Origin of the sequence: Paucibacter sp. M5-1 (genome assembly GCF_027498415.2) — a bacterium.
Classification (GTDB): domain Bacteria; phylum Pseudomonadota; class Gammaproteobacteria; order Burkholderiales; family Burkholderiaceae_C; genus Roseateles_E.
Map to the genome: position 1 here is coordinate 3,033,894 of NZ_JAPZLM020000001.1, position 56,040 is coordinate 3,089,933.

The window sequence follows — 56,040 nt, forward strand, 5'->3', positions numbered from 1 at the left end:
CTTGAAGGTCTTCTCGGCCGCGACGTACTCATGCACGCTGGCGACGTGGATGACGTTCTTCGCGTCGACGAAGCTGTAGCAGGTGTTGGTCAACATCGGCGCCGGGTTGATCTCCCAGCCATTGAGCTGGGCGACGATGGCGGCCGCCGCGACCTTGCCGTGGCTGTTGGCCATATGGCCGCTCTTGGGCATGCCCGGTGCGATCTGGATAGCGTCACCCAGCACATGGATGTCCTTGGCGGCGGTGGCCTCGAAGCTCAGATAGTTGACATTGACCCAACGCGCATTGCTGTTGGCCAGGCCGGCCTGCACCGCGACGGCGCCGGCCCGCATGCTGGGCAGCACATTCAGCACATCGGCCTTGACGTCGTCCTGGATCTCGAACTTGACGGTCTTGCTCTTGGCGTCGACCGCCACCGCCTTGTGCTGCGGCCGGTACTCGATGATGCCTTTGTACTGCTCGGCCCAGACCTTCTTGAACAGCGGCCCCTTGGAAGTGACGTCCTGGTTGGCATCCAGGATCAGCACCTTGGAACGCGGCTTGGCCTGCTTGAAGTAGCCGGCGATCACGCTGGCGCGCTCGTAGGGCCCGGGCGGGCAGCGGTACGGCGCCTCGGGAATCGTGATCGCGTAGACGCCGCCGTCCGGCATCGCCTCCAGCTGGCGGCGCAGCGCCACCGTCTCGGGACCGGCCTTCCAGGCCTGCAGGATCTGGCCGGCGGCATTGGCCTCCTTGAGCCCGGCCACCGAGTCCCAGATCAGGTCGATGCCGGGGCTCAGCACCAGCTTGTCGTAGGCGATCACCGGGCCCGAGGCCAGGGTCGCGGTCTTCTTGGCCGCATCGATGCTGGCCACCCAGTCGCGCACCACGGTGATGCCGTGCTTGGACTGCAGCGTGCCATAGGGCGTGGTGATCTCGCCGATCTGGCGCGAGCCACCCAGCACCAGGTTCGAGATCGGGCAGGAGACAAAGGCCTCGCTGGGCTCGACCAGCACGACCTCGATCTTGTAGTCGGACAGCAGCCGGATGTATTTGGCCGCCGTGGCGCCGCCATAGCCGCCGCCGACCACCAGCACCCGGGCCTTGCTCGGCACCGAGGTGGTGGCACAGCCGGCCAGGCCCAGCACGGACAGGGCGGCCGCGCCCTGCAGGAGATTGCGTCTTTGCATCATGTGTCTTGTCTCCGTCAGTTACGTGGCAGGGCGGCGAAATAGCCGGCCAGCTGTTCGATCTGGGCTTCGCTATAGCCCTTGGCCAGCTGGTGCATCACGGTGGCCTGACGGGCGCCACTCTTGAAGGCCTTCATCTGCTCGCTGAAATAGGCGGCCGGCATGCCGGCAAGACCTGGCACCGCCGAACCCTCGACGGCGCGCCCCGCCGTGCCGTGGCAGTTGGCGCAGGTGGCGGCCAGGGCTTTCAGATGTAGGGTCTTGGCATCCTGGGCCGCAGCGGCACCGGCACCGGCGGCCAGCGCGGCGCCCAACAGAATCGCTCGCAAGCTCATCGGAGTCTCCTTGTTGTGTAGTCGGCGCAGTTTATGCAGCGCCCCCCGACTTGCCAACAAAACAATCGCAATAAGCTTCTACAGCGAACGCGCCTCGGCAAAGCCGTAAAGGCTGGCCAGCACCCGGGTCGGGAACTGCTTCGCCGCCTCGTTGTACTGGCTGACCGCCTGGTTGAAGACCTGGCGCGAGAAGGCACGCTGGCGTTCGATCAGCTTCAGCTCGGCCAGCTGGGCCTGGATCTCGGCGTCCCGACCGAGCTCCCCATGGTGTTCGACCAGGGACACCAGCCGGGTCAGCGCCGCCGCATGGACGGCCGTCGCCACCGCCAGGCTGGCCACCGGGTCGCCCGCATAAGGTTTGCTCCGGGCCGCCAGCACGGCGGCCTGCACCTCGGCCTGGGCACTGTCCAGCGCGTCGAAGGCGGCCTGCTCGCTCTCCAGCGCCGGCCGCGCCAGGGTCAGCAGCCGGGCGCTGACCTCGGCGCGCGCGCCGAACTGCTGGTCCAGCTGCACAAAAGCCTCGCCGATCGCATTGCGCAGCCGCATCAGCCGGTTGTAGGCGCCGATGCCCCAGAACAGCAGCAGCGCCGCGACGATCCATCCCAAGGTCGACCAGCTCATGTCGCGATGTACTCCGCATGGCCGCGCGCGCGCAGCTCGCAGGCCGGGCAGCTGCCGCAGCCATAACCCCAGGCGTGCCGGGTCTTGCGCTCGCCCAGATAGCAGGTGTGGGTGTGCTCGATGACCAGCTCGTTCAGCGCCGCGCCACCCAGGCTCTCGGTCAGTGCCCAGGTCTGGGCCTTGGTGATGAACATCAGCGGCGTCTCTATCGTCATGGGCGCGTCCAGGCCCAGGCTCAGCGCCACCTGCAAAGCCTTCAAGGTGTTGTCGCGGCAGTCGGGATAGCCCGAGAAATCGGTCTCGCACATGCCACCCACCAGCACCGAGGCGCCGCGCCGGTAGGCCAGGGTCGCGGCAAAGCTCAGGAACAGCAGGTTGCGGCCCGGCACAAAGGTGTTGGGCAGGCCATTGGCCTGCATCGCGATGGCGCGGTCCTCGGTCAGCGCGGTATCGGAGATCTGGCCCAAAAGGCTCAGGTCCAGCAGATGATCCTCGCCCAGCTTGGCGCCCCAGGCCGGGAACTGCCGGGCCAGTTCGCTGCGCACGGTCAGCCGGCATTCGAGCTCGATGCGATGGCGCTGGCCATAGTCGAAGCCGAGCGTCTCGACCTCGGCATAGCGCTGCAGCGCCCAGGCCAGGCAGGCGGTGGAGTCCTGGCCGCCGGAGAACAGCACCAGGGCTTTGCGGGATGTATTGGCTTGAGGCGAGGCGGTCATGGCACAGCAGCAGTCAGCAAAGCCCGCATATTATGTGGATCGGCGGCGGAAGGCCGTCCCCACTCAGGAGCCACTGCATGTCGACACCACCCCGGCTGGGCCTACTGAGCTTGATGGGCCTGCTGATTCTGCTGGCCCTGGCTGTTTCAGGCTGGCAGCCCTATGACCGCGCCACCTGGCTGATGGAGGTGGCGCCGGTGCTGATCGCCGTGCCGCTGCTGGCCGCCACACGCGTGCGCTTTCCCCTCAGCCCGTTGATGTATGGGCTGATCTTTGCGCACTGCCTGATCCTGATACTCGGCGGCGCCTACAGCTATGCGCGGGTGCCGCTGGGCTTCTGGATGCAGGAGCTGATGGGACTTTCGCGCAACCCTTACGACAAGATCGGCCATTTCGCCCAAGGCCTGATCCCGGCCCTGCTGGCCCGCGAGATCCTGCTGCGCGGTGGCCATGTGGCCGGGCGAGGCATGGCCGGCTTTCTGGCGGTCTGCGTCGCGCTGGCGGTCAGCGCGGTCTACGAGCTGATCGAATGGTGGGCGGCGCTGGCGCTGGGCCAGGGCGCCGACGAGTTTCTCGGCACCCAGGGCGACCCCTGGGACACCCAGTCGGACATGTTCCTGGCCCTGCTGGGCGCGCTGGTCGCCAGCCTGCTGCTGGCGCGCTGGCACGACCGGCAGTTGCGGGCGCTGGCGACCCACTAGCCTCGGGCATACCCGGGGCCTCGAAATCCCGCTGGTGGGCCGGGGCTCGCGCGGCCAAGATCGGCGCCTCAGCAACCCCTCAAGCCACGCCCGATGACCGCCCTGCTGCCCACCCTCTTGCTGATCTCGCTGGCCCTGGTGATGCTGGGTGTCGGCCTGTCGCTGAGCCTGGATGACTTCGCGCGACTGCGCCGCCACCCGAAGGCGGTGGCCATCGCGCTGCTGCTGCAGATGCTGCTGCTGCCGCTGGCCTGCTTCGCGATGATCCAGCTGGTCGGCCTGCCGCCGGTGATGGCGGTGGGCCTGATGCTGCTGGCGGCCTCGCCGGGCGGGGTCTCGGCCAATCTGTTCTCGCATCTGTTCGGCGGCCATGTGGCGCTGAATATCTCGCTGACCGCGATCAACACCTTGCTGTCGGTGATCACCATGCCGCTGATCGCCAACCTCGCGCTGCAGCATTTCATCGGCGAAGGCGTCGTGCCGCTGCAGACCGCCAAGGTCGCCGAGGTGATGGCCGTGGTGCTGCTGCCGGTGGTCGTCGGCATGAGCGTGGCGCGCTGGCGCCCGGCGCTGGCGGCGCGGCTGGAAAAGCCCTTCAAGATCTTCAGCGCCGTCGTGCTGGCGCTGCTGGCGCTGGGCGCGATCGCCAAGGAGTGGCGCGCGCTGGCCGACTCGGCCGCCAGCATCGGCGCCATCGTGCTGGCGTTCAATCTGCTGAGCCTGCTGTCGGGCTACTACCTGAGCCGCGCGCTGGGTCTGGCCAAACCGATGGCTACCGCGATCAGCTTCGAGATCGGCATCCACAACTCGACGCTGGCGCTCTATATCGCGCTGAGCGTGCTGCAGAACTTCCAGATGGCGCTGCCGGCGGCGGCCTACTCGGTCAGCATGTATATCGTCGGCACCTTGTTCGGCCTGTGGCTGCGCCGCGGCGACGCAGCGCCTAGGGCAGCAGCGGCAGGCGCCGACGCCGCTCGCCGGTGAGCGCAAACCAGGCATTGGCCACGGCCGGTGCCACCGGCGGGGTGCCGGGCTCGCCAACGCCGGTGGGCGCATGGTGGCTGGCGATGAGATGGGTCTCGATGCGCGGCGTCTGCGCCAGGCTCAGCAGCGGGTAGTCGGGGAAATTGCGCTGCTGCACGACACCATCGCGGATGTCGATGCGGCCGAACAGCGCCGCCGTCAGCCCGAAGATGATGGCCCCCTCCATCTGGCGCTCGACGATGGCCGGGTTGACCACGGTGCCGCAATCCAGCGCGCAGACCACGCGCAGCACCTGGGGCCGCCCGCCGCTGTCCTGCGTCAGTTCCACGACCTGGGCGACGATGCTGCCGAAGCTCTCGTGCAGGGCCAGGCCGCGTGCCTGGCCCCTGGGCAAGGCCTGACCCCAGCCGGCCTTCTCGGCCGCCAGCCTCAGCACCGCCGCATGGCGCGGCAGGCCGTCCAGCAGGCTCAGGCGGTAGTCCAGCGGATCGGCGCCGGCCGCGTGGGCCAGCTCGTCGACAAAGCTCTCGATGAAGAAGGCATGGTGCGAATGACCGACCGAGCGCCAGAAGCCGACCGGCACGCCCGAGTGCGTGGCCAGATGGGCAATGCGCTGATGCGGCACGGCATAGGGCTGGTCGAACAGACCCTCGGCTGCGGTCTTGTCGGGCAGATCCACCGGCCCGGCCAGCGCCGGCAGCACCCGCTCCATCCAGCGCGGCGAGATCGCATCGCCGGCGCTGCCGATGCGCAAGCCCAGCGGCTTGCCATCCTCACCCAGCAGCGCCTCGCAAAAAGCCGCGCCGGCCGGGCGGTAGAAGTCGTGCCTCATGTCCTCCTCGCGCGACCACAGCAGTTGCACCGGCCGACCGCCGGTCTCCAGTGCCACCCGCACGGCCTGGCCGACGAAGTCGATCTCCAGGCGCCGGCCGAAGCCGCCGCCCAGGTAGCTGACATGCACGGTGACCGCCTCGGGCGCGACACCGGCCACGCGCGCGGCCAGCTCGCGGGCCAGACCCGGCACCTGGGTCGGTACCCAGAGCTCGACCCGGCCGTCGCGCACCCGGGCCGTGCAGTTCATCGGCTCCATCGCCGCGTGGGCCAGATAGGGGGCTTCGTAGAGCGCCTCGATCTTGCGGCCCGGGCCGGCCAGCGCCCGCTCGGCATCGCCCTCGCTGGCGAAGGCCAGCCCGTCGGCGGCGGCGCGGCGCGCCGCCTCGGCCAGCGCGGTGGCGATGCGCGCGCTGTCCAGTGCCCCGGCCGGTCGGCCCTGCCACTCGATCTCCAGCGCCGCCGCGGCACGTAGCGCATGCCAGCTGTTGCGCGCGACGACGGCCACCGCCGCCTGGCCGCCGGCATAAGGCCCCAGCGATACGACTCTCTCGACCCCGGGCTGGCGCAGCGCAGCCTCGACCGGCAGCGCGCCGGGCGCGCCGCCCAGCGCCGGCGCGTGGCGGATCGCCGCATACAGCAAGCCCGGCGGCCGCGCATCGATGCCAAAGCGCGCCGAACCATCGATCTTGGCGGCCAGGTCCAGGCGCGGCGCGGACTGCCCGATCAGGGTCCATTGCGCCGCCGGCTTCAGCCCCACCTCGCCGGGCGGCGTGGCGGCCGCCGCCTGGGCGAACTCGCCGTAATGGGCGCTATCGTCCGAGGCCACATGGCTGATCACGCCGGCGGTGATGCGCAGCTCGGTCAGCGGCAGCTTCCAGCGCAGCGAGGCCGCGCCCAGCAGCTGCTGGCGGGCGGTGGCGGCGGCCCAGCGCAGCGGCTCCCAGGCATCCGCGATGCTGGAGCTGCCACCCGTGGCGTTGATACCCAGCTCACGCGCCAGCTTGGCCACGGTCCAGGCTCCCAGTCTTGCGGCCGGGCTTTCCTGGCCCGGCTCCAGGCTGCGCGGCGGGAGCGGCAGCTGGCCGACGAACATCGCGACATTGCCGTACAGCGACTCGTGGCCGGCCGCGATCAGCCGCAGCCGCGCCAGCGGCACGGCCAGTTCCTCGGCCACCAGCTGGGCCAGCGCGGTATGCACGCCCTGGCCCATCTCGCTGCGGTTCATCGCCAGCAGCACGCTGCCGTCGGTGGCGATCTTGATCCAGCCGTTCAAGCCGATCTCGCCGTCGACCACGGCCTGCGTCTTCGCATGGCCCAGCCGGCTGCGCGGCGGCAGCGCGGCAAAGCCCACCAGCAGGGCGCCGGCCGCGCCAAGACCGGACAGCAGCAGCGTGCGGCGCTTCATGCGCGCTGGCCCGCCGGCTTGGGCGCGCTCATCTGGGCGGCCGCATCCTTGATCGCCGCGCGCACGCGCGGATAAGTGCCGCAGCGGCACAGATTGGTCATCGCCGCGTCGATGTCGGCGTCGCTGGGCCTGCGCTTGCCGGCCAGCAGCGCGGCGGCGGCCATCAGCATGCCGCTCTGGCAGTAGCCGCACTGCGGCACCTGGTGGGCTATCCAGGCCTGCTGCAGCGCGCCGGCTGCCAGGCCCTCGATGGTGGTGACGGCCTTGCCCTGCACGCTGGCCAGCGGCGTCACGCAGGCACGCGCGGCCTGGCCATCGATATGCACCGTGCAGGCGCCGCAGGCCGCGACGCCACAGCCGAACTTGGTGCCGGTCAGGTTCAGCCCGTCGCGCAGCACCCACAGCAGCGGCATCGCGGCATCGCCCGCATGCGCGGGCAGCGCATGAACCTGCCCGTTGACCTTCAGTTCCATCCCCGCCCTCTTTCCGCTTGCGACGCCGCACGGCGTTCCGCGATTCACAATAGGGCCATGAGCAAGCCCGACCTCCCCACGCCCACCCTGATGCTGCTGCCCGATGGCCAGGCGCCGCAGCTGTTGTTCCTGCTGTTCCACGGCCTGGGCAGCGATGGCTCGCAGATGACGCCGCTGGCCCAGGCCCTGCGCGCCCAGTACCCGCAGGCCGCGGTGCTGAGTATCGATGCGCCCGAGGCCTTCGACGGGGCAGCGACTGCGGCCGCAGGTTACCAATGGTTTTCGCTGCAGCGGATCGACGACAGCAGCCGCATCGAACGGGTCGCGGCCGCGCTGCCCGGCTTCATCGCGCTGGTGCGGCACTGGGCGGATCACTTCGAGCTGCCCTGGGAGCGCGTCGCCCTGGGCGGCTTCTCGCAGGGCGCCATCATGGCGCTGGAGGCGGTGCAGGCCGAGCCCCGGCTGGCCGGCCGCGTGCTGGCCTTTGGCGGCCGCTATGCCAGCCTGCCCGAGCACGCCCCCGAGGAGGTCAGCCTGCACCTGTTGCACGGCATGGCCGACGAGCGCATGCCCTACCGCGACATCGTGCAGGCGGCCCAGATCCTGGTGCAGCTGGGCGCCGATGTCACCGCCGACGTCAAGCCCGGCATCGGCCACGAGCTGCACCCCGAGCTGATCGCCAAGGCGATGGAGCAGCTGCGCACCTTTGTGCCGGCCCGGCTGTGGCGCGAGGCCGTGCTGGCGGCCGCCGAGCAGGATCGCAAGCCCAGCTGAGGACGGCGCCGCGATGCGCCGATAAGCGGGCGATCCGGGCCGCTGATCGGCCGCTCATCTGCGGGATCGTCGCTTGCTCCGGGCGGCGCGAAAGCACAGACTGAAGACCGGTCAAGCGTGATGCGAGGCGGTCATGGCAAGGGCGGTCGGACTGATCTGGCTGGGTGGTGGACTGGCGGCCACGGCGGCGTTGGCGGGCTTTACCGAGCTGCGCAGCTCGCGGCTGCAGGCCACGCTGTGGTCCTCGGCGGCGCGCGAGGCCAGCTACCGCGTCGAGGCCGGCCCCAGCCCCAGCATCAGCTTCCCGGGCGATGGCCCCTACGACGAACGCATGGGCTATAGCGCGCTGCCGCAGCACATCGAGCGCCTGCAGCAGCAGGGTTTCGTCGTCGCCAGCCAGGCCCGCCAGTCGCCGCAGCTGCTGGCCATGGCCGGACAGGGCTTGTTCATCCCCTACCGCGAAAAAAGCCAGGCCGGCCTGCTGCTGCGCGACTGCCGTGGCGAGGCCTTGCTGGCGCTGCGCCAGCCGCAGCGCCAGTACGCGCGCTTCGAGGACATCCCGCCGCTGCTGGTGCAGACCCTGCTGTTCATCGAGGACCGCCATCTGCTCGACGAGGACGCGCCGCGCCGCAATCCGGCGCTGGACCCCGAGCGCTTCGGCAAGGCCGCGCTGCAACAGTTGCAGCAACGCATCGATGCCAGCCGGCCGGCGTCCGGCGGCTCGACCCTGGCGACCCAGATCGAGAAATACCGCCATTCGCCGCAGGGCCGCACCGGCTCGGTCGGCGAGAAGCTGCGCCAGATGGCCTCGGCCTCGCAGCGCGCCTATCTGGACGGCGAGCAGACCCTGGGGCGCCGGCGCGAGATCCTGCGCGACTATCTGAACACCGTGCCGCTGGCCGCGCGCCCCGGCATCGGCGAGGTGCACGGCCTCGGCGACGGGCTCTGGGCCTGGTATGGGCGTGACGCCGACAGCGTCAACCGCCTCTTGCTGCAGCAGACCGACGCGAGCCCGGCCCAGGCCCTGGCCTACAAGCAGGCGCTGTCGCTGCTGATCGCGCAGCGCCGCCCGAGCCAGTTCCTGCGCGGCGACGGTCAGGCGCTGCGGCGCCTGACCGACAGCTATCTGCGCCTGCTGGCCGAGGCCGGCGCGATCCCGCTGGGCTTGCGCGATGCGGCACTGCCGCTGGCGCTGACACGGGCCGAGCCGGGGCCGCAGCCGCAGCGGCCCGATTTCGTGCAGCGCAAGGCCAGCGGCGCGCTGCGGGTCAAGCTGGCCGCGCTGCTGGACATGCCGCGCAGCTACGAGCTGGACCGGCTCGATCTGGCGGTGCAGACCAGCCTGGATGGCCGCGCCCAGGCCCTGGCCACGCGCACGCTGGCGGGGCTGCAAAAGCCCGAAGCGGCGCGCGCCGCCGGGCTTTACGGCCCCCATCTGCTGGAGGCCGGTGCCGACCTGCGCCCGCTGGTGTTCAGCCTGACGATTTACGAGCGCGGAGCGCACAGCAACCGGCTGCGCGTGCAGGCCGACAGCCTGGCCCAGCCCTTCGACGTCAATCTGGGCGCCAAGCTGGACCTGGGCTCGACCGCCAAACTGCGCACGCTGATCTCCTATCTGGAAGTCATCGCCGAGCTGCACCAGCGCTGGGCCGGCCTGAGGCCCGATGAGCTGCGCGCGCTGAAGCCGGCCGGCCGCGATGCGCTGTCGCTGTGGGCCCGCGACTACCTGCTGCAAACCCAGCCGCCGCGCGAGCTGCCGGCGATGCTGGACGCCGCGCTGCAGCGCCGCTACTCGGCCCATCCGGGCGAGGCCTTCTTCACCGGCGGCGGCCTGCACCGCTTCGAGAATTTCGCGCCCGAACACCAGCATCAGCAGTTTTCGGTCAGCGAGGCCTTCAAGCACTCGGTCAATCTGGTCTTCATCCGGCTGATGCGCGACATCATCCAGCATCGCATCCACGGCGGCGACGCTGCCGCGCTGCTGGCCGAGCCCGGGCATCCGCGCCGCCAGGCCCTGCTGCAGCGCTTCGCCGCGGCCGAGGGCGGTCACTACCTGGCCGGCTTTCTGCGCAAATACCAGGGCCTGTCGGCCGCGCAGGCGCGCGAGCGGCTGCTGGCCGACACGCGGCCGACGCTGCCGGCCCGCGCCGCCCTGCTCTATCTGCTGGAGCCGGCGGCCGACGAAGCGCGGCTGCGCACCTGGCTGGCCGAGCATTTGCCCCAGGCGAGGGTCGATGCCGCCATGCACCGCCGCTACCAGGCGCTGTCGCTGGCCGACCGGGCCTATCTGGCCGGCCGCCACCCGCTGGAGCTGTGGCTGGTGGGGCGGCTGCAGCAGACGCCGGACGTCGGCCCCGAGGAGCTGCTGGCGGCCAGCGCCGAGGCCCGCCAGCAGGCCTATGCCTGGCTGTTCAAGACCCGCCAGCGCGCCGCCCAGGACCAGCGCCTGCGCCAGATGCTGGAGCGCGAGGCCTTCGACGGCCTGCTGCAGTCATGGCGCCGGCTGGGCTATCCCTTCGACCGGCTGACGCCCTCCTATGCCAGCGCGATCGGCGCCTCCGGCGACCGCCCGGCGGCGCTGGCCGAGCTGATGGGCATCATCGTCAACCAGGGCGCGCGCCGGCCCCAGCAGCCGATCGAGGCCCTGCATTTCGCGGCCGGCACGCCCTTCGACACCCGGCTGGAGGCGCGCGGCGCGGCGGTGCAGCAGGTGCTGGCGCCGGCGGTGGCCGAGGCCGCCTGGCGCGCCCTGGTCGCGGTGGTCGAGGACGGCACGGCAAGGCGGCTGCGCGGCGTCTTTCTCGACGCCCAGGGTCAGGTCTTGCCGGTGGGCGGCAAGACCGGCACCGGCGACCATCGCCAGACCCGGGTCGACAAGAACGGCCGCCTGATCTCGGAGCGCGTCGTCGAGCGCTCCGGCACCCTGGTCTTCACGCTGGGCGAGCGCTATTTCGGCACCGTCACCAGCTATGTGCACGAGCCCGACGCGGCGCGCTACCACTTCACCAGCGCGCTGTCGGTGCAGCTGCTGAAGTCGCTGGGGCCGCCGCTGCTGGCGAGCTTGCAAAAGGAGCGCTGCAGCGTGGACTGAATTCAGTCGAGCACGACCTCGGTCCGCACCGTGCCGGCCCGCTCGGCACTGGCCGTCAGCGCCAGCCGCGTGCCCTTGGGCGCGCGCACCACCCACTCGCCGACGGCCCGGTCGGCCGTGACCTCGCGGCTGGGCAGGAAGGCCTGCTGGCTCTGCTTGGGGGCATGGCCTTCGAGCTGCGGGCCTTCGATGCGCTCCTTGCCGCCGAGCAGGCTGATCTCGGGGTTGCCGGGCGGCAGGTGGATCTCGAACATCACGCCGCGCACCACCTTGCGCTCCAGCGCCCGCTTGGTGATGTAGGCCGGCAGATAGCCGCTATTGGCCACCGCCAGGCGCACGCGCCAGGTGTCGGGGCCGAGCGCCCGCACCTCGGTGCGCAAGAGCTCCAGCTTGGGCAGGGACAGCGCGATCTGGTTCATCCAGCCCGGGAAGCGCGCGGCCTCGCGCTCGCGCAGATGCGGCGGCGGATTGCGCCAGTAGTTCATCTTGTCCCAGCCGCCGATCTCGACCGCGCCGAGCTGCGGGTGCTGGAAGGGCCGCCAGTCCACATGGGCCCGGCCCTCGCACTGCTCGTCGCTCCACTTCAGCAGCTTCAGGTCGTCCTCGACCGGGTGGTCGCGGTACCAGTCGATCCACTTATAGCCCTCGATGCCGGCCTCCTTGTTGGGCGACCAGATCTCGACCACCCAGAACAGCGCGCCCAGATGCTCGTAGACCCAGTCCTGGGTGCCGGAGATGACTTCCTTGGGGTGGTATTTGAAGTCGTGCCAGATGCTGATGGCCGGGTAGCCGCTGTGCTTGACGCCCAGCTCCGAGAAGCGCTTGTAGGCCCACAGGTCCTCGGGAATCATGTCCTCGTCGCTGTGGCCGCCCATGGGGCGCAGGATCACGCCGCTGTGGGTGTGATAGCTGATCGCCGCGCCGATGTTCGGATGGCCGGTGATGAAGTCCACCATGGCCCGCACCTCGGGCTCGCTGGTCGGGTAGGGGCCGGCGCCGACCTGCTTGTACTCCTGGCGCCACTCGCTGGGGAAGTTGCGGTTCAAGTCCAGCCCTTCGCGGTCGCGGTTGACCGTCACCGTCAGGCCGTCGTGGTTCTTGATGAAGCCCTCGGGGATCAGCCGGTAATACTCGCCGCCGAACTCGCCGGGCTCGCGCGCCACCATCAGGCGCGGGTCCTGCTCATGCTTTTTGTAGCCGCCATGCGGGTCGGGCACGCGCATCGTCAGGATGCGGCCGTCGCCGTCGACGTCCTCGATGCTCAGGCCGTCGACCGGCTCCTCGTCATAGGGGTAGCGGCGGGTCGAGGAGCGGATGTGGCGCGGCCTCTCGGCCAGGGCCAGCTCGGCGCCGTCGGGGTTCAGGCGCGGCACCATATAGATGACGCGCGTGTCCAGCAACTGGGTCACCTGCACATCAGTGCCGTACTTGAGCAGCAAGTCGTGCAGGTAGTACAGGCAGGTGGTCGAGGCAGTTAGCTCGGCGGCGTGGATATTGCCGTCCAGCCAGAAGGCCGGCTTGTCGATATCGGCGCCGGTGGCGGTATTGGTCAGCACCAAAGCCCAGATACCGCGGCCCTCGTAGCTCTTGCCGATGCTGCGCACCGAGACCAGATTGGGCCGCGCCTCGGCATAGGCGAACAGGAGCTGGCTCAGCTCCTCGTAGCGGTAGAACTCGTCGAATCGCGGGCTGGGCAGGGCTGACATGGCGGGAGCGGTATTGGCAGTGCGGCCGATTGTGCCCAAAGCCCGGTCTCGCCGCAGCCGGGTTGACCCGCTTGGGCGCGCAGTGCGTCACTGGCCCTTGAACAGGCCCTGGAACTGGCGCGACACCGGCAGCCTCTCCTCGCGGCCCTTCAGGGTCAGCACCATGGTGTTCTCGTCGATGCGCAGAGCGCTGGCGATCTGGCGGCTGTTGACCAGCACCGAGCGGTGGACCTGCCAGAACTGTTCGGCGTCCAGGCTGGCCAGCAGCTCCTTCAGCGGCGTGCGTATCAAGGCCTCGCCGCCCAGATGCACGACCCGGGTGTAGCGGTTGTCGCTCTCGAAGAAGATCACGTCCTCCGGCGCGATCAGCCTGACCTCGCGGCCCAGCGAGGCCTGGATCGGGCGCTGCAGGCGGGCCGCGGCCACCTGCGGCAGCAGCTGCTGCAGCAGCGCTTGCAGATCGGGGCCCGGCTGCCGGCGCTGCACTCGACCCTGCAGGCGCGTGATGGCCTGGCTCAGGCGGGCCTCGTCCACCGGCTTCAACAGATAGTCGACCGCACCGGCGTCAAAGGCCGAGATGGCGTGGTCGTCGAAGGCGGTGACGAAGACAACCTGCGGCGGCGTGGCGGTGGCGGCCATGCGGCGCGCCACCTCGATGCCGCTCAGGCCGGGCATGCGGATGTCGAGAAAGCAGATCTGCGGCTCGTCGGCCAGATAGTCGTCCCAGGCGTCGACCCCATTGGCGCTGGCGGCCACGATCTGCAGCTCGGGCCACAGCCGGGCCAGCGCCGCGCGCAGCTGCTCGCGCGGGCCTTCTTCGTCGTCGGCAATCAGGGCTTTGATATCGCTCATGGATGCGGGTCAATCGTGATGCGGGCCAGGCAGCCGGGCTGCTGCGGCAGGACTTCAAGCCGGGCGCGCTCGCCATGCAGCTGGGCCAGGCGGGCGCGGGTGTTGGCGAGGCCGACGCCATCGCAGGGCGCTGCCGTCAGGCCGGCGCCATCATCGCTGACTTCCAGCAGCACCCGGCCCGCCTCGGCGTGCACCTGCACCTCGATGCGGCCGCCGCGCAGGCTGGGCTCGATGCCATGGGCAATCGCGTTCTCGACCAGGGTCAGCAAGGCCCCGGGCGGCAGCTGCAGCGCATCGAGCCCCGGCTCGGTCCGCAGCGCCCAGCGCAGCCGCTCGCCCAGCCGGGCCTGCATCACCTCCAGATAGCTGCGCACGATGGCCAGCTCCTCGGCCAGGCTCAGCGCATCGCGCTCGAACATCGGCAGCGTGGCGCGCAGATAGCGGGTGAAGGAGCGCAGGGTGGGGCCGGCGCGGCCGTCCTGCGTGTCGACCCAGTGCTGCAGCGAGGCCAGGGTGTTGAACAGGAAATGCGGCTGGATCTGGGCCGTGGCGAGGCGGCGCGCCAGGCTCAGGCTGCGGGCCTGCTCGTCCAGCTCGGCCAGCCGGGCCTCGATCTGCTGCACCCGGTACAGGGTCAGAAACCACCAGGCGCTCAGCGCCGTCACCAGCGCGCCGGTCACCACCAGCAGCGGCAGGACCGGCGTCGGGTAGCCCCGGCCCTGGTAGAGCAGCAGGCCCAGCAGGAACAGCAGGGTCAGCAGCCAGCTGGCGATATTCAGGCGCAGCCGGCTCGGTTGCCGCCACAGCCAGCGCGCGACGGCCAGCGCGGCGGCCGCAGCGCCCAGGCTCAGCAGCAGCACCGGCAGGCCCCAGCCCTCGGGCAGCTCGGCACTGAAAATCAGCAGCATCACCAGGGTGTTGCCGTAGACATAGTGGTCGATGCCGCGCGGCCAGGCCTGGGTGCCGGCGCGCACCAGTTCCTCGGCGGAGAAAACCCGGCGCGGCCCGGGGCACAGCCACTGGGTCCAGTCCAGTGCGGCGGGCTTGCGGATGGATTCGCTCATGGGTGACAGTCTAGGCAGGCGCCGGGCGCCGCTCGCTGGTGCTGCGGCGAATGGCGGATTCGGCGGTTGGGCGGTGGCTTCAGCGCGCCAGCAGGGCGCCGTCGACAAACACCTTCAACTCGCCGGGCGCGAACGCGACCCAGGGTTCGTCGCGGGTCAGCGGCTCGGTGGCAATCACCGCGACGCGGTCCTGGGCCGTGGTGTGATGGGCGAAATCGACGCTGAGGTCCTCGTCGCTGAGCTGAACCGGGCCGAAGGGATGGGCCCGCAGCAGATAGTGCAGATGGGTGGAGCCATGGGCCCACAGCGCCTGGCCGTTGGACAAGAGCATGTTGAAGGTGCCGTGGCGCGCCAGCTGCGGCATCAGCTCGGCCAGCGTGGCGCTGAGCTCGGCGATGCTGGGCACGTCGCAGTGCGCCTTGGCCAGCTCCTGCATCAGCCAGCAGAAGGCGCGCTCGCTGTCGGTCTGGCCAACCGGCTTGAAGGCGGCATGCAGGCGCGGATGGAAGTCGACCAGATTGCCGTTGTGCGCAAACACCCAGTAGCGCCCCCACAGCTCGCGCTGGAAGGGGTGGGTATTCTCCAGCGCCACCTGGCCCTGCGTGGCCTTGCGGATATGGGCGATGACGTTATCGCTCTTGATCGGGTAGTGCTTGACCAGCTCAGCCAGCGGCGAGGCACGGGCGCTGTGGTGGTCGACGAAATGGCGCAAGCCGTGGCCCTCGAAGAAGGCGATGCCGAAGCCGTCCTTGTGCTCGTCGGCGCGGGTGGCCAGGCCGGTGAAGCTGAACATCACATCGGTCGGCGTGTTGGCATTCATGCCCAGCAGTTGACACATCAGGGCTACTCCAGAAACAAGCGGGTCAGCCCCTTGACAGTGATCAGGCTGCCGGGATTGCTGGTCTCGTTGAGCACGCCGCTCATGCGCCGCAGGATGCGCGGGCTTTTCTGCGCGCGCCAGATCAGCAGGTCGACCAGCCAGGGTGTGCCGTTGATGCGGTCGGCGCGGGCATAGAGATCGAATTTGGGCTTGAGTCCGCGCAGGCCCTGCTCGTAGAGGGCGCGCGCCGCGGCATCGTCCTCGCGATGGGCCAGCACCGCCTCGGCGGCCAGCATGCCGGTCTCCAGCGCCTTGCCGATGCCCTCGCCGGTGAAGGAGTAGGTGGAGCCCGCCGCCTCGCCGGTGACCATCAGGCCGGGCCGGCTCCAGCGCGCGCCCTCCAGGCTGAAGCGCAGCGGCGCGCCCTTCAACTCACCGACCAGCTCGCCCTCGCGCATCAGCTGCGCGGCGGGCTCGTAATGCGTGGTGAAGGCATCGAAGATGGCACGCAGATTCAGCGCCTTCTTGGCCCCCTTGCCGGCGGCGGAGCTGTGGCTGCCGGTCACGCCGACACCGATATTGAAGCAGTCATCGGGCGCTGGAAAGATCCAGCCATAGCCCGGCCGCAGCGCCCGGCTCCAGACCACGTCCATGGCCTTGATGCGCCCCACCATTGAAGGTGCCCGCACATAGCCGCGCAAGGCCACGCCGCTGGGCGTGTGGCGCTCGCACATGCCGGCGGCGCTCAGGGCCATCGGCGTCGCGCCGGTGGCCAGCAGCAGCCAGCGGGCTCGGATCTCGATCACTTGCTCATCCTGCCGCAGCCGGGCGCCGACGACACGGCCCTGCGCATCCTCCAGCGGCGCCTCGAAACGCCAGGGCGTCAGCACGCGCGCGCCGGCCGCCTGCGCCGCCTCCAGCAGCAGCAGATCCAGCTCGCGCCGCGGCAGCACCGCCAGATTGCCCGGCACATCGATGCGGCCGCCGCGCGGGCCTATGCAGCCCACATGCGCGATGCGCTGCGCCTTGGCCATCACCGCATCCAGCACGCCGAGCCGCGACAGCGCGGCATGGGCATCCGGGATCAGACCATCGCCGCAGATCTTGTCGCGGCCGGGCTTGTGCTGGTCGACCAGCAGCACATCCAGGCCCTGCTGGGCCAGTCGGCGTGCGGCCGCCGAGCCGGCTGGACCGGCGCCGATGATCAGCACCTCGCAATGGGTCGGCAGACTGTTGCCTGAGGCTGCGACTGTTGCTGCGGGGATGGTCATGGCGGGCAATTCGATCAGGGTCGGGACTGAATTCTAGGAGGCCGGAACCCCCAGGCTTACCCTAGGTTGCTTGCCATTCGACGCAAGTTCGCATGCTATGCGCACAAAACCCCGTTGCCCTGCAGCGACATGCGCGTGTTTCCGCATGTGTCTATTTGGTGTCGCTCCATAGAATCCGCAACGCTAATTCGCGCCCGGTCACCTGACCCTCGCGAGCCGCAGACAAGCGGTGACAGATCGGTCAAAAGCCTTTTTTTGGAGCACACATGTTTAAGAAAACCCGAGTGAGTACCGCTGCTGCCTTGCTGGCCGGCGGCCTGCTGCCGACCTTGTTGGTGCCAGCAATGGCGCAGAGCACCGGCACCACGGTCGAGAAGGTGGAAACCGTCGTCGTGACCGGTTCGCGCATCGTGCGCCCCAACCTGACCAGTTCCACGCCGGTGCTGGCGATCAGCGCGGAAACCATGAGCAATCTGGGCATGGAAAACTTCGCCGACATGGCGACCCAGTTGCCGCAGTTCTCGCCCGCCTTCGGCTCTTCGCGTACACAGTCAACCTTCTCCGGTGTTGAGTCCTCGGGCCTGAACAATGCCAATCTGCGCAACCTCGGCGCCAACCGCAGTCTGGTGCTGATCAACGGTCGCCGCGTGCCTGGCGGCACCTCGACCGACACGGCAGTTGACTTCAACTCCATCCCGACCGCCAATATCGAGCGCATCGAAGTCATCACCGGCGGCGCTTCGGCCATTTACGGCGCCGATGCGATGGGCGGCGTGATCAACATCATCACGAAGAAGAACTTCGATGGCATCGAGCTGAACGTCAGCTATGGCGAGTCCGACAAGGGTGACAACAAGAACCCCAGCGCGTCGCTGCTGATGGGCGGCAAGTTCGGCGATGCCGGCCGCGCCACACTGACCTTCCAGTTTGACAAACAAGGCCAAGTCAGCTGCGCCGATCGTGAGTTCTGCAAGGACGACTTCTTCTGGACCGTCCCGGATAACCCGATCTTTGGCCCCAGCGCCCGCTCCGGTGTCGGCGCCAACGGGCGATTCTTCATTGAAAACGCAGCTGCCCAAACTTCAGCCAGCTACACCCGTCGTGGCAGCAGCTTCACCAATGCCACCGGCGGCCTGATCCCGTTCGCCACCGCTACTGACGGCTATAACCGCAACGGCCAGCGAGACCTGGCGATCCCGACCAAGCGTGTGCTGGTGGCCGGTGAAGCCGAGTACAAAGTCAACAAGAACGTCACGGCCTTCGGTGAGTTCAATTTCGCGAATACTTCGATTGCCTCCAGATTTGAAGGCCATCCTTTCCAGTCCAGCTCTGATCTCTATGCTGGCCTGGAAGCCAGCATCCCGGTGAACAACCCCTTCATGCCTGCTGCTCTGCGCAACGCCATGATTGCCGCTGGCGACACACAGATGACTTGGTGGCAGCGCTTCTCCGACGAGACCATGGGCGGCAATCGCGGCGCGACCAGCGAGCGCACCATGTATCGCACCGTCGTCGGCATCAAGGGCGAACTGGACACTCTGGCTGGTTTCGGCAATGACTGGCGCTGGGAACTGTCGAGCACCTTTGGTCGCACCCGTGTGAACCTGGGCACCGAGGGCTCGGTGGGCCGTGCACAGCTGTATAACGGTTTGCGCGTTTCGGAGACCGCTCCGGGCTCCGGCGTCTATCAGTGTTCCGATGTGGCTGCGCGCGGCAATGGCTGTGTGCCGATCAATCCCTTCGCCCCCTACACCCAGGCGATGAAGGACTATCTGATGGTGGACACCCGCTCCACCGGCCAGAGCTCGATGAACGACACCATCGCCTCGCTGTCGGGTTCGGTGTTCAAGCTGCCGGCTGGCGATGTCCGCGTCGCCGTCGGTGGCCAGCAACGCAGCCTGTCTGGCTATATGGATCATGACACCCAGATCAATCTGGGTAATGTGACCGGCAACCAGATTGGTGATACCGACTATGTGAAGATCAAGACCAAGGAAGTCTTCGCCGAAATCCTGGTGCCGGTCTTGGCTGACAAGCCCTTCATCAACTCGCTGAACCTGGAAGGCGCGGCCCGCCACTCCAGCAGCGGCGGCAAGACCTACGACACCTGGAAACTGGGTGGCGACTGGGAGCCGGTCGGAGGCCTGCGCTTCCGCGCAATGAAGGCGCGTGCAGTGCGCACTCCGGTGCCTGGTGAGTTGTCCGGCATTGGTCAGACCTTCGGCGTCATTAACGACCCCTGCACCGCGACACGCCGCAACCTGAACGCAGTTCGTGCTGCCAACTGCGCGACCGACGGCATTCCGGGCAACTACGCGCCTGCTCAATCCATCGAGCAAAGCGTCGAGGGCTTCTCGGGCGGCAATGCTAATCTGAACCCTGAAAAGGGCACGACCTGGACTTACGGCTTTGTGTTCCAGCCAAACATGGTCAAGGGTCTGTCGATCGCCGTGGACCGGTTCGAGATCCGCGTGCAGGACATGATCAAGGCGATCAGTCGCCAGGAAGCGGTTAACCTCTGCTACGACACGACCACGCGCGCATATTGCGATGTTGTGACACGTGGCACCCATCCACTGGCCCCCGGCGCCAACTACGTGCTGCGCTCGGTCAACGAGCAGTTGAAGAACGTCGCGTCGATGGACATCAAGGGCGTGGACATCGACGTTCGTTACGGCTTCAAGACCGGTCGCTTCGGTGACTTCGACCTGTCTGCCATCGCGACCATTTACGATAAGGCCAGCTTGCTGGGCTACGCTGGTGGCCCGACGATCGATCTGCTGGGTCAGGCTGGTGGCTCGACCACCGACCAGGGCTACATCAAGTTCACCGCCAACGGCAGCGTTGGCTGGAAGCTGGGTGCATTCAAGGCGAACTGGAACATCCGCCACATCGGCAAGGCCGACATGGCTCCGGGAACGACCGAGGAAGGCTTCCCCAAGATCGCCGCTCATACGTACCACAACGTTCGCGTCGGCTACGCGCTGAACAAGGGCACGGAGCTGTATGCAGGCGTGACCAATCTGTTCGACAAGAAGCCGCCGCTGTTCGCATCGGGTACCGCCGGTACCCAAGCCCTGGACACCATCCCGGGCTACTACGACGTGTTTGGCCGCTCCTTCTTCGTGGGCATGAACGCCAAGTTCTAAGACCTCGCGGTCCTAGCAATGAAAACGGCGCCCTCGCAGTCCGTGTCAATACTCTGACGCTAAGCTGAAGGCCTGAAGACAATGCCCTGCAACGCAAGTTGCAGGGCATTGTTCTTATGGGCTACGTGCAAGGACAGAGTCGAGACCAGGGCAGCCTGTTTCCGGTGTCGCTGGACGAGTTGATCGGACCGGAGCATGTGTGCCGGGTGATCGCGGCGTTCGTGGCGCGGCTGGACCTGAAGGCGCTGGGTTTTGCTCGAGCCCACAGCAAGGCCACAGGCCGCCCGCCGTACGACCCGGCGGACCTGCTGATGTTGTACCTGTACGGCTACCTCAATCGGTTCCGCTCATCGAGGCGTCTGGAGCGGGAGTGCCAGCGCAACATCGAACTGATGTGGCTGCTGCACCGGCTCACGCCCGACCACAAGACCATTGCCGAGTTCCGTCGCTGCAACGCGCAGCCGCTACGCCGAGCCGGGGCCGAGTTCGTGCGCTTTTGCGCCGAAGCCGGTCTGATCCGCGGAGAGTGGGTGGCCGTGGACGGGACGAAGTTCCAGGCCGTGGCCAGCGGCAAGGCCATCCTGGACGAGGTCCAGCGGGCCGAACTGCAGGCCAAGCTGGAGCAGCGCATTGCGCAGTACCTGCAGGAGTTGGAGGCGGCCGACCAGCAGCAAGGCGAGGCGGAGCTGGACGCTCAGGCGCTGCGCCAGGCGCTGGCGCGGCTGCAGCTACAGCAGGCCGAGCTGGCGAAGGTGGACAGCGACAAGCAGCGCTACGTGAGCACCGAGCCCGAGGCTGTAGTGCTCAAGGGCAAGGGCCCGGGCTACAACGTACAGACCGCCGTCGACGCCGAGCATGCCCTGATCGTGGCCCACGAGGTCAACGCGCAGGCGGGTGACAACGGCTGCCTGCAGCGCATGGGCGAATCGGCGCAGCAGACCCTGGGCGGCACGGAGCTCAAGCTGGTGGCGGATGCGGGCTATGCCAATGGCGAACAGGCGCAGGCGCTGGAGGATCAAGGCGTGCGGGTGCATGTCCCCGTCAAGCGCGCGGTCAACAACCAGGGCGAGGGGGACTTGTTCGACCAAGGCCGCTTCACCTACGACGCACAGGCTGACGCCTACGTCTGCCCGGCAGACAAACTGCTGCAGCGCAAGCAGTTGCATCGGGCGGGTAAGGTCGTGATCTATGCAGCGCAGCCCGGCGATTGCGGCGCTTGCGCGATGAAGGCGCGCTGCACGCAGGCCCCACGGCGCACGCTCAGTCGCCATCTCTACGAAGAGGCATTGCAGCGCATCCACCAGCGCGCTACACCCCAGGCAATGAGGCTGCGCCGCTGCACCGTCGAACACCCGTTTGCGGCCCTGAAGTTCCACATCTTCGAGAAGCCCCGCTTCCTGATGCGAGGCCTGACGGGGGCCGGCGCGGAGATCGCGTTGGCGACACTGGCCTACAACGTCAAACGGGCACTGGCGGTGCTGGGTGGGCAGCAAATGTTGCAAAAGCTAGCTATGTGATGCCGGTGCCAGTGTTTGTTGCGGTCCGACACAAGGCTTCGGCTGTTCAGCCCACCGTCACGCAATACGCTCCAATGGACACCTCGCGCGCGCCCAAACAAAAGCGCTCCGAGAAACTCGGAGCGCTTTGCTCTTGGCGCCCTTCGCAGCCGTTTTGACACGGACTGCTCGGGCGCCGTTTTTTTATGCCCATTCGGGCGACATCAAACTGCGGCTTTGACCTTCAAGCGCCACGCATGCAGCAACGGTTCGGTATACCCGCTCGGCTGCTCCTTGCCCTTGAACACCAGATCCAGCGCTGCCTGGAAGGCCGCACCTTGCGGGTGGGCGACCAGGCTCTTGTAGGCGGCGTCGCCGGCGTTCTGGCCATCCACCACGGCCGCCATGCGCGCAAAGGTCTCGCGCACCTGGGCTTCGCTGACCACGCCGTGGTGCAGCCAGTTGGCGATGTGCTGGCTGGAGATGCGCAGTGTGGCGCGGTCTTCCATCAGGCCGATATTGTGGATGTCAGGCACCTTGGAGCAGCCGACGCCCTGGTCGATCCAGCGCACCACATAGCCCAGGATGCCCTGGACGTTGTTGTCCAGTTCCTGCTGGCGCTCGGCGGCGCTCCAGCTGGCCTCGGCCACGACGGGAATGCTCAGCAGCTTGTTCAGGATCTCATCGCGTTCGCCGTCGGCATCGACCTTCTCCAACTCCTGCTGCACCGCCGCGACGCTGACCTGGTGGTAGTGCAGCGCATGCAGGGTCGCCGCGGTCGGTGACGGCACCCAGGCGGTGTTGGCGCCGGCCTTGGGGTGGGCGATCTTCTGTTCCAGCATCGCCGCCATCAGGTCCGGCATGGCCCACATGCCCTTGCCGATCTGGGCCCGGCCGCGCAGGCCGCAGGACAGGCCGGTCAGCACATTGCTGCGCTCGTAGGCCTGGATCCAGGCGCTGCTCTTCATGTCGCCCTTGCGCAGCATCGGCCCCGCCAACATCGCGGTGTGCATCTCGTCCCCGGTGCGGTCCAGGAAGCCGGTGTTGATGAAGGCGACGCGGCTCGATGCCGCCGCGATGCAGGCCTTCAGATTGACGCTGGTACGGCGCTCCTCGTCCATGATGCCCAGCTTGACCGTGCTGTCGGGCAGACCCAGCAGCCGCTCGACGCGGCCGAACAGCTCGGCAGCGAACGCCACCTCGGCCGGGCCGTGCATCTTGGGCTTGACGATATAGATCGAGCCGGCGCGCGAATTGCCGCGCCGCTTCAGATCATGCAGCGCAATGGTCACCGTGATGACCGCGTCCATGATGCCTTCGGGAATCTCGGCGCCGCCGTCCAGCAGGATGGCCGGATTCGTCATCAGATGGCCGACATTGCGGACGAACATCAAGGAGCGGCCATGCAGCACGACCTCGCCGCCATTCGGGTCGGTGTAGCGGCGATCCGGATTGAGGCGGCGCGTGAAGGTCTTGCCGCCTTTGCTGAGTTCCTCGGTCAAGCTGCCCTGCTGGATGCCCAGCCAGTTGCTGTAGGCCAGCAGCTTGTCCTCGGCGTCGACCGCCGCGATCGAGTCCTCCAGATCCAGAATGGTGGACAAGGCCGCTTCCAGCACCAGATCGCTGATGCCAGCCGCATCGCTGGCACCGATCGGCGTGGTCCGGTCGATCTGGATGTCCAGATGCAGGCCGTTGTGAACCAAGAGCACCGACGAGGGCGCAGCCGCATAGCCCTGATAGCCGACGAACTGGGCCGCGTCCGCCAGACCCGTGGTCGAGCCATCGATCAAGGCCACCACCAGGCGGCCGCCCTCGACCCGGTAGCCGGCCGCGTCCTTGTGCGAGGCGCCAGCCAGCGGCGCCGCCTGGTCCAGCACCTGCCGGGCAAAGGCGATCACCTTGGCGCCGCGCACCAGGTTGTAGGCGCCGGCGCGCTCGGCACCATCGGCCTCCGAGATCGCATCGGTACCGTACAGCGCGTCATACAGCGAGCCCCAGCGCGCATTGGCCGCGTTCAGCGCGTAACGGGCGTTCAGGATAGGCACCACCAGCTGCGGGCCGGCCTGCAGAGCCAGTTCGGCATCGACATTCGCGGTGCTGGCGCTGACCGCACCGGGCGCCGGCACCAGATAGCCGATGCGTTCCAGAAACGCGCGGTAGGCCGGCATGTCGGTAATCGGCCCCGGATGGGCGCGGTGCCAGCCATCGAGCTCGGACTGCAAACGGTCGCGCTCGGCCAGCAGCGCGGCGTTCTTGGGTGCCAGCTCATGGGCGATGGCATCGAAGCCGGCCCAGAAGTCGGCACTCGCTACACCGGTGCCGGGCAATACCTTCTGCTCAATGAAACTGTGCAGCGCAGTCGCGATCTGAAGGCGATGAACAGGGGTATATGAAGTACTCATGGCGAGGCCCGATAAAGGTTGGTGACGATAGGTAGCGGCGACAGCCGGAGCGGTCGCCATGCTGCAAGCAACTGTAGGGCTTGCCTGGTCGAGATTCGATATCGGCCAGACACAAGATCTTTGCACCCGCCGCACAAACAAAAAAAGCGAGCCCGAAGGCCCGCTTTGCCTGAAGGCAGGATGCTGCCGACTCAGAACTTCAGCGTTGCACCCACCGTGATGTAGCGCCCCACAACGTCGTAGACCTGCGGGAAGGTGTTGCCGCTGTTGGCCGTGGTCGTGCCAATGGTGTTGCCCACCTCTGGCGCCTTCTCATCGAAAGCGTTGTTGACGCTCAGATTCAGGCGCAGGTTCTTGTGCACATTCCAGGCTGCCGACAGGTCCACATAGTTGTAGGCCTTGATCTTGGAATAGGCCGGCAGGAAGTTCGTGCCGCCAGGCTCCTCGGTCATCTTGCCGATATGACGCCAGTTGTAGCCCAGCGTCCAGTCGCCGAACATCCAGGTGGCGCGCTGGGTGAACTTGGTCTTGGGCATGAAGCCCGAGGCCGTACCGTTCAAGTTGCCGCAGGCGATCGAGTAGTAGCCCAGGCAGTCGCGCTTCACCGCTGCAGGCGTCGGCTGAATGGCATGCTTCTCGGCGATATTGGCATTCAGGCCAATATCGACCTTGCCCCATTTCGCATCGGCGCCGAGCTTGCGCAAGTCCACCAGATAGCTGACGCCGATATCAACACCTGCGGTCCACAGCTTGCCCAGATTCGACTGGGGCGTCACGACGCCGGGAGAGTCCGCGCCGTTGAACGTGCCCAACGGGCCACGCAGCACCAACTGGCAGGCTGCGTTCATCGTCAGACCGCTGTTGCGAGCCGGGTCATAGCAGTCGGTCAGGATGTCGGTGACGCTGGGGCTGGAGACCGCCTTCTTCAGGTTGATCTTGTAGTAGTCCAGTGACAAGGTCAGGTTCTGAACCATCGAGGGCTGGAAGACAAAGCCCAGCGTCGTGGTATCAGCTTCTTCAGGGCCAAGGTTGGGATTACCACCCGTGCGGTTGTTGATCTGGCCGGCAGCAGGGGCAGGCAGATTGCCAACCGATGCCAGCGGTACGCCAGTCAGGCGGCAGAGGTTAGACAAAGTACCGGCCGTGTTGGCCTGGCCTTGGTTGATGTTGGCACCCTGGCAGGGATCTGTCGCCAGATTCGACAGGCCCGACACCAACGGCGCATAGAGTTCGTTGATATTGGGAGCGCGAGTGGCGCGTTGCTGCATCGCGCGGATGCGGAAGCCCTGCACCGGCTCCCAGTCGCCACCGACCTTCCAACTGCCATAGTCAACGCTATTGGTGGTCTTGAACTCAGTGTGGCGATAGCCCAACTCAAGCCCCAGCTTGTGGGCCAGCGGCTTGTTCTTCAGCAATGGGATGCTGGCTTCGACATACAGCTCGTCGAGCTTGAGCTTGCCGGAGCGGTCCGGCGTCGGTGCGCCAGTGCCCAGCACTTCGCCCTGGATCTGCGAGGCGCTGTCGGAGAAGTTCGAGGCGGTGACCTCCCGGCTCTCGATACCGGCGGCAACGCCGATCGGATCAGTAGACCAGGGGCTCTTGAAGCGCCCAAGGTCACCTGACACGTTGGCGGCCATCACCTGCTGCTCGACCTTGCTCTGCAAAATGGCGCTGAGGTTGATGAAGTTCAGCATCGCCGGTGTGATCGAGCCTTCGGCACCAAACACATTCAGAGGCACGCAGCCGTTGGCGGTGTTGCGGCAGGTCGTGGTGCTGACCGCATCCAGGGCCTGACGGACCTTGGACAACGACCCCCAGTTGCCACGGGTCTGGACCTGGGTCGATTCGCCCTTGGAGATGTAGGCGTCGTAACTCCAGTTGTCGTTGATCGCACCCTTCAGGCCGACCGTGCCCTGCATGGACTTGTTGTTGAAGTCATTGATGCGGGGACCGAGCTCTGTGAAACGGCGGCCGATGGCCATCGGCACCATCGTGGTGTTGCCCAGCACGCAGTTGGCGGCGGAGATACCGCGCACCTGGCAGATCTGCTGACGTGCGGTTTCAGGGATGAAGGGGTTGCCGATGGGCACCTGGTAGGTGTTCAGGAAGCTGCCGCTGGGCGCCAAGTGCGAGAGCACGTCCGAACGTGAGTAGAACAGGTCCGCATAGACCTCGGCATGATCATTGATGACGAAGTTGCCGAGTGCCGTAGCCTGCATGCGGTCCAGCGGCGTGACGTAGAAATTCAGCGGGTTGAAGTTATAGGTGTTGAACGGTGCGTCCAACCGCCCGGTGGCCGGGTTGATCTGCACATCGGCCAGGCTGGGCGTGCCGGCTGGCAGTCCGAGGATCGAGCCGATCTGGATCGCCGAAGGCACGCCGGTCGGCGAACCCTGCGGCAAACCGGTACCCGAGGAGCGCGAAGTCGAACCGATGGCACGCTCGCCCTGGCGCAATTCATCGGTCTTGGTCGTTCCGAGGCTCAGCACCATGCTGCCACGGCCGTCGCCGAAGGCACCGCCCATGGTCAGATCGGTGCGGCGCCGGCCGGCATCACCTCGGTCGGACTTGCCATAGCTCGTGCTGAGTTCGACACCCTTGAACTGGCGATTCAGCACGAAGTTGGCCACGCCGGATACGGCGTCGGCGCCGTAAACGGCAGAGGCGCCGCCGGTCACCAGGTCGATGCGCCGCAGCAGGGCCACCGGGATGGAGTTGGTGTCGACATTGGCATTCAGGTCGAACGGCACCATGCGGCGACCGTCGATCAGCACCAGCGAGCGGTAGCTGCCCAGACCACGCAAATCGATGGTTGCACCACCGCCGCTGCCATTGTTAGTCGCAGCGCCAATGGCGGGCACAGCGGCCGGCAAACCCTTGATGACCTCTTCAACCGCCACCGGCTGGCTCGAATTGATCTCGGCCACGCCGATCGAGGTCACGGGACTGCTCGAGACCGCACTGATGGTCTTGATACGTGTGCCGGTGATCTCAACCCGTTCCAGGGTCTCTTGCGCCAAGACAGGCGCATACATGGCTGCGCCTAGGCACAGAAGTGCGGCGGTACTGAGGGGACTGCGTTTGAACATGGGCGCTCCTTATGAAAGCTGGCCTGTGGCGCCGTCCTTCTAGGAAGGTCGGCCCGGTTTGGGGGTAGGACTGAAACGCTTGTGCGTTCTGCGTTCGCGAAAGCTGGAGTCTTCACGTTCTGCTTACACCCAAGGACCCGGGTTCGCCCCAATAGAGTCTCGATGCAGCGCTCTTACCTGGGAATAAGGGGCAAATTCAGGAGAAAACCCCTAGCCTTCGAGGCAGGCCGATTGCGTCCATTTGTTGTCGATGCGCGACAGGCGCACAAGATCGCCAGTCCGTCAGCCCACACCCTCAGCAGCCCCATGACGAATCGCACTGTTCAAGCGCGCTGGAATTTCCATGCTTCGCTATCGCAATTGCGATTAAAAAAGTTCTTAATTGTTGGGAAAATTTGTTGATTAAGGCATTAAAAATACTTACCCTGCCGCCATGGACCGCCTCAAGCAGATCGAATCCTTCGCCCTGGTGGCGACCAAGGGCAGCCTGACGGCCGCAGCCCAGACCGAAGGGGTGGCGCCGGCGGTGATGGGCCGGCGCATCGATGCGTTGGAAGAGCGGCTGGGGGTCAAGCTCCTGGTGCGCACGACCCGGCGCATCACGCTGACGCATGAGGGCAGCGCCTTTCTGGAGGACTGCCAGCGCCTGCTGGTCGAGTTCGCCGATGCCGAGGCCAGCGTCAGCGCCGGCGGGCTCAAGGCCAGCGGCCATCTGCGCATCACCGCGCCGGCCGGCTTCGGGCGCCGCCATGTGGCGCCGCTGGTGCCCGAGTTCCTGGCCAGCCATCAGGAGCTGAGCATCTCGCTGAACCTCAGCGACCGGGTGGTGGACATCGCCGGCGAGGGTTTCGACTGCGCGGTGCGGGTCGGCGATCTGGTCGACTCCAGCCTGGTCAGCATGCGCCTGGCCGACAACCGGCGCCTGTGCGTGGCCACGCCCGGCTATCTGAAGCGCGCCGGCGTGCCGCAGCACCCGTCCGAGTTGGCGCGCCAGCAATGCCTGGGCCTGAGCTCGGACGCCAGCCAGACGCGCGGCTGGGCCTTCATGGTGGACGGCGAGTTGCTGCACTGGCGGCCCAGCGGCCGGCTCGATTGCAGCGACGGCCAGGTGCTGCACGACTGGTGCCTGGCCGGCCTGGGCCTGGCCTGGCGCAGCATCTGGGAGGTCGAGGCCGACATCAAGGCCGGGCGGCTGCAGGCGGTGTTGGAGGACTTCGCCGCGCCGCCCAACGGCATCTTCGCGGTGGTGCCGCAGCGCAAGCATCTGCCGCTGCGCGTGCGGCTGTGGATAGACTTTCTGAAGCTCAATTACGGCGACCCCGGCTACTGGGCCCGGGCCGCCGGTCGGGAGCGCTGAGCGCTCAGCTCTTGGCGCTCAGGCACTCCTTCATGAAGGCCTTGCGCTCATCGCCGCTCTTGCCCTTGGCGTCGGCATTGCAGGCCTTCATCTTTTCCTGCTGAGGCGTGCCGTTGGCGGCCGCAGCGGCCGGCTTGGCCGACAGGCATTCCTTCATGAAGGCCTTGCGCTCGTCGCCGGTCTTGCCCTTGGCATCGGCATTGCAGGTCTTCATCTTCTGCTGCTGCGGCGTGACCGCCTTCTCTTCGGCATGGGCACCGAAGGCGGCGAGCGCCAAGCCGAGCATGATGGTGATGGGCTTCATGAGCTGTTCCTTCCCTGTGGGGTATGGGTTGCGGATCCGGCGGGGACCCTGGCGGATTCCAACACAGCAACGCCAGCGACTCAACACCGGTTTACCGGGCCGTCACAGAATGCGGCGCGGGTGCGCAATGGCCTCGTGTGCCGCATGCAGACGGCGCACCAGCACCTGGATGAAGGCGCGGTCGAAGCGATGCTGGCATTCTGGGCTCAGCAGGCCCAGCGACTCGGGCGTGAACGAGATCGTCGTGCAGATCTCGCTGACCTTGATGTCGGTACTGTGGCGGCGCAGATCGGGGTTGGGCGCCAGATAAGCCATCTCGCCGACCGAGGTGCCAGTGCCCAAGGTGGCCACCTTGGCGCCGTCGCGGAACACCTCGACCTCGCCCTGCGCAATGATGTGGAAGGTATTGCCTTCCTGACCGCGCTTGTAGAGCGCATGCTCGAGCGGGTAGCGCCGCCAGCGCGCCCGGTGCACCACCTCCCACAGCTCGACATCGCCGAAGTCGGCAAAGAACTCCAGCTCGCGTAAAAGATTGAAACGCTCGGAATCCTTGACCTCGTAGAGCCGCGCCAGCGGCACCAGCTGGCGCGCCACCAGCTCCGAGAGCGCGCGGCCGAAACTGTCCCAGTCCGGGTAACGATCGGCCGGCTGCTTGGCCAGCGCGCGCAGGATCACCGCATCCAGCTCGGCGGTGACGCCGCCGCGCAACCCCACCAGCGAAGGCGGCGCCTGGTGGTAGATCTGGTGCATCAAGGCCATCTGGCTGGGCGCATCGAAGGGCGCTCGCCCCGCCACCAGGTGGTACAGCACCGCACCGAGCGCGTAGATATCGGCGCGGCAATCGACATCGCCGCCCTCGATCTGCTCGGGCGGCATATAGGCCAGCGAGCCGACCCGGTGGACCTGGGTTGCGTCGGAGCGCAGGTTCAGCGCGCTGCCGAAATCGCTGACCTTGACATCGGTGACCTGGCCTTGCGCATCCAGCACCGCCAGCAGATTGGCCGGCTTGACATCACGGTGGATCACGCCCTGGCGGAACACATAGTCCAGCGCCATCGCGCACTTGAAACCGAGCTCGACGATCTGGTCCAGCGGCAGCAGCCGGTCGCTGCGGCAAAAGCTCTTCAGGGTCAGGCCCGGCACATATTCCATCACCAGATAGGGCGCGTCCTGCTCGGGCACCGCATCCAGGATCTGCACGACATTGGGATGCTGCAGCCGGCCGGCCAGCGCGGCCTCGGCCGCATAGAAGCGGTTGGCCTGCGTGTCGGGGCCGCCGCGGCTGGTCAGCGCCCAGGCGCGCACCCGCTTGATCGCGACCTCCTTGGCCTTGAACTCGTCCAGGCCCAGGAAGACATCGCTGGTTGCCCCCTCGCCGAGGCGGCGCAGCACACGGTACTTGCCGATATAGGTCGGCAAGTCGGCATGGGCGGCGGGAATGGAAGAGGCGGGGCCGGAGTCCGTGACCATGGCGGGCATCATATGCGCGCCCCGTAGAATTGCGCCCATGATTCAAGCCAAGCAGGATTTGCTCGCCGCCCTCGGCGAGGCCATCCAAGAACTGAGCCCCGGCGCCGAACTGGCCGCCGCTTTCGAGTCCCCCAAGCAGGCCAGCCATGGCGACCTGGCTTGCACCGCCGCGATGCAGCTGGCGCGACCGCTGAAGAAGAATCCGCGCGAGCTGGCGCAAGCCCTGATCGAGGCGCTGCAGCGCCGAGCGGCCTTCCAGCAATGGGTGGAGGCGCTGGAGATTGCCGGGCCCGGCTTTATCAATATCCGTCTGAAGGCCGCCGCCAAGCAGGCCGTTGTCGCCGAGGTGCTGGGGGCCGGCGCCGGCTTCGGCGCGCAGCCGGCCAATGGCCAGCATGTGATGGTCGAGTTCGTCTCGGCCAACCCGACCGGCCCGCTGCACCTGGGCCATGCGCGCCAGGCCGCGCTGGGCGATTCGATCTGTAGCCTGTTCGCGACCCAGGGCTGGGATGTCACCCGCGAGTTCTATTACAACGACGCCGGCGTGCAGATCGCGACCCTGGCCCACTCCACCCAGTGCCGCCTCAAGGGCCTGAAACCCGGCGATGCCGGCTGGCCCGAGTCGGCCTACAACGGCGAGTACATCCAGGACATCGCCGACGACTTCCTGGCCAGGAAGACCGTCAAGGCCGATGACCGCGAATTCACCGCCTCCGGCGACATCGAAGACCTGGACAGCATCCGCCAGTTCGCCGTCGCCTATCTACGCCACGAGCAAGACCTGGACCTGCAGGCCTTCGGCCTGAAGTTCGACAACTACTTCCTCGAATCCAGTCTCTATCAGACCGGCGCGGTCGAAGCCACCGTGGTCAAGCTGCTGGCCTCCGGCAAGACCTTCGAGGAAGGCGGCGCGCTGTGGCTGCGCACGACCGACTACGGTGACGACAAGGACCGCGTGATGCGCAAGTCCGACGGCACGTACACCTACTTCCTGCCCGATGTGGCCTACCACATCGACAAATTCCAGCGCGGCTACACCAAGTGCATCAATGTGCAGGGCACCGATCATCACGGCACGATCGCCCGGGTGCGCGGCGGCCTGCAGGCGGCCGATGTCGGCATTCCGCAGGGCTTCCCCGACTATGTGCTGCACAAGATGGTGCTGGTGATGCGCGGCGGCGAGGAGGTCAAGCTCTCCAAGCGCGCGGGCTCCTATGTGACCATGCGCGACCTGATCGACTGGACCAGCCGCGACGCGGTGCGCTTCTTCCTGACCAGCCGCAAGGCCGACACCGAGTTCACCTTCGACATCGATCTGGCGCTGAAGCAGAACGACGAGAACCCGGTGTTCTATGTGCAGTACGCCCACGCCCGCATCTGCTCCATCATCCGCAACTGGGTGGCCGCCGGCGGCGACGAGAGCCAGTTCGGCGGCGCCGATCTGAGCCTGCTGACAGCCCCGACCGAGGCCGCGCTGATGCTCAAGCTGGCCGACTATCCGCGCATGCTCAGCGGCGCGGCCGAGGGCCTGGCGCCGCATGATGTGGCCTTCTATCTGCGCGATCTGGCCGGCGCCTTCCACAGCTACTATGCGGCCGAGCGCGTGCTGGACCAGGCGCCCGAGCTGACCCGCTCCCGCGCCGCACTGCTGGCCGCCACCCGCCAGGTGCTGCGCAATGCGCTGGCCGTGCTGGGCGTCAGCGCGCCGGAAGTGATGTCACGTGAAACTCTGGAGAATTCATGAGCCGAGCTCAAGCGCAGCGTCAGCAGCGGGGTGGATTTGTACTGGGATTGATCGTCGGGCTTTTGCTGGGGCTGGGCATCGCGCTCGGTGTCGCGCTCTACATCACCAAGGTGCCGATTCCCTTCATCAACAAGGTGCCGCAACGCACAGCAGACCATGACGCGCAGGAAGCCGAGCGCAACCGCAACTGGGACCCCAATGCCGCGCTGAGCCCCCGCCCCGGCGCCAAGGCGGCCAGCGGCGTGCTGAGCCCCGCCCCCGTGCCGGCGCCGGCCGTCACGACGCCAGCGCCCGCGCCCGTCACCCCAGCCCCGGTCCCCGCCGCCGCACCGGCCGCCAGCGCCAAGCCCATCGCGACCGCGCCGGCCGCTACACCCGCCACTGCGCCCGCCAAGGCGGCCAGTGCCGCCGCAGCCGATAGCTATCTTTACTTCGTCCAGGCCGGGGCCTACACCCGCTCCGACGATGCCGAACAGCAGCGCGCCAAGCTGGCGATGCAGGGCTTCAGCGCCAAGGTCTACGAGCGCGAGCAATCGGGCCGCGTGGTGTTCCGCGTGCGCATCGGGCCGATGGACGGCCGCGACGAGGCCGAGGGCCTGCAGCGCAAGGTCGAGGCCGCCGGCATCGAGGCGAATCTGGTGCGCGTCCAGCGCTGAGCGGTCAACTCGCTTAGGATGCAGGCGTTGTCTGTTAATGCTGCCTCGCAAAGGATTTCAGGATGAAGCGTCGTGATTTTTCGGCCCAGCTGGGCTTGTCCGGTCTGGCCCTGGCTGTGCCGGGCCTGAGCCTGGCCCAGGGCGGCCCGCAAGAGGGCAAGCATTACCAGCGCCTGGCGCAGCCGCTGGCGGGCACGCCGGGCAAGATCGAGGTGGTGGAATTCTTCTGGTACGGCTGCCCGCACTGCAATGCCTTCGAGCCGGTGGTGGCCGACTGGGTCAAGCAGTTGCCCGCCGACGTCAGCTTCCGCCATGTGCATGTGGCTTTCCGTGCCAATGTGAAGCTGCACCAGCGCCTGTTCTATGCACTTGAAGCGCTGGGCAAGGAAAAAGATGTGCGCGCCCGCGTCTTTGCCGCGATGCACCGCGAGGGCAAGGCCCTGGACAGCGTCAAGGCCATGACCGAGTTCCTGACGCCGCTGGGCATCGAGGCGGACAAGTTCACCCAGGCCTACAACTCCTTCGGCGTGCAGACCAAATGCACCCAGGCCGAGAAGCTCAGCGAGGCCTATCGCATCGACGGCGTGCCGGCCCTGGGCGTCGGCGGCCGCTTCTGGACCTCGCCGTCGCTGGCCTCGGCCGGCCAGCGTGTCAGCGAGATCGAATCGGGCCAGCGCGCGCTGGCCACGGTGGACTTCCTGATCCAGCGTCTGCGCAGCGGCAAGGCCTGACCCCGCCCGGGCCCCAATCCGGGGCTAGAATGGTCTGCAAGAACTGTGCCGCCATGAACAACAGACCCGCCCCCCTCCGATTGATGCTGCTTGCCCTGGCGCTGGCCGCCGGCGGCTGGGCGGGCTCCGCACAGGCCGAGAAGGCCGACCGCAACAAGCCGATCAATATCGACTACGACCGCGGCGGGGTCGACTTCGTCAAGCAGCGCACCGAATTCAGCGGCAATGTCGTGCTCAGCAAGGGCAGCATGGTGATGCGCGCGGCCCGCATGGATGTGCGCGAGACCAGCGACGGCTACCAGCAGGCCTATGCCAGCGGCGAGGCCGGCAAGCCGGTGACCTTCCGCCAGGCCCGCGATGTGCCGGGCGAGGCGGTCGAGGGCTCGGCCGACCAGGTCGAGTACGACAGCCGCTCCGACACCGTGCGCTTCGTCGGCAATGCGGTGGTGCGGCGCATGCGCGGCGCCACCGTGGCCGACGAGGTGGTCGGTGCGGTGATCCATTACGACAACCGTTCCGAGGTCTTCAGCATCGAGGGCGGCCAGACCTCGCCCCACCCGGCCGGCCGCGGCCGCATGGTGCTGATGCCGCGCGCGGCGGCGGCCTCCGAGCCGGCCGCTCCCGAGCCGGCCCTGCCGCTGCAGACCAGCCCAGGCTTGCAACAGCCGCGCAAGCCTTCATGACGGCCGCCACCCCGGAACCCAGCGCCGCCCTCAGCCGCCTGGAGGCCGAGGGCCTGCAGAAAAGCTATGGCGTGCGCAAGGTGGTCAAGAACGTCCATCTCGATGTGCACAGCGGCGAGGTGGTCGGCCTGCTTGGCCCCAACGGCGCCGGCAAGACCACCAGCTTCTACATGATCGTCGGCCTGGTGCGCGCCGATGCCGGCGAGATCCGCATCGACGGCCGGGCCGTGCAGCGCCTGCCCATCCACCAGCGCTCGCGCCTGGGCCTGTCCTATCTGCCGCAGGAAGCCTCGATCTTCCGCAAGCTGACGGTCGAGGAGAACATCCGCGCGGTGCTGGAGTTGCAGCAGGACGAAAACGGCCGCGCCTGGTCGAGCGCCCGCATCAACGAGGCGCTGGAAAAGCTGCTGGACGAGCTGAGCATCGAGAAGCTGCGCGACAGCCCGGCGCCGGCGCTCTCGGGCGGCGAGCGTCGCCGTGTCGAGATCGCCCGCGCGCTGGCCACCCAGCCGCGCTTCATCCTGCTGGACGAACCCTTCGCCGGCGTCGACCCGATCGCGGTGCTGGAGATCCAGCGCATCATCCGCTTTCTGAAGAGCCGCGGCATCGGTGTGCTGATCACCGACCACAATGTGCGCGAGACCCTGGGCATCTGCGACCGCGCCTACATCATCAGCGAGGGCACGGTGCTGGCCGAGGGCACGCCGCACGAGATTGTTGACAACGCCGACGTGCGCAAGGTCTATCTGGGCGAACATTTCCGTATGTAGGCCCATGAAACAGAGCTTACAGGTCCGCCTCAGCCAGCATCTGGCGCTCACGCCCCAGCTGCAGCAATCGATCCGTCTGCTGCAGCTGTCGACACTGGAGCTGAACCAGGAAGTCGAGCAGATGCTGGCCCAGAACCCGCTGCTCGAAACGGAGGAGGAATTTCCCGACGCGCCGGCCGCCGCCGAGCTGCCGGAGATCCGCAAGGCCCAGGACGAGATCGGCGCCGACAGCGGCGCCGGCGAGCCCGAGACCACGCCCGAGATCCAGGCCGAGGACTTCGGCGCCACCGAGCGCGAGGACTGGGAAAACGGCACCGAGCGAGATGACTTCGACGGCATCCGCGAGCTGCCGAGCAATAGCGGCTCCGGCAGCGGCGACGAAGACGGCGAGCGACCCGAGCAGGACTCGCCGGGCCTGAGCCTGCAGGAGCACCTGAACCAACAGCTGGCCGGCATGATGCTGAGCCCCGAGGATCGCGCCGCGCTCTATGTGTTGATCGAGTCGCTCAACGAGGACGGCTATCTGGAGGACAGCCTCGAAGAGCTGGTCGAATCGCTGGCCGGCGAGGCGGATCCAGAGGCGCGTGACGAGTTGCTGGACCGGCTGCGCTGCGCCCTCAAATGGCTGCAAAGCCTGGAACCGCTGGGCGTCGGCGCCCGCGACCTGCCCGAATGCCTGATCCTGCAGCTGCGCGCACGGCCGCGCAGCGAGGCCCAGGTGGTGGCCATCCTGGTGTGCAAGCAGCATCTGGAGCTGCTGGCCAAGCGCGATCTGAAGAAGCTGATGGCGCTGACCGGCGCCGACGAGGCCTTGCTGCGCGAGGCCCAGGCCCTGATCACCAGTCTCGAGCCCAAGCCGGGCCGCCAGTTCGCGCGCGGCCAGGCCCAGGCGGTGATCCCGGATGTGATCGTGCACAAGGTCGGCCGCGAGTTCCGCGTGATGCTGAACCCCGAGGTCGCGCCCAAGCTGCGCATCAACGAGCTCTATGCCCAGGCACTGCGCGCCACCCGCGGCGGCGTCAGCAACTCGCCGCTGGGCGCCCAGCTGCAGGAAGCGCGCTGGTTCATCAAGAACATCCAGCAGCGCTTCGACACCATCCTGCGGGTCTCGCAGGCCATCGTCGAGCGGCAAAAAGGCTTCTTCACCCATGGCGAGCTGGCGATGAAGCCGCTGGTGCTACGAGAAATAGCCGATGAGCTGGGCCTGCACGAGTCGACCATCTCGCGCGTGACGAATGCCAAGTACATGGCAACCCGCTTCGGCACCTTCGAGCTGAAGTACTTCTTCGGTTCGGGCCTGAACACCGAGGCCGGCGGCAATGCCTCCAGCACGGCGGTGCGCGCGCTGATCAAGCAGTTCGTCGCGGCCGAGGACGCGGCCAAGCCGCTGTCCGACAGCGCGCTGTCGAACATGCTCGAAGAGCAAGGCATCCAGGTCGCCCGCCGCACCGTCGCCAAGTACCGCGAAGCTCTGAAGATCGCGCCGGCGAATCTGCGCAAGGCGATGTGAAAGCTCCGCAATAAGGATGTCCATGAAAGCTCAGACTACAAGCGCGCTCTTGATCCTGCTGTGCAACTCAGCATTGGCGATCGATGATGCGGCGGTTCGTCAATGCCGCAGCCTGAACGAAACTCAGGCCCGGCTGGCCTGCTACGACGCCTTGCCGCTGACGGACATCACCCCGACTGCCACGGTCAAACCGGCGCCCGCTGCGTCAACAGAGCAGTTCGGCCTGCAACGCCCGCCGGGCCAGATCGACACTATCCAGAGCCACATCCCAGGCCGCTTCGAGGGTTGGCGGCCACAACAAACCTTGCGCCTGGCCAATGGCCAGCTCTGGCAGATCAGCGACGACAGCAGCGGCGTCCACAGCATAGAGAACCCGAAAGTGACGATACGCCGCGGCTTCATGGGCGCTTTCTATATGGAGATCGAAGGACGCAATCAGGCGCCGCGTGTTCAACGCCTGCGCTGACGGGAAGGCCGTCTATTGACTTGAATCAAGAGCATTGACGCGGTTCCTGGCTACTGTGCCAACCCGCGCCCATGCTCTCGACCGATCTCGCCCCTCTCCGCCCGCCAATCCACATCGCCCGCCAATGGCTGGCCCTGCTCGCCGCCGCCAGTCTGGCCTGGGCTGGCGCGGCCTGGTGGCTGCAGACCGAGCGCAGCGCGCTGCAGCGGCACGAAAGCGAGAAGCTGCAAGTGCTGGTGCAGACGCTGGACGGCATCGTCTCGCAGCAGATGCTGGCGATCAAGGCGGCGCTGGACACCGTGGCCGTGCAGCGCCGGGGCTGGCGCGCCGAGCGGCTGCCGCAGGACAGCGCCGCGCTGCTGCAGACCCTGGCACGCGCCATGCCCGGCGTGCGCGTGCTGATGCTGGTCGATGCCCAGGGTCGGGTGCGAGCCAGCTCGGTGCCGCAGCTGCTGGGCCTGGATGTGCGCTCGCGCGACTACTTCAGCATGCCGCAACAGCGGCCCGATCCCGGGCTGCTCTATGTCTCGCCGCCGTTTCGCAGCGTCATGGGCGTGCACACGCTGACGCTGGCGCGGGCCTTGTTCGATGCCCAAGGCCGTTTCGAGGGCGTGGTCACCGCCAGCCTGGACCCGGACTACTTCCGCCTGGTGCTGGAGACCGCCCAGCCCTCGCCCGACACCTGGAGTGCACTGGCACACACCGGCGGCTTGCTGTTCAGCATGACGCCGCCCGATGAGCGCTGGATAGGCCGCAATCTGCTGGCCATGCCGGACTCCATCCTGGCCCGCCATCTGGCCAGCGGCCAAAGCGCCAGCCTGCACCGCATGCGCGCCCAGATCAGCCAGGACGAGCGCTTGGCCGCCGCCCGCCATGTCAGCCCGGCCGGCTTGCGCACCGATGCCGGCCTGCTGGTGGCCGTCGGGCGGGCGCTGCAAGGCATCGAGGCGCCCTGGCGGCGCCAGCTCCATGCGGTGCTGCTGATCGGCGGCCTGCTGTCGCTGGGCATGGCGGCGGCCCTGCTGCTGTGGCAGCGCCGCCAGCGCCTGATCTTCGCGACGGCTCAGCAGGCCGCCTTCAAGCTGCAGGAGCAGGCCCAGCACACCCAGGCCATCCTCGACCATATGGTGGACGCGGTGATCACGATAGACAGCGCCGGGCAGATCGCCTCCTTCAACCCGGCGGCGGAGCGCATCTTCGGCTACCCGGCGGTGGAGGCCATAGGCCGCAATATCAGCCTGCTGATGCCCGCGCCAGACAGCGGGCGACACGACGACTATCTGAGGCGCTATCTGGCCGGCGGTCCGGCGCGCGTGATCGGCCAGGGCCGCGATGTCGATGGCCGCCGCAAGAGCGGCGAGGTGTTCCCGATGAGCCTGGCCGTCTCGCGCATCGAGCGTCGTGGCCAGACCCTGTTCATCGGCCTGGCCCGCGACATCTCCGAGCGCAAGCGCGCCGAGGCTGCGATCGAACGGCTGGCCTTCTACGACCCGCTGACCACCCTGCCGAATCGCCGCCTGCTGCTGGACCGGCTGGCGCAAAGCCTGGCCGCCAGCCAGCGCAGCGGCCGGCATGGCGCGGTGCTGTTCATCGACATCGACAACTTCAAATCGCTCAACGACACCCTGGGTCACGGCATGGGCGACCGCCTGCTCAAAAGCATGGCCCAGCGCCTGCAGGCCGCGCTGCGCGCGCAGGATTCGGTGGCGCGCTGGGGCGGCGACGAGTTCGTCGTGCTGCTGCAAGACCTCGGTGCGGACGCCGGCGTCGCCGCCCTGCATGCCGAGGCGGCCGCCGAGAAGCTGCTGCGTGTGCTGGGCCAGCCCTACCAGCTCGACGAACACCTGCACCACAGCACGCCCAGCATAGGCATCGTGATCTGGGGCGCCGGCGACACCAGCAGCGAAGACCTGCTCAAGCATGCCGACCATGCGATGTACCAGGCCAAGGCGGCCGGGCGCAACCAGCTGTGCTTCTTCGACCCGCTGACCCAGGCGGCGCTGGCCGAGCGCGCCGCGCTGGAGGCCGATCTGCGCGAGGCCTTGCCGCTCGGACAGCTGGAGCTGCACTACCAGGCCCAGGTCGGCCGCGACGGCGCTCTGCTGGGCGCCGAAACCCTGTTGCGCTGGCGCCATCCGGCGCGCGGCTTTGTCTCGCCGGCCGTCTTCATCCCGCTGGCCGAGCAGACCGGCCTGATCGGCCCGCTGGGCGAGTGGGTGATGCAGCAGGCCTGCGCCCGGCTGGCCGCCTGGGCCACGCAGCCGGCGCTGGCCGGGCTCAGCCTGGCCGTCAATGTCAGCGCCCACCAGTTCCGCCAGAAAGGCTTTCTGGGCCTGATGCAGCAGTTGCTGGCGCGCAGCGGCGCACCGACCGAGCGGCTCAAGATCGAGCTGACCGAGAGCGCCCTGGTCAACGATGTCGAGGCCGTGATCGCGCTGATGAACGAGCTGCGCCGGCTCGGCCTGGCGGTCTCGCTGGACGATTTCGGCACCGGCTATTCCTCGCTGGCCTATCTCAAGCGCTTGCCGCTGAACCAGCTGAAGATAGACCAGAGCTTTGTGCGCGATCTGATCGATGAGCCGAACGCCCGCGCGATCGCCCGCACCGTGATCCAGCTCGGCGACAGCCTGGGCCTGCAGGTGATCGCCGAGGGCGTCGAGACCGAGGCACAGCGCGCGCTGCTGGCCGGGCTGGGCTGCCATGCCTTCCAGGGCTATCTGTTCAGCCGGCCGCTGCCGGTGGCCGCGTTCGAGGCGCTGGCCGGGAGCTGGAACGCCGTGGGCAAGGCCGCCTAGACAGAAAGGGGACAATACGGCCCTGCTTCCACGCATCTTGAGCCATGTCCCAGAACGAAACCCTGCATCTTTTCCTGTCCTGCGCCAGCGGCGTCGAGCCCTGGCTGGAACAGGAGGTGCGCGCCATCCTGCCCAAGACCCATACCGAGGCCTTGCGCGGCGGCGTCGCGGTCAAGAGCAATGCCGAGGGGGTGATGAAGCTCAATCTGGAGAGCCGGCTGGCGCAGCGCGTATTGATCGAGCTGATCGACGGCCCCTACCGCCATGAGGACGACCTCTACACGCTGGCACGCAAGATCGACTGGACCCAGTGGATCACGCCGGCCCACACGATACGGGTCGACATCGTCGCGCAGCGCTCGCCGCTGCAAAGCCTGAACTTCACGACCCTGCGCATCAAGGACGCTATCTGCGATGTGATGCGCGAGGCCACCGGCGAGCGCCCCAGCGTCGACACCCGCCACCCCGACCTGCCCATCATCATGCATGTGGGCCCGGAGTACGCGACCATCTATGTGGACAGCTCGGGCGAGCCGCTGTTCAAGCGCGGCTGGCGCGAGGACAAGGGCGATGCGCCGCTGAAGGAAACCCTGGCCGCCGCGATGCTGGCGGCCGCCGGCTGGAAGGGCACGCCCGAGACCGGTGGTGCGCTGCTGGATCCCTGCTGTGGCTCGGGCACCATCGCCGTCGAGGCCGCGCAGATCGCCTGCGGCATGGCCGCCGGCATGCAGCGCCGCTTCGCCTTCGAGCGTCAACTGCCTTTTGTGCCGCTGCGCGGCCGCTTCCAGGCCATCAAGCAGGCCGCCCAGGACCGCGAGCATGCGCCGGCCGTGCCGATCTTCTGCAGCGATGTGGCCTTCCGCATGGTCGACTTCGCGCGCCGCAATGCCGAGCGCGCCGGCGTTGCCCAGTACATCCAGTTCAATGGCGGCGACGCGCTGGAGCGCCCGGCGCCCGAGCTGCCCGAGGGCATGCCCGGCACCGTGATGCTGAACCCGCCCTATGGCGAGCGCATCGAGGTGCGCGGCAAGGCCGGTGTGCAATCGATGAGCCGCGATGCCGGCGGCTCCGAGGCCCGCGACGGCGGCGATGATTTCTTCCCGCGCCTGGCCGCGCACTGGAAGCGCGCCTACACGCAGAACCCGGCCGGCTGGACCGCCTGGCTGCTGTGCCCGGATATGAAGCTGCCCAGCAAGATGCGGCTGAAGGAGTCGCGCAAGATCCCGATGTGGAACGGCCCGATCGAATGCCGCATGTTCAAGTTCGAGCTGGTGGCCGGCTCGGCGCGCAAGGAAAAATCAGCCCCAGACCCTGAGGCGAGCGGCAGCTGACGCTGCTTTGCGGGACAAGCAGCCGGCGCTGAAGGCCGCTGCGGCAGCCGCCAACTAACGCGCAGCTAACGCAGGCCCGGCCCAATGGCACCGTGCCTCGCCGAGGGCCGCCCGAGCGACGACGCTGGGCGATGCACAACGGTGCCGCGCCGGCGACCTATCGCCGGCCGGCGGCTCATCTCGTGCATGTCTTTCGGGGGACTCTTGCCATGATCCGCAAACTCTACGCCGCCGCCCTGCTGGCCCTTGCCTCTACCTTGCCGGCCCAGGCCCACCAGGGGGTGTCAATGGCCTTCAACTACACCGACTTCAGCAGTTGGAGCGTCTACGGCAGTGCCAGCGCCGCCAACAGCACGCCGGGCAACGGCTTCACCTACAGCGTGCTGGCGCTGACCCAGCCCGGCAGCAACGACAGCGTCGGTGCCGCCTTTGCGCCCGCGCCCATCGCCCTGAACCTCAACGAGGCTTTCAGCTTCGATTTCTACTTCTACATCGTCGGTGATGCGCTGCGCGGCGACGGGCTGAGCTTCACGCTGGCGCGCGAGCCGGGCAGCGGCGGCTCCGGCAGCGCGCTGGGCTACGAGGGCATCGAACACAGCGTGGCGCTGGCGATCGACACCTTCAACTTCGACGACGAACCCGCCTCACCCAGCCTGCAGCTGCTGCAGAACGGCTCGACCCAGCCCCTGGCCGTCACCGAGACCGGCCTGGGCGACGACATCCGCAACAGCTGGGCGCAGAGCCTGGTGACCCTGAGCTTCACCCCCTCGGGCATGGGCGACGCCACCGGCACGCTGAGCGGCAGCTTTCTCTATTACACGATGCCCGACGATCCCTTCAGCTACACCGTCTACACGGTGTCCTCGGCCGTCGACCTCAGCAGCCTGCTGGCCGAAGGCCAGAACCCCGAAGACGCCCTGCTCTACTACGGCTTCACCGCCGCCAACGGCGCCGCCAGCGACGGCCACTTCATTGCCAGCGCCGCGCCGGTGCCCGAGCCCGGCGCCGGCCTGATGCTGCTGGCCGGCCTGGCCAGCCTGGCCTGGGTGGGCGCACGGCGCCGCGCGGGCCGCCGCTAGCGCGTCGTCCTAGGTTTGCTGCGCCAGCAGGTTGTGAAAGGGCTTGCGGCTCTTCCAGCGATAGCTGCCGAAGTCGCGCTCGTCGGTGGTGAGGATGCGGCCGTGATCCAGATGCTCCGCCAGCAGGACCAAGGAGGCATCAGCCAGATCCATCGGCAGGCTGGCATAGCGCCGCATCAGTGCGGGGATGGTGGTGACCCGTGCCGGGGCGATATCCCAAACCAGCAAGCCGCCATCGGCCACCTCGCTCATCAAAGCCTGCGAGAAACGCAGGCCCAGGCGCCGGCCGATCAGATGGGTCGCCTCCGTCAGCACCGGCCAGGTCGTGACCCAGCCTTCCTGCGCGGTGGGCAGGGCCGCGACGGCGCGCGCATGCCAGGCATCGCTCTTGTCGAGCAGTGCATAGATGAAACCGGTATCGACGGCAATCATCGACCGTCTTTGGTGCGCCCGACCTTGCTCTGAGTGGGGTACTTGGCGTCCAGACCTTCAGCCAGATACTGCTTGACCTTGGCGGAGACATCGCTGCGGCCGCTGTCTCCCTGACCGATCAAGCCGGACAGATGCTTGAGCTGGCTGCCTTCACCGCGAACATGGCGGTAGTAGAAGTCCACGCTCTCACGCAGCACCTCGCTGACCGTCCGGCCCGAGCTGGCCGCCAGATACTCGACCTGCTGTTCGGCGACGCCCTCGAATCTTGCGTTGACGCGCATCGCGACTCCTGTTCGTGAAGCTGAGGCCCGATTGTATGACAGCGCATGACAAGCCTGCGAGCCCTCTCACCGCGCCAGCTGCACCGCAGCCGCCAGGCTCAGCCGCTCGCCCTCGGCCCACAACGCCGCCAGGCGAGCGGGCTCGAGCTGGCAAGCGGCCAGGCGTCGCAGCCGGCGCAGGTCGTGGTGGTCGCTGCGGCCCAGGGCGCCGAAATGCCTGCTCCAGTAGCGGGCGATGAAGGCGGCCAGCAGCACGGCGCGCTCGGCATCGCGCAGATGGGCGAGCGCGCGCGGCAGATTCCACAGGCCATAGGCCAGATCATGCGGCGACAGACAGTCCCAGGCCAGCACGATGCAGGCCCGGTAGCTGGCCGCCGCCTCGGGCCAGCGCCGCAACGCGGCCAGGGTCTCGCCCTGCACATTCAGCGACTGGCCGAGACGGCGCCAGTCCTGCAGCGCGCGTGCGGCCTCGATCAGGCCACTCAGCCGCAGCAGCGCCTGTGCATGGCGGCCGGCATTGTGCTCCGACACGGCCAGGTTGTAGTGCCCGCTATTGATCTGGTAGGGGTTGCCGAGCCGCTCCCACAGCGCCAGGGCCTGGCCATGCAAGGCCTCGCCGCGCGCGGCATCGCGGCCGACATTGGCGATGAAGGCCTGCAGCGCCAGCAGGCTGGCTTGCAGATCGAGGTCAGCCCCGGCGTGCGCCAGCTGCAGGGCCTCGGCTATCACCGGACTCAGGCCCTGCTCGCGCCGGCTGCTGCGCCAGCGTACCCGGGCCCAGGCATGCAGGGCCCGGCCGCGCCAGGCACTGCCGGGCGGCGCGCCATCGAGGCCGGCCTGGGCATGCTGGCGGGCCCGCTCCTGCTCGCCGGCGTTGAACAGCAGCGGCGCCAGCAGACTGTGGCCCTGGCTGCGCAGCATAGTGTCGGTACAGGCCTGCACCGCGCGTTCCAGCAGGGCCAGGGTATCGGCGGGCGGGGCCACATCCTCGAACAGGCGCGCCAGCGGCAGGGCCAGCGCTATCGCATCAGCCGGCGCCCCATCGGCCAGCGCGCTGGCGAAAGCGGCCTGCAGATTGGGCAGCTCGGCGCGCAGCTCGCCCAGCTCGACCGCGGCCGGCAGACCCCTTGCCCAGGCCAGCATCCAGTGGCGATGGCGGGCCCGGCCGGCGGCCATGAGCTGCTCGTCAAGCTGGCATGCGGCGTACTCGCGCACCGGCTCGCCAATGATGAAGCGCGGCTCACCGCCGGCATGGGCGACCCGCAGCAGCGAGTGCGCCACCAGCTCGTCCAGGCCCGGTCGCGTGGCGGCGCAGACCTGGCGGGCCGCCGCCGCCGTGAAGCTGCCCTGGAACACGGTCAGCCCGGCCAGCAGGCCCTGCTCGGCCGGGCTCAGCAGCTGCCAGCTCCAGGCGATCACCGCCTGCATCGAGGCATGGCGCGGGTCCACGCCGCTGCGCGGTCCCTGGCGCTGCAGCAGGGCCAGCGCGCTGCCGCTCGCCGCTTGCTGCATCTCGGCCAGCAGGCCGGCCACCGACAGGCTGCGCAGCCGCGCGGCCGCCAGCTCGATGGCCAGCGGCATGCCGTCCAGCAGTTGCAGCAGCGCCACCAGATCGGCCTGCTCCTCGGGCCCCGGCGCGAAATCCGGCCGCACCGCACGGGCCCGGTCGACGAACAAGGCCAGCGCCGGGCTGGCCAGCGCCTCGGCAGACGACATCGCGCGCGCCGGCAGCGCCATGGGCGCGAGCTGCCACTCGCACTCGCCGTCCAGGCCCAGCACCCGCCGCGAGCTGACCAGCAGATGCAGGCCCGGCAGCTCGGCCAGCAGCCGCGCCACCAGGGCCTCGCCGACGCCGCAGAGCTGCTCGAAGTTGTCCAGCACCAGCAGCGCCCGGCGGTCGGCCAGTCCCAGCAGCAGGGCCGCCAGCGGATCGCTGCCCACGGCCAGCTGCAGCGCGGCGGCCAGCGCGTGGACCAGTTGCTCCTCGCTGCGGCAGTCCAGCAGCGGTACGAAGGCCAGCAGGTCAAAGGCCTCGGCTGCCTGCAGTGCGTGTGCCGTCTCCACCGCGAGCCGGGTCTTGCCGCTGCCGCCCGGGCCCAGCAGCGTGATCAGGCGGCGCCTGTGCACGGCCTGCTGCAGACGCTCGCCGGCGCGCTCGAAGAAACGGGTCAGATAGACCGGCAGCGCCCGCGTGGCCGGGCGCTGTGCGGGCCGCTGCAGGGCCAGATGCTGCCGGGCGGCCTCGAACAGGGCCGCCAGACGCAGCCGCTCCTCGTCGATCCAGTCCTCGTAGAAGCCGGGCATGAACTCGCCACCATAGGCCGCGCAGGCCTCGGCGAGGCGCCCCGCGCCCAGCAGCGCCTCGAACTGCCGCACATCGCAAGACAGCGCACCCCCGCGCAGGCGCAGGCTGAGGCGGTCGGACTCCAGCACGTCAGCACCTGTCGCCAGGGCCTGGCGCAGCATGAAGACGGTCTGGCGCAGGCGGTTGCGGCCGGTAGCCAGGTCCACGCCCGGCCACAGCAGCTCGATCAGTTCCTCGCGCGCATGGCTGCGCTGGGGCTGCAGGGCCAGGCGGGCCAGCAGCGCGGCGGCGCTACGGCTGCCGAAGTGGTGCAGCGCCGGTTCCTGCTCGCCGGCGCGGGCGCTGATGGCGCCCAGCAGGCGCAGACTCCAGGGCCGGGCGAACTGTTCCATGCCCGGCGCCTGCGCCTCAGGACAGGGCCAGCCACGCCAGCACCGCCAGCGGTGCGGTGTCGGCCCGCAGGATGCGTGGGCCCAGATTCATCGCGACGAAACCGCGCTCGCGCGCCGCGTCCTCCTCGGCCGCGCTGAGCCCGCCTTCCGGCCCGCTCAGCACCAAGGTGCGCGGCGCGGCGGCCTGGGCGGCCAGCGGCTGCGCCGAGCCGGGGCTCAGCAGCCAGCGGCGTTCCTGCCGCGGATCATGCGGGTTCAGGTCTTGCAGCCAGGCGGCCAATGTGCGCACCGGCGCGATGCGCGGCGGCCGGCTGCGACCACTCTGCTCGCAGGCAGCGATCGCCACGCCGCTCCAGTGCGCGACCTTTTTCTCGGCCCGCTCGGCATTCAGGCGCAGCACCGAGCGCTCGCTCATCAGCGGCTGTATGCCCGCCGCGCCCAGCTCGGTGGCCTTCTCGACCAGGCCATCCATGCGGTCATTGGCCGGCATCACGACGGCCAGGGTCACGTCTTGCGCCAGCTCGCGCTGCGCCGGCTGGCGGCTCAGCAGCTGCACCCGCACCTCGCTGCGGCCCATCGCCAGCACCTCGGCCTGCCATTCATCACCGCTGCCGTCGAACAGCGTGACGGCCGCACCGGGCTGTAGGCGCAAGACCTGCACATGGCGGGCGCAGGCCGGGGGAAGACTCAGCTCGCCGGGGCTGGCGAGCGCTTGATCGACAAAGAAACGCGGGGGCATGGCAACAACTCCTGGGCCGCCAGTGTGCCAGCAGTCAACGCCTTCCTCAGGCCTTCATCAGGCCGGCAGGCCCAGCGTCTGGCGCAGCTCGGCCGCGGCGGCCTCGCCCTTGCTCTGCTGCACCCGCTCGACCAGGCTTTGCGCCAGCTTCTGCAGCTCGGCCAGGTCATGGCACTGCTCGACCTCGAGCGCGAACACATAGCCCTTCATCAGGCCCAGCTGCTTGGTGGCCTGGCTGCTGAGATAGGCGTAGAGCTGCTGATAGTCGAGCTGAACTTCCGAAGCCGGCGTCTGCGGTGCCGGCGCGGCCTGTGGCGCTGCGACCGGCTTGGCAGCAGCGGCCGCGCCCGGGGCAATCAGCCCCTGCTCGATCAGGTAGGCGATGTCGGCCTCGCCGACGCCCTGGACCATGCCTAACCATTGCCTAGCGCTGCGGCTGCCATCGAGCACCAGCAATAGATTGCGGGTACTGCGCGACAGCGGCAACGCGCGCGCCTTGATCTCGGCACGGCCTGCCTCGGTCTTGATATAGCTCTGGTCCAGCATCGGTGTCTACCTCCGCCGCGACCTTAGCGCGGCGGCGGCCGCCCGGGCCAGGGGCGGCCTGCGCGCGGACTCACTTCTTGTCGCGTAATTCACGCCGGAGTATCTTGCCGACCGGCGTCTTGGGCAGCTCGGTGCGGAACTCCACCACCTTGGGCCGCTTGTAGCCGGTCAGATTGGCCTCGCAGTAGGCGCGCACATCAGCCTCGCTGAGCGCCGGGTTCTTCTTGACGATGACCACCTTGACCGCCTCGCCGGCCTTCGCATCGGGCACGCCGACCGCCGCCGCCTCCAGCACCCCGTCCATCTGCGTGATCACGTCCTCGATCTCGTTCGGATAGACATTGAAGCCGCTGACCAGAATCATGTCCTTCTTGCGATCGACGATGCGGAAGAAGCCGCGCTCGTCCACCGTGCCGATATCGCCAGTGCGGAAGAAGCCATCGGCCGTCATCACCTTGGCGGTCTCGTCCGGGCGCTGCCAGTAGCCGGCCATCACCTGCGGGCCGCGGATCGCGATCTCGCCGCTGGCGCCCGGTGCGACCTCCTTGCCCTCGTCATCGAGCAGGCACAGCTCGGTGCTGGGCAGGGGCAGGCCGATGGAGCCGGTGTAGGTGCTGCTGTCGGTCGGGTTGCAGCTGGCCACCGGCGAGGTCTCGGACAGGCCATAGCCCTCGACGATGGGGCAGCCGGTCTTCTCCAGCCACAGCTTGGCCGTGGCCTGCTGCACGGCCATGCCGCCGCCGACCGAGATCACCAGACCGCTCCAGTCCACCGTGTTGAACTCGGCATGGTTGGCCATCGCCAGGAACAGGGTGTTGACCGCCGGCAGGCTGTGGAAGCGGTGCTTGGACAGCTCCTTGAACACGGCCGGCAGATCGCGCGGATTCGGGATCAGGATGTTGCAGCCGCCCACATGCATGGACAGCATCATGTTGGTCGTGAAGCCGAAGATGTGATACAGCGGCAGCGCGCAGACGCTCATCAGCTGCTCGCCCTGCGGCACTTTCTTGAGCGCCGGCTGATACCAGGCCTCGGCCTGCAAGGTATTGGCCACCAGATTGCGGTGCAGCAGCACCGCGCCCTTGGACACGCCGGTCGTGCCGCCGGTGTACTGGAGCACCGCGATATCGCCACCGGCCACCTTGGGCGCCTTGTAGCTCAGGCCGCGCCCCTTGGCCACCGCGTCGTTGAAGCGCACCGCGCCGGGCAGCTCATAGGGCGGCACCAGCTTCTTCACCTTGCGCACGACATAGTTGACGATCAGCCCCTTGGGGAAGCCCAGCATTTCGCCCATCGAGGCCAGCACGATGTGCTTGGTCGGCACCGCATTGAGGCACTGCTGCAAGGTGGCGGCAAAGTTCTCCAGGATCACGATGGCCTTGGCGCCCGCGTCCTTGAGCTGATGTTCCAACTCGCGCGGCGTGTACAGCGGGTTGACGTTGACCACCACCAGGCCGGCGCGCAGCACGGCGGCAACGGCCACCGGGTACTGCATCACATTGGGCATCATCAGCGCGACGCGATCACCCTTCTCCAGGCCCAGGCTCTGGAAGTAGGCAGCCAGCGCGCGCGAGGCTTCATCGATCTCGCCAAAGCTGATGGCGCGGCCCAGCATTTTGTAGGCCGGCTGTTGCGGGTACTTCTTGAACGCCCCCTCCATCAGGTCCACCAAGGACGGATACAGATCCGCATTGATGTCCGCCGGCACGCCGGCCGGGTAGTTCTTGAGCCAAATCTTCTCCATCAATGTCTCCATGTCGCGCCCGCGATTCTCTCCGATGCCGGCTGGCGCCAGCATCAGGGGATTCGATAGCGGTGCGCGGGGTGCCCGATCTGGTGTCGTCGGGCACTGTTGTGGGGCTCGCGCCCGCTGCTTGTCTACTCGACCGCCTTGAGCATGTCCTCGACGACCTTCTTCGCATCGCCGAACACCATCATGGTCTTGTCCATGTAGAAGAGCTCGTTGTCCAGGCCGGCATAGCCGGCCGCCATCGAGCGCTTGTTGACGATGATGGTCTTGGCCTTGTAGGCCTCCAGGATGGGCATGCCGTAGATCGCGCTGCCCTTGGTGTGGGCGGCGGGGTTCACGACATCGTTGGCACCCAGGATGATGGCCACATCGGCCTGGCCGAACTCGGCATTGATGTCCTCCATCTCGAACACCTGGTCGTAGGGCACCTCGGCCTCGGCCAGCAAGACGTTCATATGGCCGGGCATGCGGCCGGCCACCGGATGGATCGCGTACTTGACCGTCACACCTTTCTCGGTGAGTTTGGCGGCCAGCTCCTTGACCGCGTGCTGGGCGCGCGCCACCGCCAGGCCATAACCCGGCACGATGATGACGCTCTCGGCATTGCCCATGATGAAGGCGGCATCGTCGGCGCTGCCGCTCTTGACGCTGCGCTGTGCGCCGCCGCCGGCCGCCGCCGTGGTGGCGTCGCCACCGAAGCCGCCAAGGATCACGTTGAAGAAGGAGCGGTTCATCGCCTTGCACATGATGTAGCTCAGGATCGCACCCGAGGAGCCCACCAGCGAGCCGGCAATGATCAGCATGCTGTTGTTCAGCGAGAAGCCGATGCCGGCGGCCGCCCAGCCCGAATAGCTGTTCAGCATGGACACCACCACCGGCATGTCGGCGCCGCCGATCGGGATGATCAAGAGCACGCCCAGCACCAGGCCCAGCGCGATGATGATGCCGAAGTCCATCCAGCTCTCGGAGTGCCAGTAGCCGAAGCAGAAGAAAGCCGCCGCCAGGCCCAGGGCCAGATTGAGCTTGTGCTGGCCGGCAAAGCTGACCGGCGCGCCCTGGAACAATCTGAACTTGTACTTGCCCGACAGCTTGCCGAAGGCGATCACCGAGCCGCTGAAGGTGATGGCGCCGATGAAGGCGCCCAAGGCCAGCTCGATGCGGTTGCCGCCAGGGATCGCCCCGCCCTTGGCCGTGATGCCGAAGGCCCAGGGCTCGACCACCGCTGTGGCCGCGATGAAGACCGCCGCCAGGCCGATCATGCTGTGCATGAAAGCCACCAGCTCGGGCATCTTGGTCATCTCGACCTTGTTGGCCATATAGGCACCGATGCCGCCGCCGATCACCAGGCCGGCCAGCACATAGCTCATGCCCAGGGCGCGGCCATCGGCCAGCTTGACGATCAGCGCCGCCGTGGTCAGCACGGCGATGGTCATGCCCACCATGCCGAAGAGATTGCCGCGGATCGAGGTGGTCGGGTGCGACAGGCCCTTGAGCGCCTGGATGAAGCAGACACTGGCGACCAGATAAAGCAGGGTGACGACATCGAGGCTCATCGCTGGCCCTCCTTCTTGGCCGCGGGCTTGTCTTTCTTCTTGAACATCTCCAGCATCCGGCGCGTCACCAGAAAGCCGCCGAACACGTTCACCGCAGCGAGCGCCACGGCCAGCGTGCCCATGATCTTGCCGGCATTGGTCTCGGTCAGCGCGGCGGCCAGCATGGCACCGACGATGACAATGGCCGAGATCGCGTTGGTGACGGCCATCAGCGGCGTGTGCAGGGCCGGGGTGACGGTCCAGACCACGTGGTAGCCGACATAGATGGCCAGCACGAAGATGATCAGATTGGTGATGGTGGGGTTGACGAAATCCATGGGGTTCAGCTCCGTGTGACTTGACCGTCGCGACTCACCAGGCAGGCCGCCACGATGTCGTCGTCCATAGCCAGCTGGAACGCCCCCTCCTTCGTGAACACGAGCTTGAGGAAGTCCAGCACATTGCGCGCATACAGGGCCGAGGCATCGGCCGCCACCAGGGCGGCTAAGTTGGTCTCGCCGACCAGGGTCACACCATGCTTGATCACGGTGCGGTCCGCCTCGGTCAGCGGGCAGTTGCCGCCGACCCCGTCGGGGCCTTTGCCGGCCGCGATATCGACGATCACCGAACCCGGCTTCATGCTCTTGACCATCGCCTCGCTGACCAGCACCGGCGCGGCGCGGCCGGGGATCAGCGCGGTGGTGATCACCACATCGGCCTGGGCCACGCGCTTGGCCACCTCGACGCGCTGGCGCTCCAGCCAGCTCGGCGGCATCGGCTTGGCGTAGCCGCCGACACCGACCGCCGCTTCCTTCTCCTCATCGGTCTCGTAGGCCACATCGATGAACTTGGCGCCCAGGCTCTCGACCTGCTCCTTGACCGCCGGCCGCACATCCGAGGCCTCGATCACCGCGCCCAGGCGCTTGGCCGTCGCGATCGCCTGCAGGCCCGCGACGCCAACGCCCAGCACCACGACCCGCGCCGCCTTGACCGTGCCGGCCGCCGTCATCAGCATCGGGAAGAAGCGCTGGTAGCGGTCGGCCGCGATCATCACCGCCTTGTAGCCGGCGATATTGGCCTGCGAGCTCAGCACATCCATGCTCTGCGCACGGGTCGTGCGCGGCGCCGCCTCCAGCGCGAAGCTGGTCAGCCCGGCCGCGGCCAGCGACTCCAGCCCGGCGCGGTCAAAGGGGTTCAGCATGCCCACCAGCACCGTGCCCGGCTTGATCAGGCCGAGCTCCTCGGCGCTGGGGCTGCGCACCTTCAGCAGCAGCTCGGCGGCGAAGGCGGTAGCGCGATCGACAATCTCGGCGCCGGCGGCGGCATAGGCCTCGTCGGTGACGCTGGCGGCAAGGCCCGCCCCCGCCTCGACGCGCAAGACATGACCCTGCGCCTTCAGCTTCTTGGCCGTCTCCGGGGTCAGGGCCACACGGGTTTCTCCGGCCGCGCTTTCGCGCGGAACACCTATCAGCATCGGGAGTTCCTCCTGTTGCCGGCTGCGGCCCCGAACGGGGCTTGTTGCCGACGGACTAGCTTGCGCCGAGCTTACATGGGGTTTTTGGCGATCCGTGTTGCCGCTGCGACAGGGTTTTACCTAGCGGGCGGTGTAGGCTTGCGGCCGTTTAAGGCCCGCAAGCCGCCAAAGGAGGCGTGATGGCAGAAGGTTTCTTCGATCCCGCCGACATAGCGGTCCCGCAGGTCAGGGCAGACAGGCTGTGCGCCGCCATGGTTCGCATCCGGCCCAAGACCATGCTAGTGCTGGACATCGCCGAGTCCCAGGAGCAAGCCGATGCGCTGGCGCGCAACGAGATCCATGCGGACGGCTCGGAGCACTGGTACCGGTTCTTCACCCCTCAAGACCTGGGCCGGGTCAACGACGCCGAGTTTGCGATGGGCATGGTCAGGCATGAGTTCGCCCGGCTGGTCCGGGCGGGCAGCAGTTTTCCCGCCACCGTCCCGCTCGACGGCGGAGGCAGCGGTTTCGCGATCAGCACCGACGGCCGCCATGTGCTGAGCAACTACCACCTCGTCACCGGCGAGGTGGGCTACTACGGACGCGAAGCAGGGGCACTGGACGAGGAGGTCTTGTGCCGCGGCCTGTGCGCCGACGTGGCGGTTCGCAATGAGCGAGGCGGCTGGGACTGGGTGGCTGCGCGCGAAGTCTGGCTGGTTTCCAATCCGCCGAAGGCACGGGCGCTGTGGGATGACGGCCAAGGTCGGCTGCACCTGCGCGAAGACACCGCCTTGCTGCGCGTCGTGCCGCCGCCATCGGCCCATCTGCCACTGTCGCCACGCATGCCGGTGCTTGGCGAGCCGGTATGGATGGCGGGATTCCCGCTGCGCAGCGCGCGCCGGGTCGAAGCGCTAGCTGCAGGGCGCTATGCCGACGCAGATGGTTCACTCAGGGTCTCGACCGGCGTTGTCACGGCCCTCGAAGCGCCGGACTTTTTCACAAGCGATCTGGACGGGTCGATGGGCAACAGCGGATCACCCGTCTTCGACGCGCAAGGCCAGGTTATCGGCATGTTCACCCGCGCTGCGGGCAATGGCCCGCGCAATGCGTTCGAGTATGGCCATGTGCAGCGGGTTCATGTCACGACCGCCCTGACCGCCTCAGGCCTAGGACTGGCAACCATCGATGAGGCCGGCGGAGCTACAACGAGGCAATACGGCTATGCAGAGCAGTGAGCGCTTCAAACCCTCAGTCACGGTCGCCGCCATCATCGAGCGCGAGGGCCGGTATCTTCTGGTCGAGGAGCACACGCCCGAGGGGCTCAAGCTCAACAACCCGGCCGGCCATCTGGAGCAGGGCGAGACGCCGCTGCAGGGCGTGCTGCGCGAGGCGCTGGAGGAAACGGCCCACCACTTCCGGCCCGAGGCCTTGCTGGGCCTGTATATGTCGCGCTTCCAGCGTCCCCACACGGCCGAGGATGTGACCTATCTGCGCATCGCCTACTGCGGCGGCATCGAGGGCGAGGGACCGGTGCCCGGGCTGGCGCTGGACAAGGGCATCGTGCGCTGGCTGTGGCTGAGCCCGGACGAGATCGCGGCCGCGCGCGCGGCCGGCCGCTTGCGCAGCCCGCTGGTCTGGCAGTGCCTGCAGGACCACAGTGCCGGGCGGCGTCTGCCGCTGGACCTGATACAGGCCGACGACAGCCTGTTCAGGCCGGAGATCAAGTAGCGGGCGTGCGCCAGCGCTTGTAGGACCAGTACCAGTGCTCGGGGTGCTGGCGTATCACCTGCTCGAAACGCCGGTAGACCCGCCCCATCGCCCATGCCAGCTCGGCCGGTTGGCGCGGCAGCGGGTGCTCGACCAGGGTCTCGAAGACCACGCGGTAGCGGCCGGCCTCGCTGAGCACCGCATAGCCCAGCAACAGCGGCTTGCTGGCCAGCGCGGCCAGCATCACCGCGCCGCCCGGCGCCTGGGTGGCCCGGCCGAAGAAGCTGACCGGCATATCGCGGCCGTAGTGATCGCCATGCAGGGTGACATAGCCGCCGCGCTTGGCGGCACGTATCAGATCGAAGAAGCCACCGGGCTTGCTCTTGTGGACGCAGGCTATGCCGGCCGCCTGGTAAAGCCGGCTCACGCACTGCAGATGCGGCGGGATATTGGACATGGTGCTGGAGCGCCCCGTCAGCCGCTGCACCGCCAGCGCCACCACCTCGTAACAGCCCATATGCAGGGTCACGATGCTGGCCCCGCCGCCGCCCTCGATGATGCGGCGCGAGGTGCTGTCGTTGAACTCGATGTCCAGCTGCAGCTTGTCGAGCCAGAAGGTGTCAAGCACGCCCAGGCAGATATTGCGATAAGAGCGCAGCGCCAGGGTGCGGCGCTGCGCCGCGTCGAGCTGGGGCAGCGCGAGCGCCAGATTGGCCGCCAGCCTGGCATCGGTGCGCCTGGCAAAGCGCAGTATCAGCGGTGCCACGATGCCGGCAAAGCGCTGACGCTGGTGCGCCGACAGCCGGCCCAGCAGCCCCATCAGCAGCACGATGGCGCGATTGATCAGGCCGGCGCCCATCTCAGGCCGGCGCTGCCGTGCGGCCCATCGCCAGCCGGCGGCGCAAATGCAGCTCCAGGCTGCCGAAGCTGGCAAACACCGAGGCGTCGAGCTCCTCATCGGCCAGATCGATCTCGAAACGCTGTTCCAGTGCCATCACCACCTCCATTACCGACATCGAGTCCAGCTCGGGCACGGCCCCCAGCAAAAGCGTGTTCGCCTCGAATCCGCTGGTGTCGATGCCCATGGCCTCGGCCAGGATCGCGCGCAAGGCGCTGCTTGTATTCATGATGTTCTCTCCCCTAGGCCGTCACGGCGGCCTGCTGCACAGCGGGCGAAATTTAGCGGGCCGGCCGCGCTCGCGCATGAAGGCCCGATGAGTAGCGCCTGAAGACCCTGCGCGGCGCGGCTGGCGAGCCCTTGCGGGACAATCGGGCCATGAGTCAGAGAAAGCACCGCATCGTTGTCGGCCTGTCCGGCGGCGTCGATTCCGCCGTCACCGCCCACCTGCTGAAACAAGCCGGCCATGAGGTGGTGGGCATCTTCATGAAGAACTGGGAAGACGATGACGACAGCGAGTTCTGCTCGTCGAACATCGACTTCGTCGACGCGGCGGCGGTGGCCGATGTGATCGGCATCGAGATCGAGCATGTCAATTTCGCGGCCGACTACAAGGACCGGGTGTTCGCCGAGTTCCTGCGCGAGTACCAGGCCGGCCGCACACCCAACCCCGATGTGCTGTGCAATGCCGAGATCAAGTTCAAGGCCTTTCTGGACCATGCGATGCGTCTGGGCGCCGACAAGATCGCGACCGGCCACTACGCGCGCGTCAGGGAGGTCGGTGGCGCCTTCCAGTTGCTCAAGGGACTGGACCCGCTGAAAGACCAGAGCTATTTCCTGCACCGGCTGAACCAGGCCCAGCTGGCCAAGACCCTGTTCCCGGTCGGCGAGCTGGCCAAGACCGAGGTGCGCCGCATCGCCGAAGCCATCGGCCTGCCGAACGCGAAGAAGAAGGACTCGACCGGCATCTGCTTCATCGGCGAGCGCCCCTTCCGCGAGTTCCTGAACCGCTATCTGTCGCAGCAGCCGGGGCCTATCAAGGACGAGCGTGGCCGCAAGCTCGGCGAGCATGTCGGCCTGTCCTTCTACACCTTGGGCCAGCGCCAGGGCCTGGGCATAGGCGGCGTGAAGGAGAAGGGCGCGCCGCGCGGCGGTGGCGAGCACGAACCCTGGTTCGTCGCCCGCAAGGACCTGGACAGCAACACCCTGGTGGTCGTGCAAGGCCATCAGCACCCGCTGCTGCAAAGCCGTTCGCTGCTGGCCGACGATCTGAGCTGGACCGCCGGCACCATGCCCAACTTTGGTGGCTACGGCGCCAAGACCCGCTACCGCCAGGCCGATGCGGCCTGCGCGCTGACGCCGCAGCCCGGCGGCATCCGGCTGGACTTCGCCCAGCCGCAGTGGGCGGTGACGCCGGGCCAGAGCGCGGTGCTGTATGACGGAGAAGTCTGCCTCGGCGGCGGCGTGATTGCCGAGGCGATGGCATGACCTTAGTCACTGCCTGCAAACCCGCAGGCTGTGGCAGCCTCGCGGCTTTGCCGATTTCCTCTTGAACAACGCCCTGGACCGCCTGCTCGCCCGCATTGCCCAGCCCGGCTTCGTGCTGCGCGTCGCGGCGCTGGCGGTCTGCGTGCTGGAGCTGTGGTCCATCGTCGCGGCGCTGCGCGGGCGGCCGCAGACCGACCCTTATGACGGCGCGCTGGCCTCGCTGCACCTGCTGCGCGGCGGCCAGACCAGCGACACCGGCCTGATGCTGGCCAGCTTCGCGCTGGTGCTGCTGTTTGCCGCCGGCTTCTGGTGGCTGGCGCGCCGGGCCAGCGCCGACCGCACGCCGCCACAGGCGCTGGCCGCCATCGTCGCGCTGAACCTGTTAGCACTGATGGTCACGCCGGGCCTGCCCTTTCTGGTCACCGCGCTGGCCGCCGTGATGCTGCGGCTGCGGCCGGCCTTCGGCTTCGCGCTGGCCCAGGTGGTCGTCAATCTGACGCTCTATCTGCTGCTGCCCAGCGAGAGCCAGCAGCTCGAACAGCTGCGCTCGAATCAGTCGCTATGGCTGGACGGCCTGAGCCAGCTGATGGCCATGGTGGCCCTGCATGGCATGGCCTTCGGCCTGGGCCGCATGGCCGCCGCCGAGGCCGAGAAACGCCGCTGGCTGC

47 protein-coding genes (2 of these 47 running past the window's edge) are annotated in these 56,040 nt (G+C 67.8%); 21 read left to right on the plus strand and 26 right to left on the minus strand.

From position 1 onward, the window contains the following. The 4 genes from O5M90_RS14225 to queC all read right to left on the minus strand — a co-directional run. A protein-coding gene (locus O5M90_RS14225) for an NAD(P)/FAD-dependent oxidoreductase (RefSeq protein ID WP_269839260.1) crosses the window boundary here: on the minus strand, nucleotides 1-1,170 show its 5' portion. The gene continues 102 nt to the left of window position 1, outside the view; 1,170 of the gene's 1,272 nt are visible here — the first part of the coding sequence; its start codon is at nucleotides 1,168-1,170; its stop codon lies off the left edge, out of view. A gap of 17 nt (nucleotides 1,171-1,187) precedes the next feature. After that, on the minus strand, nucleotides 1,188-1,505 hold the full coding sequence (locus tag O5M90_RS14230) for a c-type cytochrome (protein WP_137942617.1): 318 nt from the start codon (nucleotides 1,503-1,505) through the stop codon (nucleotides 1,188-1,190). Between the two features lie 78 nt (nucleotides 1,506-1,583). Then, nucleotides 1,584-2,126, minus strand: a complete 543-nt coding sequence (locus tag O5M90_RS14235) for a LemA family protein (protein WP_137942616.1) — start codon at nucleotides 2,124-2,126, stop codon at nucleotides 1,584-1,586. Continuing rightward, complete coding sequence (gene queC / locus O5M90_RS14240) at nucleotides 2,123-2,842, minus strand: 7-cyano-7-deazaguanine synthase QueC (RefSeq protein ID WP_269839261.1); 720 nt, start codon at nucleotides 2,840-2,842, stop codon at nucleotides 2,123-2,125. Before queC ends, O5M90_RS14235 begins: the two co-directional genes overlap by 4 nt. A 77-nt stretch (nucleotides 2,843-2,919) precedes the next feature. Here queC and O5M90_RS14245 point away from each other — a divergent pair, with 77 nt between their 5' ends. Beyond that, nucleotides 2,920-3,543: a DUF2238 domain-containing protein gene (locus O5M90_RS14245; protein ID WP_269839262.1), complete on the plus strand. Its 624-nt coding sequence runs from the start codon at nucleotides 2,920-2,922 to the stop codon at nucleotides 3,541-3,543. Nucleotides 3,544-3,636: 93 nt separating this feature from the next. Continuing rightward, nucleotides 3,637-4,527: a bile acid:sodium symporter family protein gene (locus tag O5M90_RS14250; RefSeq protein ID WP_269839263.1), complete on the plus strand. Its 891-nt coding sequence runs from the start codon at nucleotides 3,637-3,639 to the stop codon at nucleotides 4,525-4,527. Here the strand turns inward: O5M90_RS14250 and O5M90_RS14255 are convergent. Both O5M90_RS14255 and O5M90_RS14260 read right to left on the minus strand, forming a co-directional pair. Then, nucleotides 4,487-6,766, minus strand: a complete 2,280-nt coding sequence (locus O5M90_RS14255) for a xanthine dehydrogenase family protein molybdopterin-binding subunit (RefSeq protein ID WP_269839264.1) — start codon at nucleotides 6,764-6,766, stop codon at nucleotides 4,487-4,489. The two genes, O5M90_RS14250 and O5M90_RS14255, sit on opposite strands and share 41 nt — an antisense overlap. Then, the gene (locus O5M90_RS14260) at nucleotides 6,763-7,239 is read right to left on the minus strand and encodes a (2Fe-2S)-binding protein (protein ID WP_269839265.1); all 477 of its coding nucleotides are present in this window, start codon (nucleotides 7,237-7,239) and stop codon (nucleotides 6,763-6,765) included. Before O5M90_RS14260 ends, O5M90_RS14255 begins: the two co-directional genes overlap by 4 nt. A 57-nt stretch (nucleotides 7,240-7,296) precedes the next feature. On the opposite strand from O5M90_RS14260, the gene ypfH reads away from it, so the two are divergent. Together ypfH and O5M90_RS14270 are read left to right on the plus strand one after the other, a co-directional pair. Further along, entirely contained in the window at nucleotides 7,297-8,013 is a 717-nt protein-coding gene (ypfH, locus tag O5M90_RS14265) for an esterase (protein WP_262968901.1), read from the plus strand. A gap of 133 nt (nucleotides 8,014-8,146) precedes the next feature. Beyond that, a complete protein-coding gene (locus tag O5M90_RS14270) occupies nucleotides 8,147-11,104 on the plus strand; it encodes a transglycosylase domain-containing protein (RefSeq protein WP_269839266.1) in 2,958 nt (985 codons plus the stop codon). 2 nt (nucleotides 11,105-11,106) lie between these two features. Here the strand turns inward: O5M90_RS14270 and O5M90_RS14275 are convergent, their stop codons facing one another. The 5 genes from O5M90_RS14275 to O5M90_RS14295 form a co-directional block, all read right to left on the minus strand. Next, nucleotides 11,107-12,810 carry a M14 family metallopeptidase gene (locus tag O5M90_RS14275; RefSeq protein WP_269839267.1) on the minus strand — a complete coding sequence of 568 codons (1,704 nt, stop codon included), beginning with the start codon at nucleotides 12,808-12,810 and terminating at the stop codon, nucleotides 11,107-11,109. Between the two features lie 87 nt (nucleotides 12,811-12,897). After that, nucleotides 12,898-13,662: a LytR/AlgR family response regulator transcription factor gene (locus tag O5M90_RS14280; protein ID WP_269839268.1), complete on the minus strand. Its 765-nt coding sequence runs from the start codon at nucleotides 13,660-13,662 to the stop codon at nucleotides 12,898-12,900. Next, nucleotides 13,659-14,726 (minus strand): sensor histidine kinase, encoded by a 1,068-nt coding sequence (locus tag O5M90_RS14285; protein WP_269839269.1) that lies wholly within the window; start codon nucleotides 14,724-14,726, stop codon nucleotides 13,659-13,661. The genes O5M90_RS14280 and O5M90_RS14285 overlap by 4 nt, the downstream gene beginning before the upstream one ends. A gap of 79 nt (nucleotides 14,727-14,805) precedes the next feature. After that, the gene (locus O5M90_RS14290) at nucleotides 14,806-15,564 is read right to left on the minus strand and encodes a class II glutamine amidotransferase (protein ID WP_262968896.1); all 759 of its coding nucleotides are present in this window, start codon (nucleotides 15,562-15,564) and stop codon (nucleotides 14,806-14,808) included. 5 nt (nucleotides 15,565-15,569) lie between these two features. Further along, nucleotides 15,570-16,817: an NAD(P)/FAD-dependent oxidoreductase gene (locus O5M90_RS14295; protein ID WP_269839270.1), complete on the minus strand. Its 1,248-nt coding sequence runs from the start codon at nucleotides 16,815-16,817 to the stop codon at nucleotides 15,570-15,572. Between the two features lie 266 nt (nucleotides 16,818-17,083). On the opposite strand from O5M90_RS14295, the gene O5M90_RS14300 reads away from it, so the two are divergent. After that, on the plus strand, nucleotides 17,084-19,966 hold the full coding sequence (locus O5M90_RS14300) for a TonB-dependent receptor domain-containing protein (protein WP_269839271.1): 2,883 nt from the start codon (nucleotides 17,084-17,086) through the stop codon (nucleotides 19,964-19,966). Between the two features lie 116 nt (nucleotides 19,967-20,082). Beyond that, on the plus strand, nucleotides 20,083-21,483 hold the full coding sequence (locus tag O5M90_RS14305) for an IS1182 family transposase (protein ID WP_269839272.1): 1,401 nt from the start codon (nucleotides 20,083-20,085) through the stop codon (nucleotides 21,481-21,483). 203 nt (nucleotides 21,484-21,686) lie between these two features. On the opposite strand, the gene O5M90_RS14310 is transcribed toward O5M90_RS14305, so the two are convergent. Both O5M90_RS14310 and O5M90_RS14315 read right to left on the minus strand, forming a co-directional pair. Beyond that, nucleotides 21,687-23,864 (minus strand): malate synthase G, encoded by a 2,178-nt coding sequence (locus O5M90_RS14310; RefSeq protein WP_269839273.1) that lies wholly within the window; start codon nucleotides 23,862-23,864, stop codon nucleotides 21,687-21,689. A 191-nt stretch (nucleotides 23,865-24,055) separates the two neighbouring features. Then, entirely contained in the window at nucleotides 24,056-26,899 is a 2,844-nt protein-coding gene (locus O5M90_RS14315) for a TonB-dependent receptor domain-containing protein (RefSeq protein ID WP_269839274.1), read from the minus strand. Between the two features lie 487 nt (nucleotides 26,900-27,386). Between O5M90_RS14315 and O5M90_RS14320 the strand changes: the two genes are divergently transcribed. Then, on the plus strand, nucleotides 27,387-28,310 hold the full coding sequence (locus tag O5M90_RS14320) for a LysR family transcriptional regulator (protein WP_137942599.1): 924 nt from the start codon (nucleotides 27,387-27,389) through the stop codon (nucleotides 28,308-28,310). Nucleotides 28,311-28,314: 4 nt separating this feature from the next. On the opposite strand, the gene O5M90_RS14325 is transcribed toward O5M90_RS14320, so the two are convergent. After that, nucleotides 28,315-28,596: a PsiF family protein gene (locus tag O5M90_RS14325; protein WP_137942690.1), complete on the minus strand. Its 282-nt coding sequence runs from the start codon at nucleotides 28,594-28,596 to the stop codon at nucleotides 28,315-28,317. A 120-nt stretch (nucleotides 28,597-28,716) separates the two neighbouring features. Beyond that, entirely contained in the window at nucleotides 28,717-30,084 is a 1,368-nt protein-coding gene (locus O5M90_RS14330; RefSeq protein WP_269839275.1) for a serine/threonine-protein kinase, read from the minus strand. A gap of 37 nt (nucleotides 30,085-30,121) precedes the next feature. On the opposite strand from O5M90_RS14330, the gene argS reads away from it, so the two are divergent. The 10 genes from argS to O5M90_RS14380 all read left to right on the plus strand — a co-directional run bounded on the left by argS (nucleotide 30,122) and on the right by O5M90_RS14380 (nucleotide 41,849). Then, nucleotides 30,122-31,828: an arginine--tRNA ligase gene (gene argS, locus O5M90_RS14335; protein WP_269839276.1), complete on the plus strand. Its 1,707-nt coding sequence runs from the start codon at nucleotides 30,122-30,124 to the stop codon at nucleotides 31,826-31,828. Then, a complete protein-coding gene (locus O5M90_RS14340; RefSeq protein ID WP_269839277.1) occupies nucleotides 31,825-32,484 on the plus strand; it encodes an SPOR domain-containing protein in 660 nt (219 codons plus the stop codon). Before argS ends, O5M90_RS14340 begins: the two co-directional genes overlap by 4 nt. Nucleotides 32,485-32,546: 62 nt before the next feature. Then, nucleotides 32,547-33,215: a thiol:disulfide interchange protein DsbA/DsbL gene (locus tag O5M90_RS14345; RefSeq protein WP_137942595.1), complete on the plus strand. Its 669-nt coding sequence runs from the start codon at nucleotides 32,547-32,549 to the stop codon at nucleotides 33,213-33,215. Nucleotides 33,216-33,268: 53 nt separating this feature from the next. Then, the gene (lptA, locus tag O5M90_RS14350; protein ID WP_440402122.1) at nucleotides 33,269-33,898 is read left to right on the plus strand and encodes a lipopolysaccharide transport periplasmic protein LptA; all 630 of its coding nucleotides are present in this window, start codon (nucleotides 33,269-33,271) and stop codon (nucleotides 33,896-33,898) included. Beyond that, complete coding sequence (gene lptB / locus O5M90_RS14355; protein WP_137942593.1) at nucleotides 33,895-34,668, plus strand: LPS export ABC transporter ATP-binding protein; 774 nt, start codon at nucleotides 33,895-33,897, stop codon at nucleotides 34,666-34,668. Before lptA ends, lptB begins: the two co-directional genes overlap by 4 nt. A 4-nt stretch (nucleotides 34,669-34,672) precedes the next feature. Beyond that, entirely contained in the window at nucleotides 34,673-36,178 is a 1,506-nt protein-coding gene (locus O5M90_RS14360) for an RNA polymerase factor sigma-54 (protein WP_269839279.1), read from the plus strand. Between the two features lie 22 nt (nucleotides 36,179-36,200). Next, the gene (locus tag O5M90_RS14365) at nucleotides 36,201-36,644 is read left to right on the plus strand and encodes a hypothetical protein (protein ID WP_137942591.1); all 444 of its coding nucleotides are present in this window, start codon (nucleotides 36,201-36,203) and stop codon (nucleotides 36,642-36,644) included. A 71-nt stretch (nucleotides 36,645-36,715) separates the two neighbouring features. Beyond that, entirely contained in the window at nucleotides 36,716-39,439 is a 2,724-nt protein-coding gene (locus tag O5M90_RS14370; RefSeq protein ID WP_269839280.1) for a bifunctional diguanylate cyclase/phosphodiesterase, read from the plus strand. 44 nt (nucleotides 39,440-39,483) lie between these two features. Continuing rightward, nucleotides 39,484-40,770, plus strand: coding sequence for a THUMP domain-containing class I SAM-dependent RNA methyltransferase (locus tag O5M90_RS14375; protein WP_269839281.1), 1,287 nt, complete (start codon nucleotides 39,484-39,486; stop codon nucleotides 40,768-40,770). 209 nt (nucleotides 40,771-40,979) lie between these two features. Further along, a complete protein-coding gene (locus O5M90_RS14380) occupies nucleotides 40,980-41,849 on the plus strand; it encodes a PEP-CTERM sorting domain-containing protein (protein ID WP_269839282.1) in 870 nt (289 codons plus the stop codon). 9 nt (nucleotides 41,850-41,858) lie between these two features. Here O5M90_RS14380 and O5M90_RS14385 read toward each other — a convergent pair whose 3' ends face one another. From O5M90_RS14385 to O5M90_RS14425, 9 genes are all read right to left on the minus strand, one after another. Beyond that, a complete protein-coding gene (locus O5M90_RS14385) occupies nucleotides 41,859-42,281 on the minus strand; it encodes a type II toxin-antitoxin system VapC family toxin (RefSeq protein ID WP_269839283.1) in 423 nt (140 codons plus the stop codon). Continuing rightward, complete coding sequence (locus O5M90_RS14390; protein ID WP_137942583.1) at nucleotides 42,278-42,562, minus strand: hypothetical protein; 285 nt, start codon at nucleotides 42,560-42,562, stop codon at nucleotides 42,278-42,280. Before O5M90_RS14390 ends, O5M90_RS14385 begins: the two co-directional genes overlap by 4 nt. Nucleotides 42,563-42,628: 66 nt before the next feature. Then, nucleotides 42,629-45,259: an ATP-binding protein gene (locus tag O5M90_RS14395; RefSeq protein WP_269839284.1), complete on the minus strand. Its 2,631-nt coding sequence runs from the start codon at nucleotides 45,257-45,259 to the stop codon at nucleotides 42,629-42,631. Nucleotides 45,260-45,275: 16 nt separating this feature from the next. Beyond that, nucleotides 45,276-45,998 (minus strand): 16S rRNA (uracil(1498)-N(3))-methyltransferase, encoded by a 723-nt coding sequence (locus tag O5M90_RS14400; protein WP_269839285.1) that lies wholly within the window; start codon nucleotides 45,996-45,998, stop codon nucleotides 45,276-45,278. 57 nt (nucleotides 45,999-46,055) lie between these two features. Beyond that, the gene (locus O5M90_RS14405; protein ID WP_269839286.1) at nucleotides 46,056-46,544 is read right to left on the minus strand and encodes a hypothetical protein; all 489 of its coding nucleotides are present in this window, start codon (nucleotides 46,542-46,544) and stop codon (nucleotides 46,056-46,058) included. A gap of 70 nt (nucleotides 46,545-46,614) precedes the next feature. Further along, on the minus strand, nucleotides 46,615-48,288 hold the full coding sequence (locus O5M90_RS14410) for a long-chain-fatty-acid--CoA ligase (RefSeq protein ID WP_269839287.1): 1,674 nt from the start codon (nucleotides 48,286-48,288) through the stop codon (nucleotides 46,615-46,617). 134 nt (nucleotides 48,289-48,422) lie between these two features. Next, nucleotides 48,423-49,847 (minus strand): NAD(P)(+) transhydrogenase (Re/Si-specific) subunit beta, encoded by a 1,425-nt coding sequence (locus tag O5M90_RS14415; protein ID WP_137942578.1) that lies wholly within the window; start codon nucleotides 49,845-49,847, stop codon nucleotides 48,423-48,425. Then, nucleotides 49,844-50,164 carry an NAD(P) transhydrogenase subunit alpha gene (locus O5M90_RS14420; RefSeq protein ID WP_137942577.1) on the minus strand — a complete coding sequence of 107 codons (321 nt, stop codon included), beginning with the start codon at nucleotides 50,162-50,164 and terminating at the stop codon, nucleotides 49,844-49,846. Before O5M90_RS14420 ends, O5M90_RS14415 begins: the two co-directional genes overlap by 4 nt. A 5-nt stretch (nucleotides 50,165-50,169) precedes the next feature. Beyond that, on the minus strand, nucleotides 50,170-51,300 hold the full coding sequence (locus tag O5M90_RS14425) for a Re/Si-specific NAD(P)(+) transhydrogenase subunit alpha (RefSeq protein WP_137942576.1): 1,131 nt from the start codon (nucleotides 51,298-51,300) through the stop codon (nucleotides 50,170-50,172). Nucleotides 51,301-51,479: 179 nt separating this feature from the next. Between O5M90_RS14425 and O5M90_RS14430 the strand changes: the two genes are divergently transcribed. Further along, the gene (locus O5M90_RS14430) at nucleotides 51,480-52,514 is read left to right on the plus strand and encodes a S1 family peptidase (RefSeq protein ID WP_269839288.1); all 1,035 of its coding nucleotides are present in this window, start codon (nucleotides 51,480-51,482) and stop codon (nucleotides 52,512-52,514) included. Then, the gene (locus O5M90_RS14435; protein ID WP_269839289.1) at nucleotides 52,501-53,007 is read left to right on the plus strand and encodes an NUDIX domain-containing protein; all 507 of its coding nucleotides are present in this window, start codon (nucleotides 52,501-52,503) and stop codon (nucleotides 53,005-53,007) included. The genes O5M90_RS14430 and O5M90_RS14435 overlap by 14 nt, the downstream gene beginning before the upstream one ends. Here O5M90_RS14435 and O5M90_RS14440 read toward each other — a convergent pair. Together O5M90_RS14440 and O5M90_RS14445 are read right to left on the minus strand one after the other, a co-directional pair. Then, a complete protein-coding gene (locus tag O5M90_RS14440; protein WP_269839290.1) occupies nucleotides 53,000-53,845 on the minus strand; it encodes a lysophospholipid acyltransferase family protein in 846 nt (281 codons plus the stop codon). The two genes, O5M90_RS14435 and O5M90_RS14440, sit on opposite strands and share 8 nt — an antisense overlap. Before the next feature lies 1 nt (nucleotide 53,846). After that, nucleotides 53,847-54,113, minus strand: a complete 267-nt coding sequence (locus O5M90_RS14445; protein ID WP_269839291.1) for an acyl carrier protein — start codon at nucleotides 54,111-54,113, stop codon at nucleotides 53,847-53,849. Between the two features lie 149 nt (nucleotides 54,114-54,262). Between O5M90_RS14445 and mnmA the strand changes: the two genes are divergently transcribed. Continuing rightward, nucleotides 54,263-55,372, plus strand: coding sequence for a tRNA 2-thiouridine(34) synthase MnmA (gene mnmA / locus O5M90_RS14450; RefSeq protein WP_137942572.1), 1,110 nt, complete (start codon nucleotides 54,263-54,265; stop codon nucleotides 55,370-55,372). Between the two features lie 61 nt (nucleotides 55,373-55,433). Continuing rightward, nucleotides 55,434-56,040, plus strand: partial view of a sensor histidine kinase gene (locus O5M90_RS14455; protein WP_269839292.1) — the start only. 638 nt of this gene lie beyond the right edge of the window; 607 of the gene's 1,245 nt are visible here — the first part of the coding sequence; it begins with the start codon at nucleotides 55,434-55,436; its stop codon lies off the right edge, out of view.

What these genes read in the sequence shown, in the direction of transcription:
- O5M90_RS14230 (WP_137942617.1), bottom strand. Translation starts at nt 1,505, where the DNA reads ATGAGCTTGCGAGCGATTCTGTTGGGCGCCGCGCTGGCCGCCGGTGCC.
- O5M90_RS14235 (WP_137942616.1), bottom strand. Translation starts at nt 2,126, where the DNA reads ATGAGCTGGTCGACCTTGGGATGGATCGTCGCGGCGCTGCTGCTGTTC.
- queC (WP_269839261.1), bottom strand. Translation starts at nt 2,842, where the DNA reads ATGACCGCCTCGCCTCAAGCCAATACATCCCGCAAAGCCCTGGTGCTG.
- O5M90_RS14245 (WP_269839262.1), top strand. Translation starts at nt 2,920, where the DNA reads ATGTCGACACCACCCCGGCTGGGCCTACTGAGCTTGATGGGCCTGCTG.
- O5M90_RS14250 (WP_269839263.1), top strand. Translation starts at nt 3,637, where the DNA reads ATGACCGCCCTGCTGCCCACCCTCTTGCTGATCTCGCTGGCCCTGGTG.
- O5M90_RS14255 (WP_269839264.1), bottom strand. Translation starts at nt 6,766, where the DNA reads ATGAAGCGCCGCACGCTGCTGCTGTCCGGTCTTGGCGCGGCCGGCGCC.
- O5M90_RS14260 (WP_269839265.1), bottom strand. Translation starts at nt 7,239, where the DNA reads ATGGAACTGAAGGTCAACGGGCAGGTTCATGCGCTGCCCGCGCATGCG.
- ypfH (WP_262968901.1), top strand. Translation starts at nt 7,297, where the DNA reads ATGAGCAAGCCCGACCTCCCCACGCCCACCCTGATGCTGCTGCCCGAT.
- O5M90_RS14270 (WP_269839266.1), top strand. Translation starts at nt 8,147, where the DNA reads ATGGCAAGGGCGGTCGGACTGATCTGGCTGGGTGGTGGACTGGCGGCC.
- O5M90_RS14275 (WP_269839267.1), bottom strand. Translation starts at nt 12,810, where the DNA reads ATGTCAGCCCTGCCCAGCCCGCGATTCGACGAGTTCTACCGCTACGAG.
- O5M90_RS14280 (WP_269839268.1), bottom strand. Translation starts at nt 13,662, where the DNA reads ATGAGCGATATCAAAGCCCTGATTGCCGACGACGAAGAAGGCCCGCGC.
- O5M90_RS14285 (WP_269839269.1), bottom strand. Translation starts at nt 14,726, where the DNA reads ATGAGCGAATCCATCCGCAAGCCCGCCGCACTGGACTGGACCCAGTGG.
- O5M90_RS14290 (WP_262968896.1), bottom strand. Translation starts at nt 15,564, where the DNA reads ATGTGTCAACTGCTGGGCATGAATGCCAACACGCCGACCGATGTGATG.
- O5M90_RS14295 (WP_269839270.1), bottom strand. Translation starts at nt 16,817, where the DNA reads ATGACCATCCCCGCAGCAACAGTCGCAGCCTCAGGCAACAGTCTGCCG.
- O5M90_RS14300 (WP_269839271.1), top strand. Translation starts at nt 17,084, where the DNA reads ATGTTTAAGAAAACCCGAGTGAGTACCGCTGCTGCCTTGCTGGCCGGC.
- O5M90_RS14305 (WP_269839272.1), top strand. Translation starts at nt 20,083, where the DNA reads ATGGGCTACGTGCAAGGACAGAGTCGAGACCAGGGCAGCCTGTTTCCG.
- O5M90_RS14310 (WP_269839273.1), bottom strand. Translation starts at nt 23,864, where the DNA reads ATGAGTACTTCATATACCCCTGTTCATCGCCTTCAGATCGCGACTGCG.
- O5M90_RS14315 (WP_269839274.1), bottom strand. Translation starts at nt 26,899, where the DNA reads ATGTATGCGCCTGTCTTGGCGCAAGAGACCCTGGAACGGGTTGAGATC.
- O5M90_RS14320 (WP_137942599.1), top strand. Translation starts at nt 27,387, where the DNA reads ATGGACCGCCTCAAGCAGATCGAATCCTTCGCCCTGGTGGCGACCAAG.
- O5M90_RS14325 (WP_137942690.1), bottom strand. Translation starts at nt 28,596, where the DNA reads ATGCTCGGCTTGGCGCTCGCCGCCTTCGGTGCCCATGCCGAAGAGAAG.
- O5M90_RS14330 (WP_269839275.1), bottom strand. Translation starts at nt 30,084, where the DNA reads ATGGTCACGGACTCCGGCCCCGCCTCTTCCATTCCCGCCGCCCATGCC.
- argS (WP_269839276.1), top strand. Translation starts at nt 30,122, where the DNA reads ATGATTCAAGCCAAGCAGGATTTGCTCGCCGCCCTCGGCGAGGCCATC.
- O5M90_RS14340 (WP_269839277.1), top strand. Translation starts at nt 31,825, where the DNA reads ATGAGCCGAGCTCAAGCGCAGCGTCAGCAGCGGGGTGGATTTGTACTG.
- O5M90_RS14345 (WP_137942595.1), top strand. Translation starts at nt 32,547, where the DNA reads ATGAAGCGTCGTGATTTTTCGGCCCAGCTGGGCTTGTCCGGTCTGGCC.
- lptA (WP_440402122.1), top strand. Translation starts at nt 33,269, where the DNA reads ATGAACAACAGACCCGCCCCCCTCCGATTGATGCTGCTTGCCCTGGCG.
- lptB (WP_137942593.1), top strand. Translation starts at nt 33,895, where the DNA reads ATGACGGCCGCCACCCCGGAACCCAGCGCCGCCCTCAGCCGCCTGGAG.
- O5M90_RS14360 (WP_269839279.1), top strand. Translation starts at nt 34,673, where the DNA reads ATGAAACAGAGCTTACAGGTCCGCCTCAGCCAGCATCTGGCGCTCACG.
- O5M90_RS14365 (WP_137942591.1), top strand. Translation starts at nt 36,201, where the DNA reads ATGAAAGCTCAGACTACAAGCGCGCTCTTGATCCTGCTGTGCAACTCA.
- O5M90_RS14370 (WP_269839280.1), top strand. Translation starts at nt 36,716, where the DNA reads ATGCTCTCGACCGATCTCGCCCCTCTCCGCCCGCCAATCCACATCGCC.
- O5M90_RS14375 (WP_269839281.1), top strand. Translation starts at nt 39,484, where the DNA reads ATGTCCCAGAACGAAACCCTGCATCTTTTCCTGTCCTGCGCCAGCGGC.
- O5M90_RS14380 (WP_269839282.1), top strand. Translation starts at nt 40,980, where the DNA reads ATGATCCGCAAACTCTACGCCGCCGCCCTGCTGGCCCTTGCCTCTACC.
- O5M90_RS14385 (WP_269839283.1), bottom strand. Translation starts at nt 42,281, where the DNA reads ATGATTGCCGTCGATACCGGTTTCATCTATGCACTGCTCGACAAGAGC.
- O5M90_RS14390 (WP_137942583.1), bottom strand. Translation starts at nt 42,562, where the DNA reads ATGCGCGTCAACGCAAGATTCGAGGGCGTCGCCGAACAGCAGGTCGAG.
- O5M90_RS14395 (WP_269839284.1), bottom strand. Translation starts at nt 45,259, where the DNA reads ATGGAACAGTTCGCCCGGCCCTGGAGTCTGCGCCTGCTGGGCGCCATC.
- O5M90_RS14400 (WP_269839285.1), bottom strand. Translation starts at nt 45,998, where the DNA reads ATGCCCCCGCGTTTCTTTGTCGATCAAGCGCTCGCCAGCCCCGGCGAG.
- O5M90_RS14405 (WP_269839286.1), bottom strand. Translation starts at nt 46,544, where the DNA reads ATGCTGGACCAGAGCTATATCAAGACCGAGGCAGGCCGTGCCGAGATC.
- O5M90_RS14410 (WP_269839287.1), bottom strand. Translation starts at nt 48,288, where the DNA reads ATGGAGAAGATTTGGCTCAAGAACTACCCGGCCGGCGTGCCGGCGGAC.
- O5M90_RS14415 (WP_137942578.1), bottom strand. Translation starts at nt 49,847, where the DNA reads ATGAGCCTCGATGTCGTCACCCTGCTTTATCTGGTCGCCAGTGTCTGC.
- O5M90_RS14420 (WP_137942577.1), bottom strand. Translation starts at nt 50,164, where the DNA reads ATGGATTTCGTCAACCCCACCATCACCAATCTGATCATCTTCGTGCTG.
- O5M90_RS14425 (WP_137942576.1), bottom strand. Translation starts at nt 51,300, where the DNA reads ATGCTGATAGGTGTTCCGCGCGAAAGCGCGGCCGGAGAAACCCGTGTG.
- O5M90_RS14430 (WP_269839288.1), top strand. Translation starts at nt 51,480, where the DNA reads ATGGCAGAAGGTTTCTTCGATCCCGCCGACATAGCGGTCCCGCAGGTC.
- O5M90_RS14435 (WP_269839289.1), top strand. Translation starts at nt 52,501, where the DNA reads ATGCAGAGCAGTGAGCGCTTCAAACCCTCAGTCACGGTCGCCGCCATC.
- O5M90_RS14440 (WP_269839290.1), bottom strand. Translation starts at nt 53,845, where the DNA reads ATGGGCGCCGGCCTGATCAATCGCGCCATCGTGCTGCTGATGGGGCTG.
- O5M90_RS14445 (WP_269839291.1), bottom strand. Translation starts at nt 54,113, where the DNA reads ATGAATACAAGCAGCGCCTTGCGCGCGATCCTGGCCGAGGCCATGGGC.
- mnmA (WP_137942572.1), top strand. Translation starts at nt 54,263, where the DNA reads ATGAGTCAGAGAAAGCACCGCATCGTTGTCGGCCTGTCCGGCGGCGTC.